At 41.4% G+C, this 57,671-nt stretch carries 57 protein-coding genes, 2 tRNA genes and 1 other RNA gene (2 of these 60 cut by a window edge); 50 read left to right on the top strand and 10 right to left on the bottom strand.

Translation table 11 applies throughout. From position 1 onward, the window contains the following. The 9 genes from glmS to FC87_RS00555 form a co-directional block, all read left to right on the top strand. Positions 1-883, top strand: partial view of a glutamine--fructose-6-phosphate transaminase (isomerizing) gene (gene glmS / locus FC87_RS00590; protein ID WP_056961324.1) — the 3' end only. The gene continues 935 nt to the left of window position 1, outside the view; the window shows 883 of its 1,818 coding nt (coding positions 936-1,818); its start codon lies beyond the left edge, outside the window; the stop codon is at positions 881-883. A gap of 52 nt (positions 884-935) precedes the next feature. Then, entirely contained in the window at positions 936-1,097 is a 162-nt protein-coding gene (locus FC87_RS07070; protein WP_164476866.1) for a hypothetical protein, read from the top strand. Beyond that, a complete protein-coding gene (locus FC87_RS00585) occupies positions 1,078-1,392 on the top strand; it encodes a hypothetical protein (protein WP_009166913.1) in 315 nt (104 codons plus the stop codon). The genes FC87_RS07070 and FC87_RS00585 overlap by 20 nt, the downstream gene beginning before the upstream one ends. Before the next feature lie 68 nt (positions 1,393-1,460). Continuing rightward, entirely contained in the window at positions 1,461-2,507 is a 1,047-nt protein-coding gene (locus FC87_RS00580; RefSeq protein WP_035422104.1) for a lactonase family protein, read from the top strand. 277 nt (positions 2,508-2,784) lie between these two features. After that, positions 2,785-4,179 carry an asparagine--tRNA ligase gene (gene asnS, locus FC87_RS00575; RefSeq protein ID WP_035422106.1) on the top strand — a complete coding sequence of 465 codons (1,395 nt, stop codon included), beginning with the start codon at positions 2,785-2,787 and terminating at the stop codon, positions 4,177-4,179. Positions 4,180-4,380: 201 nt separating this feature from the next. Then, complete coding sequence (locus tag FC87_RS00570; RefSeq protein ID WP_056961322.1) at positions 4,381-5,784, top strand: MFS transporter; 1,404 nt, start codon at positions 4,381-4,383, stop codon at positions 5,782-5,784. A 76-nt stretch (positions 5,785-5,860) separates the two neighbouring features. Beyond that, positions 5,861-6,517, top strand: a complete 657-nt coding sequence (locus FC87_RS00565) for a class A sortase (RefSeq protein ID WP_081716739.1) — start codon at positions 5,861-5,863, stop codon at positions 6,515-6,517. A gap of 61 nt (positions 6,518-6,578) precedes the next feature. Beyond that, positions 6,579-7,676 (top strand): M24 family metallopeptidase, encoded by a 1,098-nt coding sequence (locus FC87_RS00560; protein WP_056961319.1) that lies wholly within the window; start codon positions 6,579-6,581, stop codon positions 7,674-7,676. 125 nt (positions 7,677-7,801) lie between these two features. After that, on the top strand, positions 7,802-9,205 hold the full coding sequence (locus FC87_RS00555; protein WP_054689902.1) for an FAD-dependent oxidoreductase: 1,404 nt from the start codon (positions 7,802-7,804) through the stop codon (positions 9,203-9,205). A gap of 133 nt (positions 9,206-9,338) precedes the next feature. Here FC87_RS00555 and FC87_RS00550 read toward each other — a convergent pair whose 3' ends face one another. After that, positions 9,339-9,608, bottom strand: coding sequence for a hypothetical protein (locus FC87_RS00550; RefSeq protein WP_054689904.1), 270 nt, complete (start codon positions 9,606-9,608; stop codon positions 9,339-9,341). 407 nt (positions 9,609-10,015) lie between these two features. Here FC87_RS00550 and FC87_RS00545 point away from each other — a divergent pair, with 407 nt between their 5' ends. Continuing rightward, the gene (locus FC87_RS00545) at positions 10,016-10,732 is read left to right on the top strand and encodes a gamma-glutamyl-gamma-aminobutyrate hydrolase family protein (RefSeq protein WP_035421204.1); all 717 of its coding nucleotides are present in this window, start codon (positions 10,016-10,018) and stop codon (positions 10,730-10,732) included. 60 nt (positions 10,733-10,792) lie between these two features. Here the strand turns inward: FC87_RS00545 and FC87_RS00540 are convergent, their stop codons facing one another. Continuing rightward, positions 10,793-11,623: a hypothetical protein gene (locus FC87_RS00540; RefSeq protein WP_035421205.1), complete on the bottom strand. Its 831-nt coding sequence runs from the start codon at positions 11,621-11,623 to the stop codon at positions 10,793-10,795. 1,685 nt (positions 11,624-13,308) lie between these two features. Between FC87_RS00540 and FC87_RS00535 the strand changes: the two genes are divergently transcribed. The 3 genes from FC87_RS00535 (at position 13,309) to FC87_RS00525 (ending at position 15,805) form a co-directional block, all read left to right on the top strand. Next, positions 13,309-13,797 (top strand): Panacea domain-containing protein, encoded by a 489-nt coding sequence (locus FC87_RS00535; RefSeq protein ID WP_009166505.1) that lies wholly within the window; start codon positions 13,309-13,311, stop codon positions 13,795-13,797. 6 nt (positions 13,798-13,803) lie between these two features. After that, positions 13,804-14,238 carry a hypothetical protein gene (locus FC87_RS00530; protein WP_051995204.1) on the top strand — a complete coding sequence of 145 codons (435 nt, stop codon included), beginning with the start codon at positions 13,804-13,806 and terminating at the stop codon, positions 14,236-14,238. Between the two features lie 949 nt (positions 14,239-15,187). Further along, the gene (locus FC87_RS00525) at positions 15,188-15,805 is read left to right on the top strand and encodes a hypothetical protein (RefSeq protein ID WP_035422168.1); all 618 of its coding nucleotides are present in this window, start codon (positions 15,188-15,190) and stop codon (positions 15,803-15,805) included. An 839-nt stretch (positions 15,806-16,644) separates the two neighbouring features. Here FC87_RS00525 and ssrA read toward each other — a convergent pair. Both ssrA and FC87_RS00520 read right to left on the bottom strand, forming a co-directional pair. Further along, positions 16,645-17,015, bottom strand: a transfer-messenger RNA (tmRNA) gene (ssrA, locus tag FC87_RS06760). A gap of 35 nt (positions 17,016-17,050) precedes the next feature. After that, positions 17,051-17,824, bottom strand: coding sequence for a Cof-type HAD-IIB family hydrolase (locus tag FC87_RS00520; protein WP_035422170.1), 774 nt, complete (start codon positions 17,822-17,824; stop codon positions 17,051-17,053). Between the two features lie 118 nt (positions 17,825-17,942). Here FC87_RS00520 and FC87_RS00515 point away from each other — a divergent pair, with 118 nt between their 5' ends. The 4 genes from FC87_RS00515 to FC87_RS06890 all read left to right on the top strand — a co-directional run bounded on the left by FC87_RS00515 (position 17,943) and on the right by FC87_RS06890 (position 23,370). Then, a complete protein-coding gene (locus FC87_RS00515; protein ID WP_035422172.1) occupies positions 17,943-19,118 on the top strand; it encodes a class I SAM-dependent methyltransferase in 1,176 nt (391 codons plus the stop codon). A gap of 102 nt (positions 19,119-19,220) precedes the next feature. Continuing rightward, the gene (locus tag FC87_RS00510; protein WP_009167313.1) at positions 19,221-20,102 is read left to right on the top strand and encodes an ROK family protein; all 882 of its coding nucleotides are present in this window, start codon (positions 19,221-19,223) and stop codon (positions 20,100-20,102) included. Between the two features lie 22 nt (positions 20,103-20,124). Then, positions 20,125-21,477 carry a glucose-6-phosphate isomerase gene (locus tag FC87_RS00505; RefSeq protein ID WP_035422175.1) on the top strand — a complete coding sequence of 451 codons (1,353 nt, stop codon included), beginning with the start codon at positions 20,125-20,127 and terminating at the stop codon, positions 21,475-21,477. A gap of 333 nt (positions 21,478-21,810) precedes the next feature. Then, positions 21,811-23,370, top strand: coding sequence for an NlpC/P60 family protein (locus FC87_RS06890; protein WP_056961318.1), 1,560 nt, complete (start codon positions 21,811-21,813; stop codon positions 23,368-23,370). 118 nt (positions 23,371-23,488) lie between these two features. Here FC87_RS06890 and FC87_RS00495 read toward each other — a convergent pair whose 3' ends face one another. Then, complete coding sequence (locus FC87_RS00495; RefSeq protein WP_054689933.1) at positions 23,489-24,424, bottom strand: dihydroorotate oxidase; 936 nt, start codon at positions 24,422-24,424, stop codon at positions 23,489-23,491. Positions 24,425-24,756: 332 nt separating this feature from the next. Between FC87_RS00495 and FC87_RS00490 the strand changes: the two genes are divergently transcribed. From FC87_RS00490 to FC87_RS00480, 3 genes are all read left to right on the top strand, one after another. Beyond that, positions 24,757-25,719, top strand: coding sequence for an aspartate carbamoyltransferase catalytic subunit (locus FC87_RS00490; protein WP_056961316.1), 963 nt, complete (start codon positions 24,757-24,759; stop codon positions 25,717-25,719). Beyond that, on the top strand, positions 25,703-26,971 hold the full coding sequence (locus FC87_RS00485; protein WP_056961359.1) for a dihydroorotase: 1,269 nt from the start codon (positions 25,703-25,705) through the stop codon (positions 26,969-26,971). The genes FC87_RS00490 and FC87_RS00485 overlap by 17 nt, the downstream gene beginning before the upstream one ends. 96 nt (positions 26,972-27,067) lie before the next feature. Then, on the top strand, positions 27,068-27,934 hold the full coding sequence (locus FC87_RS00480) for a DNA/RNA non-specific endonuclease (RefSeq protein WP_056961314.1): 867 nt from the start codon (positions 27,068-27,070) through the stop codon (positions 27,932-27,934). A 36-nt stretch (positions 27,935-27,970) separates the two neighbouring features. Here FC87_RS00480 and FC87_RS00475 read toward each other — a convergent pair whose 3' ends face one another. Further along, positions 27,971-28,573, bottom strand: coding sequence for an NADPH-dependent FMN reductase (locus tag FC87_RS00475; RefSeq protein ID WP_056961312.1), 603 nt, complete (start codon positions 28,571-28,573; stop codon positions 27,971-27,973). 85 nt (positions 28,574-28,658) lie between these two features. Between FC87_RS00475 and FC87_RS00470 the strand changes: the two genes are divergently transcribed. From FC87_RS00470 to FC87_RS00445, 6 genes are all read left to right on the top strand, one after another. After that, positions 28,659-30,110 (top strand): amino acid permease, encoded by a 1,452-nt coding sequence (locus FC87_RS00470; protein WP_056961310.1) that lies wholly within the window; start codon positions 28,659-28,661, stop codon positions 30,108-30,110. 458 nt (positions 30,111-30,568) lie between these two features. Beyond that, complete coding sequence (brnQ, locus tag FC87_RS00465; RefSeq protein ID WP_056961308.1) at positions 30,569-31,918, top strand: branched-chain amino acid transport system II carrier protein; 1,350 nt, start codon at positions 30,569-30,571, stop codon at positions 31,916-31,918. A gap of 99 nt (positions 31,919-32,017) precedes the next feature. Next, positions 32,018-32,974, top strand: a complete 957-nt coding sequence (locus FC87_RS00460) for a DMT family transporter (RefSeq protein ID WP_056961306.1) — start codon at positions 32,018-32,020, stop codon at positions 32,972-32,974. Next, positions 32,974-33,528 (top strand): GNAT family N-acetyltransferase, encoded by a 555-nt coding sequence (locus tag FC87_RS00455; RefSeq protein WP_054689949.1) that lies wholly within the window; start codon positions 32,974-32,976, stop codon positions 33,526-33,528. The genes FC87_RS00460 and FC87_RS00455 overlap by 1 nt, the downstream gene beginning before the upstream one ends. A gap of 7 nt (positions 33,529-33,535) precedes the next feature. Further along, complete coding sequence (locus tag FC87_RS00450) at positions 33,536-33,997, top strand: GNAT family N-acetyltransferase (protein ID WP_056961304.1); 462 nt, start codon at positions 33,536-33,538, stop codon at positions 33,995-33,997. Positions 33,998-34,113: 116 nt separating this feature from the next. Beyond that, complete coding sequence (locus tag FC87_RS00445; RefSeq protein ID WP_054689954.1) at positions 34,114-34,563, top strand: ASCH domain-containing protein; 450 nt, start codon at positions 34,114-34,116, stop codon at positions 34,561-34,563. A gap of 208 nt (positions 34,564-34,771) precedes the next feature. Here the strand turns inward: FC87_RS00445 and FC87_RS00440 are convergent. Next, a tRNA-Gln gene (locus FC87_RS00440) sits at positions 34,772-34,844 on the bottom strand. Between the two features lie 102 nt (positions 34,845-34,946). Between FC87_RS00440 and FC87_RS00435 the strand changes: the two genes are divergently transcribed. Both FC87_RS00435 and FC87_RS00430 read left to right on the top strand, forming a co-directional pair. Then, positions 34,947-35,020 (top strand) — tRNA-Glu (locus tag FC87_RS00435). A 60-nt stretch (positions 35,021-35,080) separates the two neighbouring features. After that, positions 35,081-36,091: a serine hydrolase domain-containing protein gene (locus tag FC87_RS00430; protein WP_056961302.1), complete on the top strand. Its 1,011-nt coding sequence runs from the start codon at positions 35,081-35,083 to the stop codon at positions 36,089-36,091. Between the two features lie 107 nt (positions 36,092-36,198). Here FC87_RS00430 and FC87_RS00425 read toward each other — a convergent pair whose 3' ends face one another. Together FC87_RS00425 and FC87_RS00420 are read right to left on the bottom strand one after the other, a co-directional pair. Continuing rightward, entirely contained in the window at positions 36,199-36,903 is a 705-nt protein-coding gene (locus FC87_RS00425) for a type 1 glutamine amidotransferase (RefSeq protein WP_009166506.1), read from the bottom strand. Then, complete coding sequence (locus FC87_RS00420; RefSeq protein WP_056961300.1) at positions 36,903-38,255, bottom strand: Mur ligase family protein; 1,353 nt, start codon at positions 38,253-38,255, stop codon at positions 36,903-36,905. Before FC87_RS00420 ends, FC87_RS00425 begins: the two co-directional genes overlap by 1 nt. A 173-nt stretch (positions 38,256-38,428) precedes the next feature. Here FC87_RS00420 and FC87_RS00415 point away from each other — a divergent pair, with 173 nt between their 5' ends. The 22 genes from FC87_RS00415 (at position 38,429) to FC87_RS00310 (ending at position 57,513) form a co-directional block, all read left to right on the top strand. Further along, positions 38,429-39,043, top strand: coding sequence for a thymidine kinase (locus FC87_RS00415; protein ID WP_035422500.1), 615 nt, complete (start codon positions 38,429-38,431; stop codon positions 39,041-39,043). A gap of 1 nt (position 39,044) precedes the next feature. Continuing rightward, a complete protein-coding gene (gene prfA, locus FC87_RS00410) occupies positions 39,045-40,151 on the top strand; it encodes a peptide chain release factor 1 (RefSeq protein WP_009166509.1) in 1,107 nt (368 codons plus the stop codon). Further along, positions 40,132-40,992 carry a peptide chain release factor N(5)-glutamine methyltransferase gene (gene prmC, locus FC87_RS00405; RefSeq protein WP_056961298.1) on the top strand — a complete coding sequence of 287 codons (861 nt, stop codon included), beginning with the start codon at positions 40,132-40,134 and terminating at the stop codon, positions 40,990-40,992. The genes prfA and prmC overlap by 20 nt, the downstream gene beginning before the upstream one ends. A gap of 14 nt (positions 40,993-41,006) precedes the next feature. Then, positions 41,007-42,026, top strand: coding sequence for an L-threonylcarbamoyladenylate synthase (locus tag FC87_RS00400; RefSeq protein WP_056961296.1), 1,020 nt, complete (start codon positions 41,007-41,009; stop codon positions 42,024-42,026). A 46-nt stretch (positions 42,027-42,072) separates the two neighbouring features. Next, entirely contained in the window at positions 42,073-43,314 is a 1,242-nt protein-coding gene (glyA, locus tag FC87_RS00395) for a serine hydroxymethyltransferase (protein WP_056961294.1), read from the top strand. A gap of 59 nt (positions 43,315-43,373) precedes the next feature. Then, the gene (upp, locus tag FC87_RS00390) at positions 43,374-44,000 is read left to right on the top strand and encodes a uracil phosphoribosyltransferase (RefSeq protein WP_054689960.1); all 627 of its coding nucleotides are present in this window, start codon (positions 43,374-43,376) and stop codon (positions 43,998-44,000) included. Between the two features lie 219 nt (positions 44,001-44,219). After that, positions 44,220-44,930 carry a F0F1 ATP synthase subunit A gene (gene atpB, locus FC87_RS00385; RefSeq protein ID WP_082619185.1) on the top strand — a complete coding sequence of 237 codons (711 nt, stop codon included), beginning with the start codon at positions 44,220-44,222 and terminating at the stop codon, positions 44,928-44,930. A gap of 15 nt (positions 44,931-44,945) precedes the next feature. After that, positions 44,946-45,158 carry a F0F1 ATP synthase subunit C gene (gene atpE / locus FC87_RS00380; RefSeq protein WP_009166515.1) on the top strand — a complete coding sequence of 71 codons (213 nt, stop codon included), beginning with the start codon at positions 44,946-44,948 and terminating at the stop codon, positions 45,156-45,158. A 39-nt stretch (positions 45,159-45,197) separates the two neighbouring features. Then, positions 45,198-45,713, top strand: coding sequence for a F0F1 ATP synthase subunit B (atpF, locus tag FC87_RS00375; RefSeq protein WP_056961292.1), 516 nt, complete (start codon positions 45,198-45,200; stop codon positions 45,711-45,713). Continuing rightward, entirely contained in the window at positions 45,700-46,245 is a 546-nt protein-coding gene (atpH, locus tag FC87_RS00370; protein WP_054689963.1) for an ATP synthase F1 subunit delta, read from the top strand. Before atpF ends, atpH begins: the two co-directional genes overlap by 14 nt. Positions 46,246-46,274: 29 nt before the next feature. After that, entirely contained in the window at positions 46,275-47,801 is a 1,527-nt protein-coding gene (gene atpA, locus FC87_RS00365) for a F0F1 ATP synthase subunit alpha (RefSeq protein WP_009166518.1), read from the top strand. Between the two features lie 20 nt (positions 47,802-47,821). Next, positions 47,822-48,736 (top strand): F0F1 ATP synthase subunit gamma, encoded by a 915-nt coding sequence (locus FC87_RS00360; protein WP_009166519.1) that lies wholly within the window; start codon positions 47,822-47,824, stop codon positions 48,734-48,736. A gap of 22 nt (positions 48,737-48,758) precedes the next feature. After that, positions 48,759-50,168: a F0F1 ATP synthase subunit beta gene (gene atpD, locus FC87_RS00355; RefSeq protein ID WP_056961289.1), complete on the top strand. Its 1,410-nt coding sequence runs from the start codon at positions 48,759-48,761 to the stop codon at positions 50,166-50,168. Positions 50,169-50,180: 12 nt separating this feature from the next. Further along, the gene (locus FC87_RS00350; protein WP_009166521.1) at positions 50,181-50,606 is read left to right on the top strand and encodes a F0F1 ATP synthase subunit epsilon; all 426 of its coding nucleotides are present in this window, start codon (positions 50,181-50,183) and stop codon (positions 50,604-50,606) included. 183 nt (positions 50,607-50,789) lie between these two features. Then, positions 50,790-51,017, top strand: a complete 228-nt coding sequence (locus FC87_RS00345; protein ID WP_009166522.1) for a DUF1146 family protein — start codon at positions 50,790-50,792, stop codon at positions 51,015-51,017. Between the two features lie 21 nt (positions 51,018-51,038). Further along, positions 51,039-52,313, top strand: a complete 1,275-nt coding sequence (gene murA / locus FC87_RS00340) for a UDP-N-acetylglucosamine 1-carboxyvinyltransferase (protein ID WP_009166523.1) — start codon at positions 51,039-51,041, stop codon at positions 52,311-52,313. Between the two features lie 64 nt (positions 52,314-52,377). Continuing rightward, positions 52,378-53,412: a rod shape-determining protein gene (gene mreB, locus FC87_RS00335; protein ID WP_056961287.1), complete on the top strand. Its 1,035-nt coding sequence runs from the start codon at positions 52,378-52,380 to the stop codon at positions 53,410-53,412. Positions 53,413-53,420: 8 nt separating this feature from the next. Beyond that, positions 53,421-53,690, top strand: a complete 270-nt coding sequence (gene yidD, locus FC87_RS00330) for a membrane protein insertion efficiency factor YidD (protein WP_009166525.1) — start codon at positions 53,421-53,423, stop codon at positions 53,688-53,690. Between the two features lie 4 nt (positions 53,691-53,694). Continuing rightward, positions 53,695-53,910 carry a DUF2969 family protein gene (locus FC87_RS00325; RefSeq protein ID WP_009166526.1) on the top strand — a complete coding sequence of 72 codons (216 nt, stop codon included), beginning with the start codon at positions 53,695-53,697 and terminating at the stop codon, positions 53,908-53,910. Between the two features lie 24 nt (positions 53,911-53,934). Further along, positions 53,935-55,131, top strand: coding sequence for an FtsW/RodA/SpoVE family cell cycle protein (locus FC87_RS00320; RefSeq protein WP_009166527.1), 1,197 nt, complete (start codon positions 53,935-53,937; stop codon positions 55,129-55,131). Between the two features lie 119 nt (positions 55,132-55,250). Then, complete coding sequence (locus tag FC87_RS00315; protein ID WP_056961285.1) at positions 55,251-56,384, top strand: D-alanine--D-alanine ligase family protein; 1,134 nt, start codon at positions 55,251-55,253, stop codon at positions 56,382-56,384. Positions 56,385-56,622: 238 nt separating this feature from the next. Next, positions 56,623-57,513, top strand: coding sequence for a helix-turn-helix transcriptional regulator (locus tag FC87_RS00310; protein ID WP_009166529.1), 891 nt, complete (start codon positions 56,623-56,625; stop codon positions 57,511-57,513). A 43-nt stretch (positions 57,514-57,556) separates the two neighbouring features. Here FC87_RS00310 and FC87_RS00305 read toward each other — a convergent pair whose 3' ends face one another. Beyond that, positions 57,557-57,671, bottom strand: partial view of a universal stress protein gene (locus FC87_RS00305; protein ID WP_056961283.1) — the final stretch only. Its footprint extends 374 nt past the window's final position; the window shows 115 of its 489 coding nt (coding positions 375-489); its start codon lies off the right edge, out of view; it ends in the stop codon at positions 57,557-57,559.

The following is a 57,671-nucleotide window of genomic DNA, read 5'->3' as shown; positions in this document are numbered from 1 at the left end:
AATGCAGTTAGAACGGTTGACCGGGATTCCAACGGAGGTTCGGGTGGCTTCTGAGTTTGCGTATGATGAACCCTTACTTTCTGAGCATCCCTTCTTTATCTTCCTATCCCAAAGTGGAGAAACTGCAGATAGTCGCCAAGTATTGGTAAATGTTAACCAACAGCACTATCCAAGCTTAACGATTACAAACGTTGCCAATTCAACGCTTTCCAGGGAGGCAACTTTCACGCTACTATTAGATGCTGGACCTGAAATTTCGGTTGCCTCAACCAAGGCTTATACTGCCCAAATTGCCTTAGAAGCCATTTTAGCTAAAGCAGTCGGAGAACACCTTAATCGTGCAGTTGCACGTCAATTTAATCTGAAACAACAACTTGCATTGGTAGCGCAGGGGATGCAAATGATTGTTGATGAAAAGGATCAGATTGAAAAAGTAGCCCAAGATGCTTTTGTTAACGCTCAGCAGGCCTTCTATATCGGACGAGGCATTGATTATACGGTCTCTATCGAAGCGGCGCTCAAATTAAAGGAAATTTCGTATGTACATGCAGAAGGTTTTGCATCCGGAGAACTGAAGCACGGAACGATTGCTTTGATTGAAGCCGGCACGCCAGTGATTGGGATTATTACTGCTAGTCGGACTGCCAGCTTAACTCGAAGTAATCTGGCTGAGACGGAGGCGCGGGGAGCGAAGACGTTTGTAATTGCGCGAGCAGGTCTCTCAGAAGCAGGGGATACGTTTGTGATCCCTGATGTTGACGAATTATTAACACCACTTTTAAGTGTTTTGCCCGCTCAATTATTGGCATACTATACCAGTCTTAATAAGGGACTTAATGTTGATTTGCCAAGAAATCTTGCAAAAAGTGTGACGGTAGAATAATTATGAAAAGAATTGTTAGTGCAATTCTTTTTTCGTTTAGGAAGTAGTAACTATGAAATACACAAAAAAAACGAAGTTTATGAAGCATGATCGCAAGGAGAGCACGTGGGAAAAATTCAAAGATCAGCAGAATCGCCTGAGTGCTAAACGTCGGGGAGCATCTGTAGAAAAAAACAGCAACGGGAGAAATCAGTATGTCACTAAAAAGTCATGAAACCTTGACCTTGATTGAAGAAATCACCCGGTTGGATGGGTCTAAGTATTTAGAAATCAGTAATATGGTTCAAAATGGGCGAGCTGAGTTAGCGGTGGAGCGCAAACAGTTGCAACAGGTTCGAATTCTACAGTTAAACATCCCGCATTCAATTCACGTCCAAAAATATGAGCACTATCTGAACGCTAACTTTACAATGCCAACGGAGCAAACTCCCCAGTTTGAGGAATGGAAACGGACTCCTGAGATGGAGACTGAGGTTGCCCAGATTTTAAAAGAAAACCACATTGGTTAGTAAAATTGCTAACTTTACCACACGCTGACTTTATGTAATAATCAAAAAAAGATCGCGGGAGGCAACTGATGACGGAAAAATTTTTAATTGGGACTTATACGAGAAAAAGTAGCGAAGGAATTTATCAAGTAGAATTAGATACGCAAACAGAACGACTGCAAAATCTGACCCTGGTCGGAAAAGCGGGTTCACCGACTTATCTGGCAGAATCTAACCAGCATGTCATTTATGCTATCAATCGGGATGATTCACAAGCGGAACCGTATGGTGGTCTGGTGGGGTTAGATGGTAATACGCTACCAGCATCTAGCTTGCAACAGGTGATGGAACCTGGTAGCAGTCCGGCATACGTAACGGTAGATGAGACGCGTCAGTTAGTACTGAGTGCAAACTATCATTCTGGAGTGGTTACGGTGTATCGAATTAATTCAGATCAGACCCTGACAGAGACTGATCGAGTTCAGGATCAGGGAATGGTCGGACCACAACCAGAACAGGCAGATGGTCCGCACCCTCACTATGCGGATAGATTGTTTGACCAACGGGTGCTAGTCTGTGATTTAGGACTCGATCGCTTATATTGCTATGATCTAGATAATACTGGCAAGTTACACTTGGTTAACCAAATGCAGACTAGTCCCGGTTTTGGTCCTCGTCATGCCGATTACGTGGAAGAACTCGGAAAAGTTTACCTAGTTGGGGAATTGAGTAGCGAATTAGCCGTGTTGGATTATGATGAGGAAACGGCGCAGCTAACGGTTCAACAAGTTGTTTCGACGATTCCTACCGACTGGACGACGCATAATGGTGCTGCAGCCATTCACATCTCTGCAGACCATCGCTTTGTTTACGTTAGCAATCGAGGAAATGATACGTTGGCAGTGTTTGCGATTCAGCCTGATGGTAGTGTTAAGCAGGTGCAACTAATTTCGACTGGTGGTGAATTTCCGCGTGATTTTAACTTTAATTGCGATCAGCGTTACGTGGTAGTGGCCAATCAAGAGAGTGATAATTTATCGTTATTTGCCAGAAATCGCGACACAGGTAAGTTAACAATGTTACAGGATAATTTCAAGGTCCCAGAGGGTACTTGTGTCGCTTTACGGAAAAATTAAGTTGCTTTTTATAAATAAATCAAGTACACTTGCTTTTGAAAATGACTAATCAGGAATAGTAGTTCGATTAACAAATGATAGCGAGTTTCGGATAGTGCGAGCGGAACTGAGTTTTCGAGTGAAAAACACCCTGAAGTTGTGGTTAACTAGACCGCCGGCTTTTGACCGTTATCAAAAACTGAGCTGGCTTATCAGTTGATAGGCAATTTTGGGTGGTACCGCGAAGACCTCGTCCCTAGTGATGAGGTCTTTTTGTATCCAAAAAGGAGAGTAGCAAATGGCTAATGTTTTAGTTAAAGATTTATATACAACGAACGAGGGGCAAAAACAGCATCAAATTCAAATTTCTGGTTGGATTCGAACTATTCGTTCCTCTAAAAAAATTGCTTTTTTAGAAGTTAACGATGGTTCTTACATTCGCAATATACAAGTGATTGCCAAAGCCAGTCAGCTTGAAAATTTTACAGAAATTACGAAACTTTCGATTGCTTCGGCAGTGACGATTTCAGGGGAGCTGGTGCCAACCCCAGAAGCTCCGCAACCGTTTGAGCTACAGGCTCAAACGATCACGACTGCCGGGGTTGCTGCCAATGATTATCCGCTACAAAAAAAACAACATTCATGGGAATATTTACGCACAATTGCGCATCTGCGCCCTCGCACGAATACTTTCTATGCGGTTTTTAAGATTCGCTCGCAGGCGGCGTTTGCAATTCATGAATATTTACAACATCATGATTTTGTGTATGTCAATACCCCGATCATTACTAGTAGTGATACAGAGGGAGCCGGGGAGATGTTTCGGGTAACGACCCTTGATCCGAATGATCCCCCCAAGACGGCCGATAAAAAACTTGATTTTAACCAGGATTTCTTCGGTCAGGAAACTAATTTAACGGTTAGTGGACAGTTACCGGTAGAAGCATTTGCGATGGCCTTTCGTAATGTGTATACCTTTGGTCCAACTTTTCGGGCTGAAGATTCTCATACTAAGCGACATGCTGCTGAGTTTTGGATGATTGAACCAGAGATGTCTTTTGTTAATCTAGTTGATATTCTCGATGTATCGGAATCCTTATTGAAATACGTCATTGAATATTTATTACAACATGCCAGTGCAGATCTCCAATTTTTGAATGATAATGTGGATGACCAATTGTTAGCCCGACTACAAGCAACCCTTCAAAACTCATTTGCTAGGATTACTTATACAGAAGCAATTGAACGGTTACAAGCGGCTCCCGTTGACTTTAAGTTCCCAGTGGCATGGGGAATTGATTTAAAAGCAGAACATGAACAATATTTAGCTGAAGAAATCTTTAAGCGTCCCGTCTTTGTGACTGATTATCCACGTGGAATCAAGGCATTTTATATGCGCGATAACGATGATCAACGGACGGTGGCCGCCGCCGATTTGTTAGTTCCGCGGATTGGAGAGTTGATCGGTGGTAGTGAACGCGAAGAACGGACGGATGTTTTAGCAGCCAAAATGAAAGAGTTTGGGTTACCTCAATCTGAATATGAGTGGTATCTTGACCTTCGTCGCTATGGAGCAGCCAAACATGGTGGTTTTGGGATTGGCTTTGAGCGGTTATTGATGTACGTAACGGGAATGGATAATATTCGTGACGTGATTCCCTTTCCACGAATCCAGGGAAATATTCAATTTTAAAGGTGTTAACTGATGACCACAAGCCCCCCAAAATCATTTTTAGGGGGCTTTTTTGATGGTTAATTGGCTACCAGGATTACGATTATTTAATGATTAGTTGCAAGCTAAATGATTGTGCGATTGATAAAGTCTCCTTTTTTTAAAGATCAACATGGAGTATAATTAACTTTGGAAAAATTCAAAAAAGGAAGGAACTTGTAAATGGAAACGAAACAGGCAATGAGTTCCGGTTGGCGATTTTGGTTTATCGTTACAATGCTGATTGGAACGTTTACGATGTCGATTAGTCAGTCGTCATTATCAACGGCTTATCCGACGCTTATTAATTATTTTGGGATTTCTGCAGATACGGTTCAGTGGTTAACCACTGGTTTTATGATTGTAATGTGTATTACGATGCCGATTAGTCCCTGGCTCTTGAACAACTTGAGCTTTAAAACCTTGTTTATTAGTGTTTTAGTACTCTTTGATGTCGGAACTTTGATTATTTTGGCAGCTCCCACTTTTTGGGTAATGCTGGTGGGAAGAGTGATGGAAGCAATGGCCGTTGGTGTCTTATTTCCTTCCTATCAGACCGTTTTATTAGAGATTACGCCAGAAGAAAAGCGTGGGACCATCATGGGGATTGCTGGTTTAGTGATGGGATCGGCCCTAGCATGTGGCCCAATTATTTCTGGGATTGTGTTGAATTACACGACGTGGCGGGGATTATTTGTCTTTTTTATGGTGGTGATCACCTTGATTTTAGGTGTTTCATTCTTGGTCATGCGCGACGTGATGCCTCGAATTGCCACTAAGTTAGATTGGTTATCGATTTGCTACTCGCTTGGTTTGATTGGAGTACTGTATTGCATTACGGAGATTGGCAAATTAGAAGCTAACGGGGCGGTACTACTAATAATTATGCTTGGTTCGCTAATTTTGCTAACGCTCTTTGTGCGTCGCCAGTTATCGATTAGTAATCCATTACTAGATTTGCGGGTGATGAAGGTTTTTAATTATGATTTAGCAGTCTTACTAACTGGATTTTCATATATTTCGCTGATTGTAGTGACCATCATTTTCCCACTTTACTATCAAGATGTGCTGGGCGTTACTCCCTTCATTTCTGGTATGGCGTTAGTGCCTGGTGCGGCGCTATTGAGCATTTTAAATCCAATTACTGGGACACTAGCCGATAAAATCGGTTTCAAACCAACGATGTTGATTGGAATGTTGATGATTGTAATTGGTTGGGGCTTACTAGCCCTATTAACGATTCACCAGATTTGGATCATGATTGCGCTTGCTATGTTAATTGAGGGTGGGAATGCCTTTGTCATGATGCCAGCGGTTACGTTAGGTGCTAATTCGCTCCCAACTCAATTAATTTCACACGGAACGGCGGTCATCACTACCGTGCGACAAGTACTTGGTTCCACTGGAGTTGCGGTTGCGACCCTGATCCTAGTTAACTTTACAAAAATGGGAACGGCGGCTGGCAAATCACTGGCAGCTGCTAATCAGGCTGGTTTCCATGCGGTGTACTGGACGTTCTTTGGAGTTGCGCTGGTTGGATTACTGATTGCCGGATTACTTCGTAATACGCAAGATCATAGTAAATAAACCTAGTTATATGCTAAGATAACGAGTAAATGCAAAGTCATTGAATATCAATGGCTTTTTTGCTTGGAGGGCGCTTATGAAACGAAAACAGCAACATCATTGGGTACGAAGAATATTAAAAGATCTCTTGATCACGATATTATTGCTGATTGGTCTGGGCTTAGTGTTTAATTCCCAGCTACAAAGCTGGTGGATTAGTCATCAATCACAACAGAAGGTCGAAAAAATCTCTCATGCAGAGGTGAAACGGGGGCAGCAACAACGCGCTGAATATAAATATGAGAATGTTAAGGCCGTCTCTGATGATTCATTTTTAGAAAGTCAAAAAGCAAAACAAACTGCGGCGATTGGCAAAATTTCAATCCCGGAGCTTAACATCGAACTGCCCATCTTTAAAGGCTTAAATACGCAAAACCTCACTATCGGAGCGGGCACCATGAAAGCGTCACAGAAAATGGGCCAGGGAAACTATACCTTGGCAGGCCATCACATGAAGGATCCAAACGTGTTGTTTTCACCGCTTTCTCGAGCTAAAAAAGGGCAGATGGTCACAATTACGAATCTTAAGCATGATTACCGTTATCAAATTAGTCAAATTAAAGTTGTTCCTGAAACTGATGTTTCGGTCTTAGATGACCATCCAAATCAAAAACTCTTAACTTTAGTGACATGTGCATCAGGTAATCCGGGAGAAACTCGGCGGTTAATTGTAACTGCAAAGTTGATTGAGTAACCTAGCAGCAATTTTGGTAGTGTGCTATGCTTTTGACCAGATTTAAAAGGAGGATGATTAGATGAATAAGTTACAAGAGTTACAGCAATCACTACAGCAACACGAAGTTGATGCAGCTTATATCAGTAACTTTGAGGACATTCAGTATTTTACTGGATTTGGTAGCGATCCGATTGAACGGGTTCTAGCATTATTTGTGTTTCCCGATGATGATCCCTTCCTTTTTGCGCCAGCGCTTGAGGTCGAGGACATTCAGAAGTCAGGGTGGCCTTATGCCGTGGAAGGTTATCTCGATCATGAGCACCCATTTCAAAAGATTGCTGATCACTTGCGTAGTCGGCACCGAGCATTGCACCACTTTGCAATTGAAAAGGCTAATCTAACAGTGGGGCGGTTGCAAGCGCTGCAAGCAGAATTTCCGGCAGCAACTTTTGAATTTGATTTGACCCCGTTAGTAGAGCAACTCCGCTTGGTTAAAACCTCTGATGAACTTGAAAAGTTGCGAGCTGCGGGACAGGAAGCCGACTTTGCATTTCAAGTCGGTTTTGAAACCGTGCGGCCAGGGATTTCTGAAGCAGACGTTGCTGCTGAAATTGAATATCGTTTGAAAAAACGGGGCGTGATGGAAATGAGTTTTCCAACGTTAATCCAGGCAGGAGCCCATGCTTCCCAGCCACATGGTGATACGAGTGCTCGCAAGATTCAGGAAAACGAACTAGTGCTTTTTGATTTAGGGACAGTACATGAAGGATATATTAGTGATGCTAGTCGAACTGTTGCTGTGGGAAAACCAACGAAACAACAGCAAGCGATTCATGAAGTTTGTTTAGAAGCCCAATTGGCAGCTCAGGCAGCAGTGCGACCAGGAATTACGGCAGCTCAATTAGATCAAATTGCTCGTGATGTAATTATCAAAGCTGGCTATGGTGAATACTTCATTCACCGATTAGGGCATGGTGTTGGGATGAGTGAACATGAATTTCCATCTATCATGGAAGGCAATGATTTAGTATTACAAGAAAACATGTGTTTTTCGCTGGAACCGGGGATTTATATTCCAGGCGTGGCAGGAGTGCGTATCGAAGATTGTGTGCGGGTGACGAGCGCCGGCTGTGAACCATTTACGCATACAGCCAAACAGCTACAAACATTTGGCTAAGTAATAATAAGGTCATATTGATTAAAAAAATAATTAAATTTCTAGCAATTCTATTGTACGCTTTTTCACAACGTGCTATGATATAAATGTAAACGATTACACTCAATTTGAGAGGGGTAGAAATCATGAAAGTTATTGCTGTGGGTTGTACGCACGCCGGAACCTTTGCCGTGAAACAAACGTTAGCTAACCATCCAGATGCCGAAGTAACGATTTATGAAAAAAATGATAATATTTCATTTTTATCTTGTGGGATTGCTTTATATCTCGGAAAAGAAATTAAAAATAACGATCCTAAGGGTCTTTTTTATTCTAGCCCCGAAGAACTAAAATCCTTGGGTGCAAATGTGCAAATGGAGCACTTAGTTACAAAGATTGATCCGGACCAGAAAAAGGTGACGGTTAAGAATTTAGAAACGGGAACTGAAACAGAAGATACGTATGATAAATTGATTATGACTTCTGGTTCTTTACCAATTGTTCCACCGATTCCCGGAATCGAGAGCAAACGGGTTTACTTGTGTAAAAACTGGCACGATGCACAAAAATTATTCCAAGAAGCACCTAAAGCAAAATCAATTACTGTGATCGGTTCTGGTTACATTGGTGCTGAATTAGCAGAGGCTTATTCAAAGCAAGATTACGAAGTTAATTTGATTGACGGAGCTAATCGGGTGCTTTACAAATACTTTGACGAGAAATTTACTGACATTTTGGCTGATGATTATCAGCAAAACGGCGTTAAATTAGTACTTGGAACTAAAGTTTCTGCTTTTGAAGAAGTTGATGATGGGATCATTGTTAAAACCGAAGACCAGCGTTCCAAATCACCTCATGGATCTTTTGTAAATCCGGATAATGGGATCCCTGGGTTACCCGTTAAGTCGGATATTGCCATCTTGTGTATTGGTTTTAAACCCAACACCGAGTTACTCAAGGGTAAAGTGGAAATGATGCCTAACGGAGCCATTATCACCGATGACTACATGCATTCTTCCAACCATGATATCTTTGCCGCTGGGGATAGCGCTGCCGTACACTACAATCCAACTGGAAAGAATGCTTACATTCCGTTAGCTACGAATGCTGTACGACAGGGAATGCTAATCGGAGAAAACTTGACAGAAGATAAGGTAAAATACCTCGGTACGCAATCTTCATCAGGCTTGATGTTGTACGGACGGACATACGTTTCAACTGGTTTGAACATGGCTGCTGCAAAAGCACAAGGAATCAAGGCACACCAGGTAATCGTTGAGGACAACTATCGTCCCGAGTTCATGTTGACCACGGAACCAGTTTTGATGTCCTTGGTTTACGATCCAGATACCCGTCGCATTTTGGGGGGCGCTCTGACTAGTAAATACGATGTTTCGCAATCTGGTAATGTACTATCGGTCTGCATTCAAAATCACAATACTATCGATGACTTAGCAATGGTTGACATGTTGTTCCAGCCACAGTTTGACCGACCATTGAACTATTTGAACATCTTAGCCCAAGCAGCTCAGGCAAAAGAAGCTAAGTAACCATAATTTAAGCGCTTAGCAAAAAAGACACTCAATTAATTGAGTGTCTTTTTGATTTTCTTGGTTGAAAGGTGATTCTCAAATGAAAAACCAACCAAGGAAAAGAACCTTGATTGGTTTTAAAGCGACCAGATTAGTGTGAGTATTCGTGATCTTGTTTTGGTTCTTTGAAAAAGCAGAAGTACTCAAAGCCAGCTAGTAAAATTAGCGAAACAACTGCTCCGATGATCCCCATAGATGAGTATAAACCTAAAACAGCGGTGATGCCGATTGTAGTAGCAGTAATAATGATGGACCATTTCTGAACTTTGGACAGCTGGTTTAAATGACCGGCGAAGCTAATTGACATTACCCCAGCACCGGCAAAGGCGATGATTCCAACTAAAGCATGTAAAATTATCATTATTATTTACCCCCTCATAAGTGTTATGATACTACCCTAAGCATACCGATTATGAATTAAAAAGACAATCAGATTGAATGAGATTTAATCTTTTTTTAGGAGCTCATAGTCCATAAAAAGGTGAGCTGCAAGTAATCCGTTTGTAAAAACGAACGGTGATTGGTTGGTAACGGTTTGGTTACAAAACCCCGCTTCATCAATAAAATTAACAGCAAAAGCTCAGGTGAAGTAACTTTTGTAATCTGGTCGCTGCACAGGCTAAGCTGAACTCTTAGAAACAGGAGCACTGATGAAATAGGAGTGTTTCTGAAATAATGTTGAGCCACTTTGAGGGGTAAACTGACTAGGTCGTCGTTGCTTAACGGCGCTCAAATTTTACAAAAGCAGTTTGAAGGGAAGTTAAGTACATGAGAATTGGAATTACCGCAAATTTAAATTTAGGAGCACCAAACCGCTACTGCCAGCCACTTGCTAATTGCTTACCAAAGACGTTTATTGATGTAATTACCAAACATCAGCAGCTTCCCGTAATCTTACCAGTAGTGCAGGCGGATATGACAGAACAATTAGTTGAAATGGTCGATGCGGTGATAATTCCAGGTGGTCAGGATATTTCGCCCAGTTTTTTTCATCAAAAACAGCATCCGTTTGGGCAACAAAATAACTCGCAACATGACCAGTTTGAATTTGCCGTTGCCAAAAATGCTTTACGACAGCACAAGCCAGTTTTAGGGATTTGTCGAGGTTATCAGCTTTTAAATGTGGCTTTTGGAGGGAGTCTATATCAGGATTTGCCAGAAGAGTTTCCAGGGCATCCAACTAACCACGAACAACGAGGAACAAAGGTTGCGCGTGAGGTACATCAAATCGAGGTCGATCATCACAGTGAACTGTATGCGTCCTTAGGTGAGCGGACGAACGTTAATTCTCGCCACCATCAGGGTCTACGTAAAATTGCGCCTAATCTACACGTGGTTGCTCGAGCCAATGATGGGGTCCCTGAAGCGATTGAAGATCGTAATGGACTACTGTTGGGGGTGCAGTGGCATCCTGAAGATTTATGGCAGTTTGATGCTGGCGAAGATCAGTTGTTTGCAGATTTTTTTGCACGGGCTCGCAGGTAACCGATTTGATTTGAGTTAGTGTGGAAAAACTTTTTTGTGGCAATCTTTAAAGCGATAGTATTATCTTAGTTTGAAAAACAAACTTCCCACCCAGAGTTCTCCTAAACTGACTAAGAGACAGCTCAGAATCAGGATAAGTAAAATAATCCATAGAGCTGCAATCATGATGATAAGATGAACCAATTGGAGCAAGAAAACAGGATTGATTATGGTTGCCACAGCACTGACAATACTCAAAATAAAAACGATAAACATGTAACTGGGTAATCCCGTATAGGTAGCTTTTAAATCAGCATCTGAAAGACTAAAAACGGTGGAACTAATCATGCCAACTAGGATAATTAGCAGAAGTTGTTGGCCACTTCCAGTGTTTAAAAAAGCCTGATAAATATTTTTGAGCCAATTAAAAGTACTTTGCAACACAATGATGGCAAATTTTTTCATGGTTAAGTTTGTTAGCGGTATGGTTGGTAATTTGGTATAGGTGGGGTGACAGAGCAGTTTAACTAATAACCAAAATGTGAAGAGACCGCTGAAAATAGGCGCCAACCCAATGAAAAAGTTGCCAATGGTTTGGTAGCGACTAGAGGGATTATAGCTACTAGATACGCTACCAAGCGTACCGTCTTGGTTTTGAAAATTAAGTAGTTTAATAGCGCCGATTTTATGACCAAAGATGACGGCAAAGAAAGCATGTCCCAGTTCGTGGATAATTACTCCCAATCCGCCAAACCAGTACTGGGATTTATTTCCAAATTTTTGCACTAGATAAATCTTTAAATTATTTCCAAGATAACGGCTAATAATTCCGTCTAAGAGAGGTAATCCAATCAAGGAGACGGTTAACATAATTAACAAATCAAAAGCACGGGTTGTAAAAGTGATCAACATTTTAATTCCTCACAGGATTTTTTAAAATTATTACACTGGTGTGTGTTGAATATAAAAATATAATTAAATTCTCATAGCATCACTAAATATCTCACTAGTTTTAATTTTGTCTTTTTACCGTAACATGAGTATATACCTGCAAGTTAATCTTTATATTATCGGGCTCTAATCGGTCTTGTGATTTTTTATCAATAACTCCGTCTTGTGTTTAAAACCACGAATTTTTGTTTTCTTAAGTCCTTTATCTTTAATGATTTTGTTAAACTATTTCAATTGTGTATTAATCGATTTGAGTTTGTTATTACTATTTGCAAAAAAATAATTGTGAATTATCAAAGGTATTAGGCCATTCATTAAGTATCACAAGGTTACCATGGTAACCTTGTGATACTGTATTTATTAATATTAATTGTAAAACGCTTAACATCTATATGTTTTCCCATTAAAGTTAGTAGTTTGTCCTGTTTCATATCAGAATAAGCAAGAACATTTAAACAATGTATATTTTTCAGGTTTAACATACTTGCATTAAGGAAAATCATAAATTATTTAATTTGCTTAGAATTTCAATAATTCTCGGGTTTTCTCACATTTTGGTCTTTTCTAGGTAAATTGATCTTGTTACAAGGGTTATCTGCTATTAATTCAATTTTAATAGCAGATTTAAAAATAAATTAGTATAGTTGTATCATTTTTTATAGTTAATTTCAGTGTGCTTATACCATTTATTAAGGATTGTTTGATATCATCCATCGTAATCATATTAATATAAATATCGCCAATGCTTTTAAAATATGATTGTTAAATATACACGGGATTCTTGTTATTGTACTTTCTCGTAATGTATCTTTGTAACTTTCTTACCAAGTATTATAATTATTTTCAAAAGTTCCGTTATGGGGGATTACCATTAATAAAATTTAGCTTAGATTGCATAAAAGATCTATTAGATGCCTGCTTATGTTTGAAGACTTTATCTTTCTTATAATTATTTTCCCAGCTGTCAAATCTAGTCCTAAATAAATGTGATAGTGCCAAAATTTATTAGCATTTTATCTACATAACCTTTGAATGTTGCAATTATATTAATTTTGTAGCTTAGTGGCATTTGTAGATATGTATTAGAAATATATGTGACGTCTGAAAATTTTAGTAAAAGGTATATGAAAATAGCAATATTTTTATTCCAATATAAATTGGCTAGCACATTTACAATGATTAAAATGCATTATTATGTACTTAGTTGTAGTGGTATTAAGATTATTCAAAGCTAATATAAGAAATTTCACTTATTATAAATTGAAAAATAAAGAACTATTAGTAATTGAGGACAAATTTATAATTGTTATTTATTTGGCTGTATACGATTAAGAATGTTTTAGAGAGTATTTTAACAACTGAAATTGATTTCAATAATTGGATAAATCATTAAGTATTATGAAAAGACTAACCATTTATTGAAGTATTAAACAGATTTTATAATTCAAATGTAGCCGATGAGCTACTAAAAATAATATACGCATTATCATTTTGGTAAAGTTCAAGCAAGTTCATTATTTTTTGATTTAAAATGCTTGGATACTGTCATTGGGTGTCATCTAGTGGCAAAAATTTCGTTTTTGTTACTAAAAATTGCTGTATTGTTATATAATGTATTTTAAAAATCAATAAGGAAGTGAAATGTTATGAATAAAATTGATGTTTTGAAAATTGTTAACTGGTTTAGAGTTAAAAACAATGCAGACATACGAGAAAACCCCGAAAATGTAGACGAATTAACACAAATGAAAGTAATGAAATTATTATATTATGTACAAGGTGTATATTTAGCTATTAATGGCGAGAGAGCGTTTGACAATGAAATTCTGGCTTGGAAATATGGTCCCGTTGTTAAAGAAGTCCATGATAAATATCGTGGTAGAAAATCTATACTTGGGACTATTAGTTATGACGACCTAAACGATTATGACTTAGTAGATAATGATGATAAATTATCTAGTGTTATAAATTCGGTTGATGATGCTTATGGCGATATGTCAGCAATCGAACTAATGAAACAAACACATAGCGAAACGCCTTGGATAGAAACTTGGAAAACTGAGAAAAAAACTAATAGTGACGTGATTAGTGATGATTTGATAGTAAAATACTTTAAAGAACACATTTTAGGGTAATTGTAATTGGGAAAAAGAAAAATTAATTTAAATAGATCAAACGACCGAGAAAAGATAAAAATAGAACAAAAAGAACGTTACCATGATTTGTTAACATTTAACTTGTCATATATATCAAATGATAAAAATTTTAACTTGAAGCATTGCAATAAAATTCAAAAATCAGCTCTTTTAGATTCAATATTTGAATTATCTTCAATGTCAAAAATTAAGATTTTAGGATTAGATAAGTTTAAAGGGTTGGAAAATTTAGATGATAAATTGGTTAATTTTAGTATGAGTAATGAATTTAAAAAGAATCGTCTGAGAAATTGTGAAAAGGGTTATTGGATTTTTAGATTTAAAGGGAGTGATTGTAGATGTATAGGTAAAATAATTGATAATGTATTTTATATATTATGTATTGATACACAATTAAAAGCTTATAGTCATGGTAAATAATCCAAACTAAACAATTAATATTGTTTTAAAATAATTAGATTAATTTAAACTCCTGAATAATATAATTAGACATCCAAAAGAAACTAAAAAAAATTAAGCTTACAGGAAAATATTGAAAAAGCTGATCATATTTTAAAAATTTCAACTTTTAGTAAAAAATAAAAATATTCAAGCATTTTAGCTACTTGTTTATATCGGATAAAATAATTAGTCTACTTTATCAGTAGTCTTTTTTATTTGAAATAAACTTAAGCATCAGGTAAATATTACAATAAAACACTGCAAAGCTTTGCCATGTTTTTTCGTCAATTATTGCACACCTGAAAAAGTTTTTTTGACATGTTAGTTAATGATTATTATATAGATGTAAGTGTCGTAAATGTGACGTTTGAACCTGGCACTCGAAACATTGAATGGAGCTACTAAAGATATCTGGTTTTCACATATTTCGATTACCGAAGGAAAATCAAAATTATTAGAACCGGTTTCTGATGAATAATATAATAAATTAGGGGAATAGAAATGGTTAAAAATAAATAGCGGTACATGATAATTTTGATGAGTTTGCACCTAAATTTGCTGAAACGAATGATGATGTTATATTTGGTCAAATTATGGTCAAGAGAAGATAAGTTATCTCCCAAAAATTGTATTTTAGTTACTGTTACAAGTTTAATAAGCCAAGAAATTTTGGATCACTTAAATTCCGTATACAAAAGGTTAAAGATAGCGGTGTATCTAAAGATGAAATGGTTGAAGCAATTACAAAGTTAGCTTTTTATTATACTTGTACTAAAACGTGGACAGCTATGTGAATTTCTAAAGAAATTTATGATAGTTGATTTTCATGTAAATATAATAATTATCAATAGTACCCATTCATACGCAAGTTATATAAAGAAAAAAATACTAAAAAATAATTTGATATAATCGTTTTAGAGGTGATTATATGAATGAATTTTGGCAAATTATTATTGGAAGTGGATTATCAACAGCTATAATTAATGGAATTTTTTCATTGATTAGGCTCAAACAAGACGCCAAAGATAAAAAAGAACTTGAAGATATTAAAGAACAATTTGTAAGCCAACAAAGCAGTATAAAACAAGATTTAGCAAATATAGGTCATAATACTCAATACATGTTTGACTTTAAAGTGAAAATTTATTCAGAATTAAACGAAAAATTAATAATTGCTGTTGATATGTCTACGTTGATTGTTCCCACTGTTGAAAATAATTTACCAAAAGACGAAAAAGAGAAAAATAAGGAAATTAATCGAAGAGACGTTGATTTTTGTGAAGCATTTAATGAGTTTACGAAAGTTCAAAGAAAGTACATGCCATTTTATGATGACAATATTATTGTAGAAACAGATAATATGATAGATGAAATGGGAAAACTAAGAATATTTTTTAGATATAAGTATGTAGACACTAGTATGAGATCATTCGTTGATAGTCAAATGAAAGAAATTGAAATGATCCATAATAATTTGACTGATAATACTAAAAAAGTATCAAATATGATAAAAAATATCTTTGATAATGAATTAGATAGTAAATAATTTTGAGAATGCTGGAATGCATTCTTTTTTTAGTGCTTGTGTTCTATTAAAATAGCGATTATAGGTCTTTGTAATTCTGTTAAACAAATAAATAATAACATGGCTTTATGTCCTTGCAAAACCTGACTTTTTTGGCAACAAAGTGCTTAACAATTACAGATGTTTTATTAGTTTTGATGTTGCAAAATGTTGTGATTATTTAAGCACATCAAACGATATAATTGCACACTATAAAAAGCGCGATTAAATTTAAATACATGAATGTAAATTCATACATTTAATGGGTAAATAATTATTAGGCTTTAATAAGCGATAAGGGCAGATAGAACAGGTATTAAAAAGTATGTATTACTGTATACCCATAATTAGCTAAGTGATTAATACTCTGCTAAAATTTCGTTATCTCTTGATTACTATTTTGAACACTATTTAATCCTAAATGTAGATATTAGCAATAGCCAAAGTTAAAAATAAGCTAGCTATTACGGATTAAATAGTAAATAAAACAAAATAATTTAGAAAATGTTACCGCCTTTGTTATGGGTTGAAAAATTCCAGTAACATTAATTAAGCTTGTCATACCAGTAGTTTTAAGCGTTGTGCTACTCGTTACTTATTTTTTTAAGTTTGAAATTCAAAATAAATAAAATAAGTAAACATATACGTAAAATAAAAAACACTACTCAATTAAGAATGGTGTTACAAATTCTTGACCGTTGCTATGTATTTATTGTTATTAAGTACTAAAAGTTGTCATTTCGTATGGTTATATAAGTATTAAATAAAAAAACCTATCATACCAGCATTTAACGTGCTAATAATGATAGGTAAGATGTAAAAAATGGAGTCGGCGGGATTTGAACCCGCGTCCGAAAATGTCGCCCCTTGAACGTCTACACTCATAGGTTAATAACTTGAAGTTCACTTTTCAGTGCGCCACCAACCACGGCTAACCTGAAAAGCTAGCCTGATTAAACTCTTCTAATGAACCTCAGGTGGAGGGTCATTAGCGTATCCCACTAATAGGTAGGACCCAGGGATAACCCGTGGGAAAGATTAGCTGGATCTACGTCGACTGCTGTTTAGGCAGCTAAGGCGTAAGAATTGTTATTATTTTTAGCAGTTATAATTTAAACTGGACGGTGTATCGTACCGCCAACCGAAGTGCAGTTCAAACTCGAACCATCTCCGTCGAATCCATAACGACCCCAGACGAGACAATAATAATTATAGCATATGCGGAAGTTAAATTAAATCAAAATGTTGTAACCCCTTGACAATGCCGTGGTTAGTATTGGCTGTCGTGATAAATTCAGCATGTTCCTTAACGTTGGGCAAGCCATTGCCCATTACCACCGGATGATCAACGTAGTCTAGCATGGGAATGTCATTATTTCCATCACCAAAAGCATAGGTTGGAATTCCAGTTAGCTGTTCCGTGCGAATGAGTTGTTCAATCCCAGTTGCTTTTGAGGCTCCGTGGTCAACAACATCAATGCTAAAGGGTGAATTTCTGTAAAAGGATAAGACCGCACCAAATGCTTCTTGATAGGCTTGATCAAGGTTAGTATTAGTGACAAACATCATATCAATTGGGCGCTGATGCCAATAATTGGTAGTTACTAACTTTGGCAGGGGGGCATGAACATGTTTACAAGCTTTGATAAGTAATTCATCATGCGCTGTTGATCCCTTGCCTCTCTGATCCAGAACGGTAACCGAATTACCAAACTCAGCAGCAAAGGCTGCAAGTTTATCAATGGTATCCGGATTAATCCGACGGGAAAAGGCGGTTTGGTTTTGGTACATCCCATAGTCACCATTAGAGGCGATTACCGTGTCAATCTTAGTTTTTTGTAAGGTTACAGGAATCTCATACAAAGTACGTCCGGAAGCAATAATTGGTAAACCACCGTTTGTTCGGATTTGATCCATGGCGGTCGCAATTTCGGGGGTGATTTCAGAATTATTATCAAACAAAGTTGCATCAAGATCGAAAAAAACCAAATAGTTATACATAATTAAACCAACCTTACTAGCAATAATTATTTAATTATAGCATTTTTTGCCCCAATTCTCCTATTTTGCCACTGGCAACGATATAATATAAGTGACAACTAATTTATGAGGAGAAATTATGCAGGAAATTGAAATTACAGGTGCCGCCGCTAGTAAATTTGAAGGTGGCTATCCGCTGATCCAAGCCAAGGATTTGGTAGCGCCGATTACAAAACCACAAGTTGGGGACTTTGTTATCCTAACTAACCACGGTCATCCGGTAGCGAGTGCTTATTTAGCAACAACTGAACACAAGCTTGGCTGGGTGCTCAGTAAAAACAGTCAACAAACGCTCGACCAGCAGTTCTTTACAAGGTGTTTCAAACGGGCTTTTCGAAAACGCCAACCGGTTACTGCTGAGGAATCTACTGCAGTTCGCTTATTTAACGGTAGCGCTGATGGAGTCGGTGGGATGACGGTTGATAACTTTGCCGGTGAAGTTTTGGTAACCTGGGAAAATCCGGGAATCCAGCAACAAAGTCACCTTTTGTTAGCGGCGCTTGAGGAGGCATTGCCTGAGTATCGAAATTTGTACGAACTGCGCCATTTCGACGCACAGGCGGTAATCACAGCGGTGCCGGGCGCAGCTCCGCAGCCGCAAACGACGGTCAAGATTAGTGAAGCAGGAACCAATTATTCCATTCAATTGCTGGGGGCTGCCCGACCAGGACTATACTTGGAATATCGACCAGTGCGCGAGCAGCTAAAGAAGAACACGCAGGGAAAAGCAGTCTTGAATTTGTTATTCTATCAAACTGGCATGGTAGCAGCTGCTGAACTGGGTGGGGCGATTCAAACAGAAAACATTGAGATGAAGCAGCGCGCTCAGACAGATTTGCTAGCAGAAATGGAAGTAAATCAGCTTGATGGAAGTCGACAGAAGAATCGAATTATGGATTTACGTGGTTACCTAAATTATGCGCAGAAACATCAGCTTCGGTTCGAAGTGATTACAATTAACTTACCAGCATATTTTCGTAGCAAAAAAGGTAATTTCAATATTCGAAAAGATGCGGAGGCTTTGCTGGCGCAACTGGCAGATTTAGCGGCTGCTCAAGCAGATATTTTCATTACGACGCCGACCAACCAACTTAGTTTAAAAGAGCTCCGTCGCCAAACACAGTTAGCTTTTAAGCAACAAGGACGTTCCATCACCGAGCGGGATCATTTTTCTAGTCCAGCTGATTTCCCAGTTGATCATGAGCTAGAACGAGAAAGTGCCTTTAAGGGGCTGTGGGTAAAAATAGTTGATTAATTATTCAAAGTGTGTAAACGGTTACAAAGGTTATTGCATTCGTGTTTGCCCCGTTTTATAATTAGAATAATCACTTAGTTCACATCCAAGGAGGATGAAGTTATGTTATATGGAAGTATTGAAGCCGGTGGCACCAAGTTCGTTTGCGCGGTTGGGGATGAAAATTTCAACGTCGTTGACCAAACCCAGTTTCCAACGACTACGCCGGACGAAACGCTAGCGCGAACCATTAAATATTTTAAGAAATTTGATCATATTGATGCGTTTGGGATTGCATCATTTGGTCCGATTGATGTTAATCGGGATTCAGAAACCTATGGATGGATTATTAAAACTCCTAAACAAGGTTGGAGCAACATTGATTTCTTAGGCAAAATGAAAGAAAACTTCGATGTTCCAATGTATTGGACCACAGATGTGAACGGGTCAGCATATGGTGAATACATTAAGGCACGCGAAAATGATGAAAAGATTAAGTCGGTGGCCTACGTTACGATTGGAACTGGAATCGGGATGGGAGCAGTAATCAATGGCGATTTTCTTGGAGTGACCGGTACTCCTGAATTTGGTCATATTCGGTTAAAACGGCACCGTGATGATCTTGATTTCCCAGGAACTTGTCCTTGGCACGGAGACTGTTTAGAGGGATTGGCCTCTGGTCCAACGTTTGAGGCCCGAAACGGAGTTAGAGGGGAAGATACCCCTATCGCAGATCCAACATGGGAAATTGTTTCTTACTATATTGCTCAGGCCGTTGTTTCATTGACAGTAACTTTCCGACCTAACAAAATTGTTTTGGGTGGTGGAGTTTGTACCCCAGAAGTATTAGGCAAAGTGCGGGCATACTTTACGCTGTTGTTTAATAATTATCTCAACGTTGGTTCGTTAGAACAATACATTACGCGTCCAGAAATTCCTCATAATGGGTCTGCCACTTTTGGTGACTTTGTTTTGGCACAAAAAGCAATTGACGAACAAAAATAAAATTAATAGCGAGGTAATCTAGATGTCTTACATTAAATTTGACGATTCTAAGGTCAAAAAATTTGTTCATGAGAATGAACTTCCTGAGATGCAAGCTTTAGTAACGGCAGCTGATCAGGAATTACGACAGGGAACGGGAGCTGGAAGCGATTTTCGTGACTGGCTTGATTTACCGTCCACATATGATCAAGATGAATTTTCCAGAATCCAACGAGCCGCTGAAAAAATCAGAAAAGACTCCGAAGTCCTAGTAGTAATCGGAATCGGTGGTTCTTATCTGGGTGCGAAGATGGCAGTTGATTTCTTAAATGGGACTTTCTATAACACGCAGCCTAGTTCAAAACGTCGGGGTGTGCAGGTTGTTTTTGCCGGCAACTCACTCAGTGCTTCGTATTTACAGGAACTAACTGATTTTATTGGTGATCGTGATTTTTCTATCAACATCATTTCAAAATCTGGAACCACGACGGAACCCTCCATCGCCTTTCGATTATTAAAGGCAAAATTAATTAAAAAATATGGAGAAAATGAGGCTAACCAGCGCATTTATGCCACAACGGATGCTAAACATGGGGCTTTACGCCAAGAAGCTACGGCCAGCCAGTATGAAACGTTTGTAATTCCAGATGGAGTTGGCGGTCGGTATTCGGTCCTAACTCCAGTTGGCTTGTTGCCAATTGCAGCAACGGGTGCGGATTTGAATCAGTTGATGAAGGGAGCCAGCGATGCAGCCAAAGCATATGCGGTAACCGATTTAAAGGAAAATCCAGCTTACCGGTATGCTGCCCTGCGAAACATCTTGTACCGCAAGGGTTATTCTACGGAGTTGGTCGAAAATTATGAGCCCAACTTACGCATGTTTGCTGAATGGTGGAAACAGTTGATGGGTGAGTCAGAGGGGAAGGATCAAAAGGGGATTTATCCTTCTTCTGCGAACTTTACTACTGATCTACATTCTTTAGGGCAGTACATTCAAGAAGGATTGCGTGACCTATTTGAGACGGTGATTAAGGTCAAAGAACCACCTTACAATTTAGATGTTCCCATGGACGAAAAGAATTTAGATGGTTTGAATTACTTGCAGGGGATGTCACTAAATGAAGTCAATGAGCGTGCTTATGAAGGAGTCGTGTTGGCGCATAATGATGGTGGAGTTCCTGTTTTGACGGTTGAAATCCCTGACGAGTCTGAATATAGTCTCGGTTATTTAATCTACTTTTTTGAAGTTGCAGTGGCAATTTCTGGATACCTAAATGGGATTAACCCTTTTAATCAACCAGGAGTTGAGGCATATAAGAAAAACATGTTTGCGTTACTCGGCAAACCAGGTTATGAAGAGCTCGGACAACGTCTAAATCGCGAATTAAATCAATAATTTAAGTGCTAAAGGTAAAGAACTGGGAATTTTCCTAGTTCTTTTTAGTTTGGCGAAGGGAGGTTATTTGCTGACAACTGGGAACTTTCACCGACTGTATGATGCGCGTCGAACCACAGTTATCGTAAAATGTTGGTTAGCTGACCTTGGTTTCCTTGTGATTATTAATACAAACAAGAAGCTTAATGCTTTTTTAAATTATTTCATTTAGATGACAATTTGGTTAAAACAAGTTATAAAGACCGCTTTGATAGGTTTGAAGTGGTATAGTAATACTTGTAAGTCAGTAAATAAATAATGTGAATATTCAAACAAAAAGGGAGCGATTTTTTCATGAACAACGAAAAACTACACTATAAAATGTATAAGGCAGGAAAACGGTGGATGTTTGCGGGAATTGCTACTCTATTGGTAAGTGGTGGTGTATTATCTGGAGCACGACCAGTTGCCGCTGATACAGCAGTTGCTACTACTTCAACCCAAGCGACAACTGAACAGTCACATGCTGATAGTACGTCAGCAGCAGCAACTACGAGTGACTCAACAGCACAAGCAACCAGTGAAATGCCTGCTAGTGCAACGATCACTAGTGAGGCGGCTACTTCAGCAACGCCAACGGAAAATACAGCAGTGGCCACCACTACGGAACAAACCGAGAACAATCAGCAACCGGCAAGTGAGACCAGTACTTCATTGACGGATGCTAGCACGGCGATCCCCGCTAGTACGGCAAGTACTGCTAACCAAACTCAAGTTGCCAGTGCAGCAGTTAGTACTGATGCCCCCGTTAGCTCATTAGCGGATGGTGCAGTTAATACGCAAAGTCAAGCTCAACCAGCGAGTGAGACTAATGAACAAACGCAACCAGCTCCAGTTAATTCTGAACCTGAAGCAAATCAACAGTCAGTGGCTGCTAAGACTACCACTACTCCCGCTGCAGACGAGCCGGTCCAACCTGCTAGACCAGCAGCTGTGGCTGCGCAGACGATGCTTGCTACAGTTCAACCGGCAGCAGCTCCAACGGTGGCGTTAGCAAGTACCAACAATGTCATTAGTACGGGGAAACAGTATGTGGGAACTCCTTACGTTTGGGGTGGTTCAACACCCGCAGGCTTTGACTGCTCAGGTTTTACACAATACGTCTTTGGTAAGAATGGAATCTCCTTACCAAGAACCGCAGAAGCACAGTATGGAGCCGTGCAAAAGATTAGTCAGGCACAAGCACAAGCTGGTGATTTGGTCTTCTTTAGTATGGGAGGCATTTATCACGTGGGGATCTACCTTGGTAATGGACTAATGCTGGATGCTCAAAATCGTGGCGTTGTTTACAATGACTCGATTAGTTACTTTAGTGGTCAGGCACTCTTTGGACGAGTTGGGGGTGGCTTTGCAGCAACGAATTCAATCAGTAGTGGTTTGCCATTTGTATCATTAGCAAGCACTAGTTCACAACCAAGAAAAGCGATTGTTGAAAAGTCAGCTCAAAAATCAGATCGTGGTGCAACTCAGCAACTTGCTGCAATTCAAACTAATTCACCCCAAGGATCAGATACTGAAACCAGTACGGATCAACCGGCAGCAACGGACGGTCAAGCAACCAAACAGATGGCGCTTGGACAGGCACCAGCAAATGGTGAAAATACCCAGCAGCAAGCGCAAGGAGAGCAGGTCACTGATAACGGCGCTGGTGAACAACCAGCAGGTCGCTCTCAACAACCAGCAGGAGCAGCTTCGCTAAAGACAGTTGCCGGTGCCAAAAACGAACAAACCACCGATGGACAGACCAATAAATTGCCTCAGACTGGTCAACAAACTAACTTGTTGGTTAGTGCTTTAGGTAGTATCTTAGTGGGATTGAGTGCTGTACTCGGTTTTCGCAAAAAAAATAACTAAATCATTATAAAAAAGAACCTCTGATCTTGGCTTAGCCAAATTTGGAGGTTCTTTTAATTGCGGACAATGCGATTAGAAATTGAGGGGATTTCTTGCTTTTAAACAACATTTTTCGATTTTAATGAGCAGCTTTAAGTTGGTTGCGAAATGTTGCTAGTGATGGATAGTGCTTTTGAACCATTAGTTGAATAAGTTCATCTTGCAGTTTAGTAAATAATTGGGGACCGGCTTGCATCAATGTAGTTCCAACTGAAACAGCATCGGCACCACACAGGATCAACTCGAAGACATCAGTTCCGTTGCGGACTCCACCGGTGCCAATGATTTTAATTGTGGGCTTCAAACGGCTACGAAAGGCATGAACGTTCGCGAGGGCAACTGGTTTAACGTAAGCACCACCAATTCCACCAAAGCCTCCCTTTGGTTCGATTAACGTTCGCTCGGAAGCAGGGTCAACCAGCAACCCGTTGCCAACACTATTAATCGTATTGATAAAGGTTAGTGGAAATTGATTTAAGATGTCCGCAACAGCGTCAAATTGTTGTAAGTCGAAGTACGGTGGAAGTTTAATCCCCAATGGCTTAGTGAAAAGCTTGAATGCCTGTTGCAGAATCTGTTTCAACGCTGCTAGGTCATAACCAATTTGTGGTTTGCCGATGACATTGGGACATGATAAGTTCAACTCAGTGAGCCCCTGAAAACTACTGTCTTGAATCATCTGTAGGGCTGTCAGATTATCCATCGGGTTGGGATTGGCAATCGAGAGGTCGATGGGTTTAGATGCGTCGTGCGTTGTAACGTAATCCAAGTAGTACTTCAGTCCTTGGTTGGGTAGCCCCATGGAATTGATACTACCAAGCGCAACATCTGCATAACGGGGACGTTGATTACCAGACCGTGGTTCCAAAGTAGCGCTTTTGGTAGTAACCCCACCGGCAGTTGATGCAACTAGTTCGTCTAATTCGAGCGCCGTTTCGTCCCACACACCAGCGGCATTAATGAGTGGATTTGAAAACTGGTTGGGACCAATGGTTGTACTGAGATCAATTTTCATAAAAAACTCCTTAAAAAAGGCTCAATCTGAAAAGCCGAGAATTTTCAGATTAAGCCGTAATTAGATATTAGATTAATTAAGCAACCTAGCGGCTTCTCGGAACCGCTTTAAGATTGCTCTTAGCATACTGAATCCATTCTTAGATGTCAATGGAGCTTTGGTTGACAAGCCTGAGCTAGTTCGGTATGGTGAACAACAATAACAAGAAGCTGCTTTAATTCAATCCAGAGAGATTGACAAGTTAACTAGTGATGTTGGATGAATCTGGCATGCTGCGTTAATGGCGGCATGCCTTTTATTATGCAAATTTTTGGTAAAGATAGGAGGATCAGATGGACGCAGAGATTCAGCATGATACCGTTTCGGTTGCAACGATGACCAGTGCAACGGTATTACAAAAAATCCGGTTGGCTGAGCAATTTCGTCAGGGTAAACAGGTTCGGTTGCTAAGACCATCTTATGCAATGAACCTATTCTTTGAAAATAGTACCAGAACGCACACTAGTTTTGAGATGGCTGAACGGCGCCTAGGTTTACAAGTTCTAGACTTTAATGTTAATTCGAGTTCGATTTCAAAGGGAGAAACGTTAGAGGATACCGTTAAAACTCTTCAGGCGATTGGAGTTGATATTGCGGTCATTCGTCATCCAGCTAATGATTATTACCAACAACTTTTAGATGATCGATTAGAGATTAGTATTGTAAATGGTGGAGATGGTAGCGGTCAGCACCCCTCCCAGTCATTGCTCGATATGATGACAATTTACCAAGAATTTGGACATTTTTCTGGGCTTAAAATTGGAATTGTCGGTGATTTAAAACATTCTCGAGTTGCCCGTTCCAACATGGAGTTGTTGACGAGATTAGGTGCAACCATTCGTTTTGCTAGTCCAGATGAGTGGTATTCAGCCGAATTTGCTAAGTATGGCAAACGCTTAAGCTTGGATGAGTTGGTGACACAATGTGATGTCGTGATGCTTTTGCGCGTGCAAAAAGAACGTTTAGGCCAATCATTGCCGCATTTTGATCAGAAACGCTATCATGATCAATTTGGGCTCACCCAAGCCCGCTTTAAACGGCTCCCTCCCCAAGCAATCATCATGCACCCGGCACCGGTTAATCGCGGTATTGAAATTGATTCGGAACTGGTAGAAAGTTCGCAGTCACGAATTTTTAAACAAATGAGTAACGGCATGTACATGCGAATGGCCATTCTGACAGATATACTAGTTGCCAAGGGATTACTTAGTCAAAAAACATTGGAGGGTACTGGTGAGTTTGAAATATCTAATTAAAAACGTTTGGTTGCCGACGACAAAGCGACTCGGTCGACAAGATATCTTAGTGCAAAATGGGATTATTACTAGGATTGCCCCCAAAATTAATGATGCGAAAGCTACGAATATTATCACGGGAGCTGGTAATTATTTATTACCAGGTTTCCTTGATGTACACGTTCATTTTCGAGATCCCGGACAAACCGCAAAGGAGTCGATCGAAACAGGCAGCAGGGCGGCAGCCCATGGTGGTTATACCATGGTTTGTGCAATGCCCAATGTAACTCCGGTTCCTAACACACCACGCGCACTGGCGCAGTTAATCCAGAAAAACCAAGCCGCTGGAGTGGTTCCCGTCAAACAGATTGCGCCAGTAACAACCAATGAACGAGGTAATACGTTAATAGATTTCAAGGGAATGCAGCAGGCTGGTGCGGTGGCTTTTAGTAATGATGGAATTGGGATTCAAAGCGCTGGAACGATGTATGCGGCAATGCAGCAAATCCAAGCAACCGGGCTCCCGTTAGCAGCACATGTTGAGGAGCAATCTTTGATGCATGGGGGAGTGATTAATGCGGGGACAGCTGCTAATCGCCTCAACCTCCCCGGAATTGATGCCGTGGTCGAGACTAGCCAGTTAGCTCGTGATCTTGAGCTGGCTCGGTCAACCGGAGTCCATTATCATGTTTGTCATGTATCAACGGCCAGAAGTGTAGAACTGATTCGACGGGCTAGGGCGGAAGGGATAAATGTTACCGCCGAAGTCACTCCCCACCATCTCCTTTTAAACGATACGATGATCACTGCCGATAATCCGATGTATAAGATGAACCCGCCCTTGCGGACAGCAGCCGACCAGCAAGCGCTCTTAGGCGGATTGTTAGATGGAACCATCGACATGATTGCGACCGACCACGCTCCCCACACTCGTGCAGATAAGGGTAACTCTTTTTTAGATAGTGCTTTTGGGATCACGGGGTTAGAAACGGCTTTTCCCTTGCTCTATACAAAATTAGTGACAACTAAAACAGTTACATTATCCCAGCTCATAAACTGGATGAGTACTCGTCCGGCTGAGTTATTTCAACTTCCGGTTCCTGAATTAGCAGTTGGGAAAAAATTAAATGGAGCACTTTGGGATTTAACTAATGCGCAAACTTTGAAGCCCGCAACGCAACTTTCAAAGGGAACCAACAGTCCGTTTTGGGGCACGGTGGTGAGCGCCACCCAGATACAAACATTTGTTAATGGGCATTTGGTGACGCTTTGATAGTCTCTGGAACTCACTTAGGATTTCATTGTATTTTGACAGCCACGAATTGCTCTACTAAACTAGTGATATTACGAAAGATTTGGAGAGAAATTCATGAAAAAGATAACCCCTTGGTTAGCAGCAGTGGCAACCAGTGTCACGCTTTTCTTAGGCTTTTCTGGTTTGCAAGGGACGAAACCCGTGCAGGCGGCAGTCCCTGAAAGTACCACCACGTATCAAAATTTACAGCAACAAGATTATCAACCAGGGACGGCTGCCTATCAGGTCTTAAATAATGATCAGCCAGAAACGATTACGGCCCAGAGCTTTACGAGTAATCGGATTGATTATCATGATTTAGATCAGTATAACCGAGCACAGACAGCCACGGCGTATCTAACTAGCAATAATTTGGGGAAATCCGAGGGGCGAGCAGCTCAGATTTTTAAACCGACTGGTTGGCATAATCAACCAAAACAAGTTAACGGCGAACGAGTTTTTCCTGTAAATCGTGGGCACCTGATTGCCTACACTTGTACATTTAATTTAAACCAAGCTGGTCAGCCCGAGCCAGGAGCACTCGGCTCAATTGATAATCCTAAAAACCTATTCACGCAAACGGCCTTTTCTAATCAAAAGGTAATGACCATCAATGAGCAAGCGGTGCGGGATGCATTAGCCGCTGGTAAACAAGTTATCTATCAAGTAACGCCGGTTTATCAGGGCAGTGATTTGATGGCAAAAGGGGTGTGGGTCCAGGCGATTAGTTCAGACGGTGCAATGCATTTTAACCGCTATCTGTATAACGTACAACCAGGTCTAAGATTCGATTATCAAACGGGTCGTTCGCAAATTGATGCGGCCATGACCGTTCCTACCCCACCGAGTGCCGTTCATCGGCAAGCCACCCGGCTCAACCTCTTTTCAAGCCATCATCGGCGCGTTACCAATCGGCATCATCGAGTTAGGCATCAATTTTAGGCTAAGAAAAACCGCTCACAAACAATGAGCGGTTTTTTAATTGCTTGAAAAGGGATGGTCAGCCAATAGTTTGGTATAAAAAGCAGCTTCTTGAACGGCGGTACTAATTCGGTGTTCAAACACTGCTTGTTTCGGATCGTCTGGCTGCCACTTTCCGTCTGGTTGCCAGTGAGTAGCAACTTTGGCAATTGATGTTAGATGAGGGAGAACAAAAAAGTTCATTCTAGTTAAGACCGGGAGTAAAGCATTAAAAGCCCACTGACCACCACGGGCATTATCAGCATAGGTAATGACTTTAGTTGCTTTACCACGAGGCTCTTCTCCGAGAAAATCCAAGGCATTTTTCAAAACAGCTGGGAAACTATGATTGTATTCAGGGGTTAGGATTAGGTAACCGTCCGCAGCTGCCATTTGATTTACCCACTGAGCCTCATTTGGGGGAAGGGTTCGATTTTGATTACCAAGTGGAGGCTCATCTTCATAAAAAAAGGGGAGATGCAGTTCCGAAAGCTCAATTAAATTAAGGTTGACTTTAAATTGTTGCTCAAATTGCTCTTGCTGCAACCTGAAATAATTAAATAGATTTCGACCTCGGGCAGCTGGTCGACTGGTTCCTAAAATGACATTAATTTTGATCATGGGGGCTCCTTTGGGGACTTGATTTGCGATTAACTGGGTTTTTATCTATACTTACCAATGCATGTAAAAAACAAGAGGTGGCACTTTGAAACAAAAACATGATGAAAAAATTGGAAGATTAGGACTAACAGCCTTTGTGCTTTCGGCGATGGTTGGTGGGGGGATCTATGATCTTCCACAAAATATGGCGATGCATGCTGGAGTGATAGGGCAAGTGGGAGCCTGGTTAGTTACTGGTCTAATTATCGGTCTGGTTGTACGGTCGTTTTTAATTCTCTCACAAGTTCGTCCCCAATACACGACCGGACTTTATCATTATGCCCAGGCGGGCTTTGGTAAGTTTACCGCTTTTTTTGTGAGCTGGGGTTATTGGATTTGTCAGACCTTTGCAATCGCAGCCTATGCGGTTTTGCTGACGGCTACTCTAAACGTGTTTTGGCCAGGAATGTTTAGTGGTGGAAATAACTGGCAAGCAGTCATTGTTGGTAGCGTAATCTTGTGGACGATGATTTTTTTGATTACTCGCGGGATTCAGACCACCAGTCGGATTGACTTAGTGGGAACTGTTTGTATGTTAGTCATTGTAGCGGTCTTTATTTGTAGCATGCTAGTGGCATTTCATTGGAAAATTTTTTGGCAAGATCCATTGGGAACTGCGCCACATAGCCACTTTAAATTGGGTAATCCCTTACAACAAGTGCAACATTCTTTACTAACTACTCTGTGGGTTTTTTCTGGGGTAGAGAGTGCTGTCGTTTTGTCAAAAAAATCAAAAAGTCAGCAAGCGGTTCGTCATGCTACTCGTGACGGGTTTCTGATTTGTTTGGGTCTATATGCAGCAGTTTCAATTTTGCCATTAGGAGTGCGTAGTTATGAACAAGTAGCAGGAATGAGCAGTCCGTCTACCGCAGTTTTGTTAGGAATGGTGTTGGGGACAACGGGTCGTCTATTGATTACTTTTGGTGTCATTATTGCCGTATTGGCGAGTTGGTTAAGTTGGATTTTAGTGCTAGCTGAAATCCCGATGGCAGCGGCAGTTTCTGGGACCTTTCCACGGTGGTTTGGAAAAATCAATCACCGACGGGTTCCAATACCTTCGTTGTTGGCAACAGGGGCAATCATTCAGATCATTATTATCTTTACACATTTTTCCACCGCAGCTTTCAACACGACCTTGACAATTGTAGCGACCATGACCATTCCGCCGTACTTAATTTCGATGTTATTTTTAGTTAAAATTAGTGCACATGAGCGGACTTTTAATCCCCAGCACGAACAGGTCGGAGTTTCACGGAAAACGGCTTTGATAACAGCCGTGCTGGCTAGTTTGGGAACATTGTTTATGGGATATACAGCTGGCCTTTGGTACATAAATCTGGCCTTTATTATTTATGCCTTGGGAATTCCATTGTTTATCTGGACTCGCCACCATGATGACCCCCATCAGCCCATTTTTGGTAAGTTCGAACGCTGGTTTGCTTTACTGATTGTGGCGGTCGCTGTTGGTGGTCTCTTGCTGTTATTGGAGGTAGTTTAAAAATGATTTTTAATTTTTTCTTGACAAAAACTTAATTATCCTATAAATTGGCTTCAACTAAAAATTAAGAAAACAATGCGCAGAGGATTAGTTTTAGTAACCGTCTAGAGAGTTTCCGGTAATGGTGCAAGGAAACCGAAGTGCTAAAACGAAGGTAGGCTGCAAGTTACGGGTTCGATGCTGATTAGTATAGGGTTCGTTGGGAGTGCCCATTATTGCACAATAGTATCGCTGCGAACGCAACGGCGAACTTACTGAGCCGACCGTTTGGTTGGAAATTCAAGGTGGTAACGCGTTTTAAACGTCCTGGACTGTGTATGACAGTTTGGACGTTTTTTTAATAGAAGCGTCGCTAGCGATACTTACTGAGCTGATTTTTGTGAGAGAATCAGAAAATCTGGTGGTACCCCGCTGTTGGCGGCCAGTGCAGCGATTGGTTAGTTGTACAGGAGGGTATCATGGATAAATTACCGAGTAAGTTAAGCTTTAGGCAGTATTTGTTATTGGCATCATTACTATTTGGTCTGTTTTTTGGGGCGGGTAATTTAATTTTCCCGATTCATTTAGGTCAAGTAGCTGGCCCAAATTGGTTGCCAGCGGTGATTGGGTTTTTGTTATCGGCAATTTTACTTCCGCTGGGTTCGATCCTAGCGTTAAGCATTACTAAAAGTGCAAGTATGTATGATCTGGCATTGCCAGCTGGGAAATGGTTCGCGATGCTTTTTCTAGTTTTGACGCATGCCTCCCTCGGATTGTTGATTGCAGCACCTAGAACTGCAACGGTAACTTTTTCCATGGGAATTGCACCGTTTGTACCGGCTGGTTGGGATGGCATGGCTTTGCTAATATTTTCACTCCTCTTTTTCTTGGCTGTTTGGTGGTTGGCTTTTCATGAACAAAGCGTGACGAGAAATGTTGGGAAAATTTTGAATCCGTTATTTCTATTTCTACTGTTAATTTTGTTTGTGATTGCTTTTGTTTTATACGATGACATGCGTCGCCTGCCCATCGTTCCCCAAGCAGTAAAAGCGGCGCCTACGTTGATTAATGGTTTCTTAGAAGGTTATAACACCATGGACGCACTGGCAGGATTGGGTTTTGGAGTAACCATTATTGCTGCTTTACAGGCTTTTGGACAAACTGCCAAAGAACGGTCGTGGTCGGTAATTAAAGTTGGCAGTTTGACCATGGGTTTTGAAGCTCTGATCTATACATTTTTAATTGCTTTGGGGGCTGGTAGCCTACAATTTACCAAACTTAGTGTTGATGGTGGGACTGCTTTTGCGGTAATTATGAGACATTATACTGGGGTTGTGGGAGCTGCCATGTTGGCCGCTTTAACCCTACTGGCCTGTCTGACGACGGCGATTGGTTTATTGACGTCATTATCACAAGATTTGGGTCGCCGCTTTCCTCGGATTGGGTACCATAAATTTTTAACGGGAGCGACGTTCATTTCGTTTTTAATTGCTAACTTGGGTTTAACTAAGATTATTTTGTATTCGGCTCCGTTACTAAGTTTTTTATACCCCCTAGCAATTAGTTTGATTTTGCTAGGAATTTTTCAACCATTATTACGCCAACGCACGCGTTGGTACCGAATTACAATCGGCTTAGTGTTGATTCCAGCGGTTCTAGATGCATTACATGCTCTGCCAGCTGAGCTAGCCAGCTGGGCCCCGATTGCAGTGATTAATCAACTAGCTGGAAAATTGCCCTTATATCAAGTTGGATTAGATTTTATTCCCTTTTTGGTAATTGGATTATGTAGTAGTTTTATTTTAAATCGCATGTTTAAATCGGCTTAGAAGTTCCCTTGAACGATATGTTACAAAAAGTAACACAACAGGTTTACAGAAGCTACTAATCGCCCTATAGTTGGGAATAAAAACATGGGGGATGGATTTATGCAGAAAATAGGGCAACAATTGAGTCGACCTGTAAAAGGGATGTTATTAGCAATCTTTGCTTCTTCATCATGGGGATTTTCAGGGGCATTGCAGCAGTTTGTTTCACAAACTGAAACCATTCCAGCTGGCTGGTTTTTATCAGCTCGAACCACTTTTACCGGATTGATTCTCTTGACAGCTTGTGCTGTGATTTATCGAGGAAAGATTTTTAACGTTTTTAAAAGTTGGCGTTCAATCGCTTGGCTGATAGCTTACGGGTTGCTGGGCTTGGCCGCTAATATGGGTAGTTTTTATGTGGCAATTCAACAAGGTGGAGCAAACGGGGCTAGTTCAGCAACGATTTTGCAATACTTAGCGCCATTGTTCATCTTACTAGGAGCTTTTTTATTTCAACATAAAAAACCACTTAAAATTGATTTGATTGTGTTCCTAATTGCGTTGTTAGGAGTTTTCTTATCCGTAACTCGGGGAAATATTCATGAACTTTCAATTCCGATTATTTCCTTAGTGATGGGGATTGTATCAGGGATTACGGCGGCTTGCTACGTAGTCTTACCAAAAGAAATTGGACGTGACAACCCACCAATGGTGATTTTGGGATGGGGGACACTAATTGCAAGCGTAGCCTTTAATTTGCATCAACCAGTGTGGGTTGATGTTCCTCACTTGAGTACAGGAGGGATTTTGGGGATTGCTGGAATTATCTTTTTTGGGACGATTTTAACTTTCCCATCAGTCATCTATGCGACTCGATATACTGACTCGGCGACGATTAGTTTGATTGATGCTATTCAACCGGTCATTACCTTTGTGATTAGTATTTTTTGGTTTCAGGCAGACATTAGCTGGCCAGAAATCATTGGGGCTGTTTTGATTATTGTTGCGATCTACATCCTACAGGCAGCTCAACGTCACCCAGAACGTTTGAATAATAAAAGTTCAGGAGAGGTGTAATGTCACCCATTAAAATAGATCATGAATTGAGTTTGCGGTTACCCGACGTTGCTAGCGATGCACCGGCGCTTTTTGCTCAATTAGCTGCTTCTAGAACGACCATTGCTAAGTGGTTGCCGTGGGCTGATCAAATTACCAGTCCGGAGCAGGAGGCGACTTTTTTGCGAAGGAGCAAACAGGATCGGGGCTTGCTGTTGGTTATTACTGCTGATCAGCGTCCGGTCGGAATGGTCAGTTTTAATCGATTTATGAACGAGCAACGCGAAGCAGAGGTCGGCTATTGGTTAGGTAACCAAGTTACTGGCCGAGGAATTATGCATAGGTCATTGCAAGCTTTGTGTGAGTATGGATTTGCAAATTATCCACTAGAAAAGATTTGGGTGAAAGTAGCGGTTGATAATGTTGCTAGTAATGCAGTTGCCCGTGGCGCCGGATTTCAGCTAAAGACCGTTAAACCACAAGCGCTTGAATTGCATGGTCGATTTCATGACGAGAATTGTTGGTTACTGCAAGCGACCGATTTTAAACCAAAACGTGTGAGCGAGAAAGGATAGAAATAACGTGGAAACTAATTTAATCGTCAAGCCTTTTGCTGAACTAACTAATTCGGCATTACTAGCCCTTTTATTTGCCCGAAATCAGGTCTTTATTGTTGAACAAGGGATTCAGGAAAATGAGATTGATTCCCATGACTTAGTTGCTTATCATGTCATGCGTTTTGACGAGAAAGATCAAATTGTTGCCTATGCTCGAGTCTATCAGCAACCACAAGGGGTTACTTTTGGACGGGTGTTGACTATGAAAGGATTTCGAAAGCACGGGCTTGGTCGACAAATTGTTAAGGATGCGATTACAACAGCATTGCAAAAATTCCCGCAGCAACCATTGACCATTTCAGCACAGGCGTATTTAAAGAAATTTTACCAATCACTGGGCTTTGTTCCGGTTTCCTCAGAGTACCTCGAAGTCGGAATTAAGCATCTTAAAATGCAGTATGCCCCCACCAATATTGGTGAAGCTTAACTGCTTGCTAATTTTAGATGGAAAAGCAACGCAAATGGGGCTTATTGATAATGGTGATTGTTAGACAAAGAAAAAATGAGACACATCCAATAATTTATAAGATACGGAGGGCTCCGATGCAACCCACGACCTTTTTTAAAGAAGCCCAAGCAGCGGGCGCAATTCCCCAAACTGCTCGTTTGCAAAGTAGTTACCAGTTTGGAGATGAAGCTGATCAACTTGCCCAATTAATCATAGCTGGGGAAAAAACAGCTACTACTAGTCTCTATGAATTATATGAAAAAGATGGCGATGAACTGCCAACTAAGCATGCTTATGATGTTATTTTAGATGGACGACAACAACCAGTTGCGATTATCAAAAATGATGATATCCAGGTGGTTGATTATTTAGCGGTCGATGCCGCCCATGCCTTTGCGGAAGGGGAGGGCGATCGAACCCTGCAAGCTTGGCGGACGGCGCACGATCGATTTTTTGCGGAAGAATGTCAAGCAGAAGGCCTGCAATTTGACCCAGCAACTGCACGAGCAGTCCTAGAGACTTTTCACGTAGTGTACGTCCGCTAAGGCACGTTTAAGCGCAATTGAATTGCTGGTTTTAATCAGTAGCTCAGACAGAGTGACATTTGCGAAGTTTAATAGCTCAACTGGGTCACTCCGAAAAAGCAAGGTAATTAGCAATGAGATTGCACGAAAACAGCTGACAATTTATTTAGGCAAGAACAACAAAAAAGCCGCCATAACAAGCGTTATGACGACCAATGAAACTAATAGATTGGGTATACTGGACTCGAACCAGTACATTACGGATTCAGAGTCCGCTGCCTTACCAGTTTGGCTAATACCCAATAAGTACAATAAATATATTACATTGATTGCCAATAAATGTCAAACATTATTTTTAGTTGACAGACAAGGCGGAACCAAGTAGAATTACATTGTTGTGTTATTGCCCGTTGGTCAAACTGGTTTAAGACGTCGCCCTCTCAAGGCGGAGCTACGAGTTCGAGTCTCGTACGGGTAACTATTAAAAAGTCGCTAACTAGCGACTTTTTTTGTTGGTAAATGAAAGTGGGGGATCAGCATGAATTTACCAAAAACCACGGGGGTTTTAGCTGCTTTAACCGCAGATCAGTTGGTTCCAGGGGTTTCGTATGCTTTCATTCAAGGTCAACAGACGTCGCTGCACTATCATGGGAAGAAAAGTTGGGATCCGGTGGTAACCAAACTTCTCCCGGAGCAATTATACGACGTTGCTTCATTAACTAAGGTGGTGGGGACGGTTCCGGTTATTTTACGGCTAATTGAGCAGAACCGTTTACATTTAGACGATTCATTGACTACTTATTTACCAGAATGGCATGCGCCACGGGTCACAATCCGCCACCTCTTAACGCATACGGCTGACATCCGTGGCTACATCCCGAATCGAGATCGCCTGAATGCGCAAGAATTAAAAACAGCGCTGTTGGGTCTGTCAGCAGGACCATTGCTAGGGAACCAGATGCATTACCAAGACGCTAACTTTATTTTTCTAGGATGGGTGGCAACTAAAATAACGGGATTGCCGATTCAGTCGTTGATTAGTCAAATGGTATTGCAGCCGTTAGGGATGCATGATTCAACTTTTCAGCCCGATCCCAAGTCCTCGGTTCCGACTACCTACGATCCGCAGACCCATACTAACTTAGCGGGACGAGTGCATGATCCCAAAGCAAGGGTACTAGGGGAAAATTGTGGTTCAGCGGGCTTATTTAGCTCGCTGTGTGACTTGGTTCATTTTATGCAATGGATGTTACAAATTAGACAACCAGGAGTCGTTTTAACCCCAGCAACTTTGGATCGTCTGAGCCAAGATCAAACACCGATGCAAGATGGGGGTCGCTCCTTTGGATGGCAGTTGAACAACTTTAATGGCCAAGAATTTCTGAGCCAAACTGGTTATACTGGAACAATGCTGGTATTAGTCCCGCAACTGCAAAGTGGTTTGGTTCTGCTTTCTAATCGGGTCCACCCAGTTGTTGGAGAACGCTATTTATGGGCACGAGAACGACTCTTGCAAACCTATTTGGCAGAGATTTGGTCAAAAAAATAAACATCCGTAATTTCGGTTCGAAAATAGTGCTTTTTCGGTCAGAAAGTCGATAATTTACTTGTCATTTTCTAAAAAAACTTCCTGTTAGCTAACAGGAAGTTTTTTTATTAATATCCAGAAATTTGAACCTGGTTTTTCATTTCCGTAAAGTCTGTATCAGGATATTTGGTTTCTAACGCTTGAAACATCATATGGACAGCGAAGTTACCATTGCGAGCCATAATGGGACCGTGAAAATAAGTTCCAGTAGTGTTTTTGTAGACAGCTCCCTCGGTTCCGTCGGTTCCATTATTTCCATAGCCCTTGAGAACCTTTCCTAATGGGTGCTCATTTTCACCCAAATAAGTAACTCCTTGGTGATTTTCAAAACCATGATATTCTTGGCCCGTGGCAGCATTTTTAATGAGAATATCACCGATAAACCGATGTTCATGTTGCTGTTCGGTATAGTGATTCATAGCACTGATTCCTGGAAGCTTACGTCCTTCGGCATCAACGTAGTACTTTCCTAGCATTTGGTAACCACCACATACCGCTACGAGGGGTTTGTTTTGTTCAATAAATTTAATTAGTTCCTTTTTTTTGGTTTGTAAATCTTTAGCAACAATACTTTGTTCAAAATCTTGTCCACCACCAAAAACCGCAAAGTCATATGCATCTGCCTGAAAATCTTCCTCGAGGCTAACTACTTTTGAAGTAACGGTGACTCCGATTTGTTTAGCATAAAATTGCAAAACTAGGATATTACCAATATCTCCATAAGTGTTCATTAGATCACCATATAAATGGGCAACCCGAATTGAGAATGACATTATTTTTTCACTCCTTTGATATAACCTTTTTTAGTGAGGATTGCGCGAACCTGCATCATGGCGGTGTAGGTAGCTAAGATATAAACTTTTTTAGTAGGCATATTAGGAATATCTGCTACTACTTTTTCTAAGTCCGGTTGAATGCGATGTTGTTCAGCTGGCACTCCAGCAACTTGCAACCGTAAAGTAATGTCTCGATAACGTTTGCCACCAGTTTCAAACTGTTTGATGTTCATATTAGGGAGTCGTTCGAACTCGCCGTCCCAGATCCAACTGGTATCGATACCGTCAGCGTAGTTGGCATTTAAGAGGCCAATAAATGAAAAGGGTTCCGATTCGGTTGCGAGGAGGTCGATGACCTGATTAGTTCCAACCGGATTTTTAACCAAAATGATAGTGACTTCTTTGCCAGCAACATTAATTTCTTCCTGACGACCAAAGATTCGTTGGTTAGTCTCAAAAGCATGTTTAATCTGAGTGGGATTAATTCCGACTTCGCGACCAACTGCATAAGCAGCTAAGGCATTATAGATATTGTAAGTTCCACCAATTTCAATTTGATAAGCATGGCCATCAATCATAAATCGCGAGTTAGTTGGAGTTTTTGCACTGATTTCATTCACGCTAAATTTAAGGTCCGGTCGTTTGAAACCACAGTGCGGACAGAAGTAATCTCCCAAGTTGGCATAGGTGATGTAATGAAAATGGATAATGTGCTGACAAACGGGACATAGGACTCCGTCAGTATTTGGAGCAGCTTTCCGGTCGTCTGTGGCCGCTTGGTGCTTAATTCCATAGTAAACTTGTGGATTAGGTAAATCTTTGGAGTTAAAGATGGCTTCATCACCGTTAGCAACAACCAATGCATCAGGAGCCAGTTTGATACCATCGATGATTTTTTGGTAAGTAGTGTAGATCTCGCCGTAGCGATCAAGTTGATCTCTGAAGATGTTGGTTAGGACAAACATTTTCGGGCGTAATTGCTCGACAATTGGCTTGACATTGGCCTCGTCAACTTCAAGAACCGCAATTCCCTTTTTACCAGCAGTAGGCCGGCTGCTTTCTAGAAAAGTAGAGACAATTCCTTGTACCATATTTGAACCAGTTTTATTGGTCAGAACCTTATCATATTTTTCTTGGAGGACTTGGACAATCAAAGCGGTCGTTAACGTCTTTCCGTTTGTTCCACTGACAATGATGACGTCATAGTTTTTGCCCATTTCATGCAAAACATCTGGGTCAATTTTGGTTGTGATTTTACCGGGTAAGGAGCTTCCACCCCCCATAAAATTATGCAGAAACCAATATGAAGATTTTCCTGCCATTGTTGCTAGGTTACTTTTAAACGACATGGGTGTTTCACTTCCTTTGCTAGGATTAGTAGAGTTCAATTATGTAAGATTTTAGCATAAAACCCGACTTACGCCTAAAAAAGCATTTGTAGAACTAGTAAAAAATAATCACTGCACGAACTGGGCAAATTAGCTATAATAAAACAGGAATGAACATAGAAAAAGGTGATATTTTGGCACAACTTTTTTTCCGCTATGGTGCGATGAATAGTGGCAAGTCGTTTGAAATTATCAAAGTGGCACACAATTACGAAGAACAAGGGAAACTGGTTTTTTTAATGACCAGTGCGCTTGACACTAGATCGACCGCAGGGATGATTGAATCACGAATTGGTCCCAAACGTCGAGCCTATTCCTTAGCACCAACAGCAGATGCCTATGAGATTATTGCTAATGCTCAAGAGCAGCACCACCAACGTGGTTCACATTTAAGTTGTGTTTTGGTTGATGAAGCCCAATTTTTAACTGAAAGCCAGGTCAAAGCTTTGGCGCGCATCGTTGATCAGCTGGACATCCCCGTCATGGCTTTTGGACTGAAAAATGATTTTCAAAATCAGTTATTTTCTGGTTCGCGGGCATTATTGTTGTATGCAGATAAACTAGAAGAGATGAAGACCATCTGCTGGTTTTGCGAGAATAAGGCAATTATGAACCTACGAGTCCATGACAATCGTCCGGTTTACGTTGGGGAACAGGTCCAGGTTGGAGGTAACGAAGCATACTACCCAGTTTGTCGCAAACATTACCAGGCTCCACCCCTCACAATAAATACCCCCAAAGGAGAATAGTATGGCTGATGATCAGACTAAACAAATTTACGACAAATTACAGTCCGTCTCTGATCGCTATGACGAATTAAATGAATTAATTAGTGATCCTGAAGTGATCGCTGATACGGAACGTTTTATGAAACTGTCCAAAGAAGAAGGAAGTTTGCGAGAAACGGTTGAGACTTACAACCGCTATCAGCAAGTGACGAATGAATTAGCGTCAGATCAGGAGCTTTTGCAAGAAAAGCTGGATGACGAGATGAGTACCATGGTAAAAAGTGAGCTTGCTGAATTGGAAACAGCCAAGACCGACTTGGAAAATCAGTTGAAATTATTGTTAATTCCAACTGATCCAAACGATGAGAAAAATATCATCATGGAGATTCATGGGGCTGCTGGTGGCGACGAAGCTAGCTTGTTTGCTGCTGATTTATATAATATGTACGTTAAATATGCCGAAAAGCAGCATTGGCAAGTTGAAATTATTGATGAAGCCGATACTGAAGTTGGTGGGTTTAAAGAGATCGTATTGATGATTACTGGTTCAAAAGTGTATTCCAAGTTGAAGTATGAAAACGGAGCACACCGAGTGCAACGGGTTCCAGAAACCGAATCAGCTGGTCGGGTTCATACTTCAACGGCAACCGTGGGTGTGATGCCTGAAGAAGAGGATGTTGACATTCAACTTGATCCAGCAGATATCCGTACGGATGTCTATCGTTCTTCAGGAGCCGGTGGACAACATATCAATAAGACCTCTTCAGCTGTTCGAATGACCCACCTGCCAACTGGAATTGTTGTAGCGATGCAGGATGAACGTTCTCAACAACAGAACCGGGCCAAAGCTATGAAGGTCTTAAAAGCACGAGTCTACGATTATTACAAACAAAAAGAGGAAGACCAGTACAATGCCCAGCGGAAGTCGGCTGTTGGAACGGGAGATCGCTCCGAGCGAATTCGAACTTATAATTTTCCACAAAATCGGGTCACTGATCATCGAATTGGTTTGACCCTCAATAAACTCGATAAGATTTTAGATGGCGATTTGGACGAAATTATCGATGCATTGATTGTTTCTGATCAAGCCGATAAATTGGAACATTTAAATGACAATCCCGAAGCTTGATTTTCCGGTAACTGTTTTTTCGGCGTTGAAATGGGCTACAGCCTCCTTACAACAAAGTGGACAGCAACCAACCGCTGCTAAAGAATTGCTTCAGGGACTTTTGGGCTGGAATTTAACCACCTTAGTGGCTAATTATCGGACCCAGTTGTCGGCAACTCAGCGGGATCATTTTGAAGAGGTCGTCCACCAGGCTTGTCAAGGACAACCAGTTCAGTACATTTTAGGGCAGGCGCCTTTTTATGGGCTGGAATTGCAAGTGAACCCGGCGGTTTTAATTCCTCGTCCTGAGACAGAAGAGTTAGTTGATTGGTTGTTGCATGATTATGGGACTAGTCGTCTTCGACTGCTCGATTTGGGAACGGGGAGTGGAGCAATTGCTTTGGCTTGTAAACATGAACGGCCGAATTGGCAGGTGCTGGGCAGTGATATTTCAAAAGCAGCTTTGCAGGTGGCCCGTCAAAATGCCACTGCCCTAGGATTGGATGTGACTTGGCAAGAAAGTGATTTGTTTCAAACCTTGCAAGGTCAACGGTTTGAAGTTATTATCAGCAATCCGCCCTACATTGCTAATTGTGAGCGCACGGTAATGGACCAGCAGGTGTTAGACTACGAGCCCAGCCAGGCGTTGTTTGCTTCTCATCACGGATTGGCCTTTTATCAGCGCATTGCTAATGAGATTGCCACTTACTTGACAAGACCTGGAACCCTCTATTTAGAAATTGGTTATCGGCAAGGGGTCGCTGTCCAAAGGTTATTGCAGCAGGCTAATCCAACGGCGCAAATAGGGTTGCAGCAAGATTTGGCAGGTCATGATCGGATGATTAAAATGAAGCTGAGATAGGAGCAGGTCTAAAAATGGAGACAAAGATTTATACCGCACAAGAATTATCAGCTGCCGCAGCTCAACTACGAGCAGGTGAGTTGGTAGCGTTTCCGACCGAAACTGTCTATGGCTTGGGGGCGGATGCCACTAATACGGCTGCCGTCAAAAAAGTATACCAAGCCAAAGGGCGTCCGAGCGATAATCCGTTGATTGTGCACGTAGCTGACGTTAAAACAGTGACCCAGTATGCCGCAACGCTTACGCCAACGGTTAAAAAATTAATGGATCAATTTTGGCCTGGGCCCTTGACAATTATTTTGAAATTAAAACCGCAAGCGCTTGCGGGAGTTGTAACTGGAGGACTATCTACGGCTGCTTTTCGTAATCCCCGACAGCCCATGACCAATGCATTGATTAAGGCTGCCGGCTTTCCCCTGGTAGGGCCATCAGCTAACACTTCGGGAAAACCAAGCCCAACGACAGCGGCACATGTCTATCATGATTTGCACGGTAAAATTGCTGGAATTCTCGATGCAGGACCCACGGAAGTTGGAGTTGAATCGACGGTTTTGGATATGTCAGCAAAGACGCCAACGATTTTACGACCAGGAGCGGTTACACGTGCTGACTTACTGCCGCTTCTTGGCGAAGTCTTAGAGCAACAGCCACTGGTTGGCAAAACGGAGATTCCGAAAGCACCAGGAATGAAATATACGCACTATTCACCTGCAGCGGCAGTTCAGATCGTCGATGACGATCAACAGTGGACTCCAGCCACTGCTTGGATAGCAACCCAATCCGACCCAGTGGGGGTTCTTGCGACTGAACAACAAATTAACATGCGAAAATGGCCGAAGAATGCCCACGTTATTTCTCTGGGGACTGATATTAATACAGCGAGTCAGCGTTTATTTGCGGGATTGCGCCAATTTGATTTGCAGCCAGAGATTAAACACATCTTAGTAACCGCCTTTCCTCGGACGGGACTGGGTGATGCTTATATGAATCGATTAGAAAAAGCAGCTGGTCAGAAACATTTTATTTCATTATAATTATTGTAACTACAATTGCTAGGGTTTATGAAATGAGGTTAGGACTATGGCATATGATTATCAAATCGATGATCCCGAATTATGGGATGCCATCACAGCAGAAAAGCACCGACAAGAAGATACGATCGAACTAATTGCGTCAGAAAACATTGTTTCTAATGCGGTTCGTGCCGCTCAAGGTTCCGTCTTAACCAATAAATACGCTGAGGGGTATCCAGGCAAACGTTACTATGGAGGCTGTCAAAATATTGACGTCGTGGAAAATTTGGCAATTGAGCGTGCCAAGGAGTTGTTTGGAGCTGAATACGTTAACGTCCAACCGCACTCGGGCTCTCAAGCAAATGAAGCTGCTTATGCGGCATTTTTAAAACCGGGTGATGTGATCTTGGGGATGGATCTTAATGCTGGGGGACATCTGACGCATGGTGCGAAAGTTAGTTTTTCAGGTCAGATCTATCAGTCCTATGCCTACGGATTGAATCCGCAAACGGAACGGTTGGATTATGAAGCGATTGCAGCTCAGGCTAAAAAAGTGCATCCCAAAATGATTGTAGCAGGGGCATCTGCCTATAGTCGGACAATTGACTGGTCAGCTTTTCGCAAGCTTGCCGATGACGTGGGGGCTTATCTAATGGTTGACATGGCCCACATTGCTGGCTTAGTTGCCACTGGACAACATCCAAGCCCCATTGGGATTGCAGACGTGGTGACCACTACAACCCATAAGACGTTGCGTGGTCCACGGGGTGGAATGATTTTGTCAACAGCTAAGTTCGGAGCAAAAATCAATTCAGCGGTCTTTCCTCGCACGCAAGGTGGTCCTTTGGAACATGTCATTGCGGGGAAAGCAGCAGCTTTTTATGAGGCACTGCAACCTGATTTTACGGCTTACACAAAGCAAGTGATCGAAAATGCTCAGGCAATGGCCGATGAATTTGCTAAATCGCAAGAAGTTCGAGTCGTTTCTGGAGGGACGGATAATCACCTGCTGACCATTGATTTAACGAAGACAACTCTTAATGGAAAAGAGGCACAGGCGCTCTTAGATTCAATTAATATCACTACTAACAAAGAGGCATTGCCAAATGAGCAACGTAGTCCGTTTGTTACTAGTGGGGTACGCTTGGGAACCCCAGCCATTACATCACGTGGATTTAACACAGCTGATACCCGCTTGGTTGCTCGCTTGATTATTCAAGCGGTTGAACACCCAACTGATCAAGCTGGTTTAGCTGAAATCAAGCGGTCAGTACACCAGCTATGTGCTGCCCATCCAATTACGAGATAATCGGTATGCAACCTGTGATACAATTACTAGCAGTTTAGAAAGAAAGGGGAGTGGTTTGGTTGAGTAAGTTTCACGTAATGGATCATCCGTTGATCCAACATAAGCTAAGCATTATTCGAGATAAAAATACCGGAACCAACGAATTTCGCGAGGTCGTAAACGAAATTGCTAACTTAATGGCCTTTGAGGTTACAAGAGATATGCCATTGAAGGATGTTGAGGTGGAGACCCCCATGGGAAAAGCCCGCACCCAAAAATTAGCTGGGAAAAAGGTGGCAGTTATTCCAATTTTGCGGGCTGGAATTGGAATGGTTGATGGCATTTTAGACTTGATTCCAAGTGCCCGGGTTGGTCATATTGGGATGTATCGTGATGAGAAGACGTTTGAACCTCATGAATATTTTGTAAAGCTCCCTTCAGATATTGAAGAACGGGAGGTATTGGTTGTTGACCCGATGCTAGCCACAGGAGGTTCGGCCATTATGGCAATTGATGCTCTGAAAAAGCGCGGTGCCCAAAACATTAAATTTGTGTGCTTAGTAGCAGCTCCAGAAGGAGTCCAAGCCCTAGAGGCGGCGCATCCGGATGTTGATATTTACGCAGCAGCACTTGATCAAAAACTTGACAATGGATACATTGTTCCGGGATTAGGCGATGCAGGTGATCGCCTGTTTGGAACAAAATAATTTTCTAAGGTAGAATCTTGTGATTCTGCCTTTTTATAAATGCACTCAAGTCACTGATTTTGCAAAATAATTGCTTTGTGTTTTCTGCGATTTGGTGGTATCATTCTCATTGAATTTTAGGTTTGTCTTTTTCAAGTCGAATCTAAAATAACTGACTAGTAGCATGTGAATTTGCGTGCTGCTCAGTTACTAGCTAATTGGCAAAAGAGGTGATAAATAGTGGAGGCAACTCGTACTTTTCAATTTTTAGGGCTGACTTTTAACGTTGGGAACATGATTTCCGGTGTGATTGTAGCCGCGATTGTTTTAGGGTTGGTGTTTATTTGTTCGCGTCATTTACAAATGAAACCCAGTGGCAAGCAGAACTTACTTGAGGCAATGGTTGATTTTACAAATGGAATTGTTAAATCAACCCTGCCAAGTGGTTCAACGCGCAGTTATGGTTTGTGGGCCTTTACCTTATTCTACTTTATCCTGATATCCAATTTGCTAGGATTATTCCTACATATTGAGATCGGTGGAGTGGTCTATGTTAAAAGCCCAACTGCAGATCCAATTGTAGCGATGTCATTTGCACTAATGTCACTGCTACTGGCCCAGTATTCAAGTGTGAAAAAATTGGGGTACAAGGGTCATTTTGCGACATATATGCAGCCAATTTCTTTTTTGTTACCAGTTAACTTAATGGAAGAGTTGACCAACTTCTTGACGTTGGGAATCCGGGTTTACGGTAATATATTTGCCGGTGAACTGTTGGCAGGACTAATTGCTAAATTAGCCTTTTCTGGTGGAATTTTGACCTTTGCGGTCTCAGTACCGTTAGAGTTGGCTTGGCAAGGATTCTCGGTCTTTATTGGCTGTATCCAAGCGTATGTTTTTGTAACGTTATCATGTGTTTATGTTTCTCAAAAATTATCGATTGAGGAATAAAAAGGAGGACTAACAATGGGAGCTATTGCTGCTGGAATTGCTATGGCTGGTGCCGCAATTGGTGCTGGGATTGGTGATGGAATTTTAATTTCAAAAATGCTTGAAGGGATGGCTCGTCAGCCTGAACTTAGTAACACCTTGCGAACGAACATGTTTATTGGGGTTGCCTTAATCGAAGTTATGCCAATCTTGGCCTTCGTTATTGCTATGCTAGTAATCAACAAGTAATAGCGGCGCCTTAATTAATTACAAAGGAGGTGTCAATAGATGTTTACACATTTGATTGTTGGAGCAACTTTTAACATCGGTGATGCACTTTTTTATGCAGTGCTCTTTATCATCTTGATGTGGATAGTTAAACTGGTTGCTTGGAAGCCCATCACGCAACTGATGCAAAATCGAGCTGATAAGATTTCGTCTGACATTGACTCAGCCGAGACAGCTCGCAATAATGCGGCGGCTCTTGAAAAAAAGCGGCAGGCTGCCTTACAGCAGTCCCAGGCTGAGGCAAGTGATATTATCACTCAGGCGCAACAGTCTGGTGATAACCGACGTGCAGAAATTATTAGTACTGCGCAGGCGGATGCCCAAACACTGAAAGCTAATGCTCAAAAAGACATTCAACAACAGCAACAAGATGCACTGGTTAATTCCAAAAATAATGTCGCAGACTTATCTATTGAGATTGCTTCCAAAATCATCCAAAAGAATCTTACTGCTGCCGATCAAAAAGCTTTGATTGATTCTTACATTGAAGGGTTGGGTAGTCATGAGTCTAAGTAAACTAGACGTTGCCAAACGCTATTCTAAGGCATTATATGAAACCTTGAGTGCTAACAATCAAATTTCAGCGGGGCAAGCCGATTTAAATGCATTAAAGTCGGTTTTTACAGCTAATCCAACCTTGGTACAAGCATTAACGAGTGTTGGCTTAACTCATTCACAAAAAGTAGCACTTTTAAACCCCCTGCTGACAGCAGCTGATACCCCATCTGTTTCTAAAATGGTGCAGATGTTGTTTGATTATGGTCGTATTGATGATTTGGTTGCGGTCGTAGATCAATTTAATGATCGCTATAATGACGAACACGGCATTGTCCGGGCCACGGTAGCAACGGCGGTGCCACTGGATGCTCTGCAACAGGCTAAAATTGCACAAGCGCTTTCAAAACGGCTTCAGGTGCAGCACGTTAACCTAGATGTCAATGTCGATCCAAGCCTAATTGGTGGCTTAGTAGTACATTCGGCGGGAGTAGTCTTTGATGGTAGCGTGCGGACAAAGATTCAACAAATGCGACAGTTGTTGCTGTCTTGAGATCCAGATATTAAAGAGGTGAAACTTTTATGAGCATTAAAGCTGAAGAAATCAGCGCACTAATTAAGAAACAATTAGACGGTTACCAAGATGAGTTAACGGTTGCAGAAACAGGGATTGTTACTTACATTGGTGATGGTGTTGTTCGAGCTTATGGTCTTGATAATGCGTTGTCTGGAGAACTTCTTGAGTTCCAGAACGGCGTTTATGGAATGGTTCAAAACTTGGAAAGCAATAACGTTGGGATTGTAGTGCTTGGTGATGATACCGGGATTCGCGAGGGTGATTCTGTCAAGCGAACTGGGCGCATCATGGAAGTTCCCGTCGGAGAAAATTTAGTTGGTCGTGTGGTTAATTCTCTGGGTCAGCCAATCGATGGGAAAGGTCAGATCACGACAGAAAAAACTGCTCCTATTGAACACAAAGCACCTGGAATCATGGAGCGTAAATCAGTTGACCAACCGCTACAAACCGGAATTAAAGCGATTGATGCGCTAGTTCCGATTGGTCGTGGTCAACGAGAACTAATCATTGGGGATCGAAAGACCGGTAAAACTTCGATTGCAGTTGATACGATCCTTAATCAAAAAGATCAAAATATGATTTGTATCTATGTAGCCATTGGTCAAAAAGATTCAACCATTAAGCAACAGGTTGAAACTCTTCGGCGCTTTGGAGCCTTAGATTACACCATTGTTATCACGGCAGGACCATCAGAGCCAGCACCACTGCTCTATGTTGCTCCTTATGCCGGGGCGGCCATGGGTGAGTATTTTATGAATAAGGGTCGCGATGTCCTGATTGTTTTTGATGATTTAACGAAGCAGGCCAATGCTTATCGGGAACTCTCCTTGATTTTACGACGGCCACCTGGTCGAGAAGCTTATCCAGGAGATATTTTTTACACCCACTCGCGGTTATTGGAACGAGCAGCTAAGCTGAATGATAAACTTGGGGGTGGTTCGATGACAGCGCTCCCAATCGTCGAAACTCAGGCGGGAGATGTATCAGCCTACATTCCAACCAATGTGATTTCCATTACTGATGGTCAGATTTTCTTAAATTCAGACATGTTTTATTCTGGCGACCGCCCAGCGATTGATGCGGGAACTTCCGTATCTCGAGTTGGTGGTGACGCTCAGATTCCAGCTATGAAAAAAGTTGCGGGGACCCTGCGAATTGACTTGGCTTCTTATCATGAGCTCGAATCTTTTGCACAATTTGGGTCTGATCTTGATGAAGCTACGCGCAGTAAGCTTGATCGAGGAGCCCGCACCGTTGAGGTTTTGAAGCAAAAATTGCATGATCCAATCCCAGTAGAAAAACAGGTATTAATTCTTTACTGCCTTACCCATGGATATCTTGATAAATTACCGGTGGATGACGTTTTACGTTTTCAAACCGAACTTTTCCATAATTTTGATGATTCCCATGCTGATTTGTTACAGCAAATCAAAACAACTGGGAAGTTACCTGATGAAGATGCACTGAAAGCAGCTGTTTCATCATTTATGGAGCTTTTTAAACCTTCGACACCTGCTAGTGCAAAGCAATAAGTGAAGGGAGGTTATGAAACATGGCCGCTTCAATGAATGAAATTAAGCATCGGATAGCATCGACCAAGAGTACGCGCCAGATTACTGACGCAATGCAAATGGTTCAGACGGTTAAGCTAAATCAGATTCAGGGACAGACCAAAACGTACAATGAATACGTGGCGAAGATTAAAGCCGTTGTGATGCATCTTGCAGAAACACATATGCTTGACAAGCAAAAGCCAAAACAACCGCAAACCGGACCGACTAAGACCGGCTATTTGGTAATTACCTCTGATCGTGGGATGGTTGGTAGTTATAACAGTAACGTATTACGTGGAACGAATAATTTCATTAAATCCCATACACCTAACAAAGATAATTACGTATTAATGGCCGTTGGTAGTACTGGTGCTGATTTTTACAAGAAAAATAACGAAAACGTTGTTTATGAATATCGGGGCGTTTCTGACATTCCAACCTTTACCGAGGTAAAGGAAATTGTGAAGACAGTAACTCAGATGTATGATGACGGTGTTTATACCGAACTCTATGTTTGTTACGAGCACTTTGTAAACCGAGTTCGGGCCGATTTTGTAACGGAGCGTCTCTTGCCCATGGATCGTGAATCTGTAGAGGAAAGTATGCAAGGAGCTAATGGCGCTGGATCCAATGTTCGTGCACAGGTTTTGTCGGCTGAGTACGAAGTTGAACCAACTGAGTCGGAAGTTTTACAGTCAATCTTGCCACAGTATGCCGAGAGTCTGGTCTATGGAGCAATTTTGGATGCTAAGACTTCCGAACATTCTTCGAGCTCGATGGCAATGAAATCAGCTACAGAAAATGCAGATGATTTAATTTCTAGGTTACAGTTGACCTATAACCGGGCTCGGCAAGCAGCCATTACGACAGAAATTACTGAAATTACAGGTGGTCAAGAGGCTTTGAATCACTAAAGATAGGAGGGATTAGCACATAATGAATACTGGTAAAGTTGTCCAAGTAATTGGTCCAGTTGTTGATGTTGAATTTCCTCTCGATGGCGATTTGCCAAAAATTAACGATGCATTACGTGTACAAAAAGGCAATGATCAGGTTTTGGTGACTGAAGTAGCCTTGGAACTTGGTGACGGTGTGGTACGAACGATTGCCATGGACGGAACTGATGGTTTACAGCGTGGAATGCAGGTTGATAATACCGGAGCTCCAATCGAAGTTCCGGTTGGTAAGGAGACCCTCGGTCGAGTATTTAACGTCCTTGGAGAGACGATTGATGGTGGACCTGAATTTGGACCAGAAGCAACTCGGTGGGGAATCCATCGGGATGCCCCCAAATTTGATGATATTAATCCGTCTGCCGAGGTTCTTGAAACTGGAATCAAGGTTATTGACTTATTAGCGCCCTATATTCGGGGTGGAAAAGTTGGATTATTCGGTGGAGCTGGAGTTGGTAAGACCGTTTTAATTCAAGAATTAATTCATAACATTGCCCAGGGGCACAACGGAATTTCCGTGTTTACCGGAGTCGGTGAACGAACCCGTGAAGGTAATGATATGTACTTTGAAATGAAAGGTTCGGGTGTTTTGGACCAGACCGCCATGGTGTATGGACAAATGAACGAGCCGCCTGGTGCACGAATGCGGGTCGCCTTGACCGGTTTGACGATTGCCGAGTACTTTCGTGATGAGGCTGGTAAAGATGTATTGCTCTTTATTGACAATATTTTTCGCTTTACGCAGGCCGGGACGGAAGTTTCAGCCCTCTTAGGTCGGATTCCATCGGCGGTTGGGTATCAACCAACGTTAGCAACCGAAATGGGGCAGCTACAAGAACGAATCACTTCCACTAAAAAGGGTGCCATTACCTCGATTCAAGCGGTGTACGTGCCAGCTGATGATTATACTGATCCGGCTCCTGCAACAACTTTTGCGCATTTGGATGCTACGACTAATCTGGAGCGTTCGCTGACTCAACAAGGAATTTACCCAGCGGTTGATCCGTTAGCTTCTACTTCTTCAGCGGTTGATCCAGAGATTATTGGAGAAGAGCACTTTAATGTAGCCAGTGAAGTTCAGCATGTTTTACAGCGGTATCGTGAGTTGCAAGATATTATTTCAATTCTGGGAATGGACGAATTGTCGGATGAAGAACGAACCATTGTTGGTCGGGCTCGTCGGATTCAATTTTTCTTGTCACAACCATTCTCAGTTGCCGAGACCTTTACGGGGGTTGCTGGAAAATATGTTTCTGTTAAGGATACCGTGGCTGGCTTTAAGGGGATCTTGGATGGTCAATACGACTATATTCCCGAAGATTTCTTTAGAAACTGTGGTCCCATTGAAGACGTTGTTGATAAGTACAAGGCTAGTCAACAAGCTAACCAGTAAGGAGGGATCTAATTGGCTGATAAAGCAGTATTAGCAGTTAGTATCGTTACCCCTGATGGTGAAGAATATACCAATCAAAACGTTGAATTAGCAGTTGTGCAAACTAAATCTGGGGATTTAGGAATCATGCCTAATCATATTCCGGTCATTGCGGCTTTGAAAATTGCACCGGCTATCTTCAAATTTGGGGATCAACAATCTGATATTCTTGCAGTTAATGGTGGTTTCATTGAGTTTTCAAACAATGAGTTGACGATTGTCGCTGATAGTGCGGAACCCAAGAATAAGATTGATGTAAATCGGGCTGCCAATGCTAAGGAACGGGCCGAACATGAACTCGAAAAAGCTCGTAATTTACATGATACTGATACGATGAACCGAGCTGAAGTAGCACTGCAACGGGCTTTAAACCGAATTAACGTTGCAAATCGCAGATAGGGTTTGCAATTGGACTAAAAAACACTTTCGTTAGGAATCTGATCAATGTTTAGCAGGTTCTTACAACAAAAGTGTTTTTTTGCTGTAGTTGGGGTTATTTCAGCGAGGGGCACTATCGCTAAACTCGGACAAGTGATTGATACTATGCTAAAATGAACGTTAGAAAAAGTGGAGGAATCGGCAATGAATGTATTTGGAATGCAGGCGTTAATCGGGGTTATTTGTCAGTTGTTTTTCGTAGGAATTGCTTTTTGGGCCATTCAGGGAATTCATTTTGAACGATTTTTACCCATTCAGGAACGCCAAGGAAAGATTTTAATTGTTTTATTAGCAATCGTGATTGGATTTACCTGCAGTTCATTTTTCCTCTCCTTTATCGACAATCTTAGAAATTTAACGTTATTATTTTAAGGCGATTAGGAGAAATTAATTATGGATAAAATCGTGGTGCAAGGTGGTCATCCTTTGACGGGAACCGTGAACGTTGAAGGAGCAAAAAATGCAGTTTTACCGATTTTGGCGGCCGGAATTTTGGCTAGTAGCGGTCAAACAAGTCTGACAAATTGTCCTATTTTGTCAGATGTATATGTGATGAATGACGTATTGCGAAGTTTACAGGTTCACGCAGATTTTGAAGAGGCGCAGCATCAGATTACTTTGGATGCGACTGGTCAGCTAAATTTTGAAGCACCATTTGAATATGTTTCGAAGATGCGAGCTTCCATTGTCGTCTTAGGACCACTCTTAGCCCGCTTAGGGCATGCTCGAGTTGCATTACCAGGTGGTTGTGCAATTGGTTCACGTCCGATTGACATTCATTTGCGGGGCTTTGAAGCGATGGGAGCGCAAATTGAACTTCATGAGGGATATGTTGATGCCACTGCTCCTGATGGACTTCATGGAGCTATGATTTATTTTGATTTTCCAAGTGTGGGTGCAACCCAGAATATCATGATGGCTGCGACTTTAGCTGCTGGTAAAACGGTGATCCAAAATGTTGCCCGTGAGCCCGAAATCATTGATTTAGCAGAATTGCTGACCGAAATGGGAGCTAAAATTACTGGAGCTGGGACGGATACGCTCGAAATTGAGGGGGTAGCAGCGCTCCATGGAGCTAACCATCGAATCGTCCAAGACCGGATTGAAGCAGGAACTTTTATGGTTGCTGCGGCGCTAACTAAGGGGAATGTGCTTGTAAAAGATGCCATCAGTAATCATAATCAGCCATTGATTGCTAAACTACGAGAAATGGGAGTTACGGTGACGGCAGAAGCAACTGGTCTACGGATTATTGGGCCAGATGAACTTTTACCAGTCGAGGTTGAAACGGCTCCCTATCCAGGATTTCCCACGGATTTACAACCCCAGATGACGGTTTTGCAGTTGGCTGCGAACGGAGTTAGTACCTTAACTGAAAATGTTTTTGAAAATCGGTTTATGCATCTAGATGAGCTTCGCCGGATGAATGCAAAATATGAAATTAAGGGTGATAGCGTAATTTTGCATGGACCGACGAAATTTGAAGGGGCTGAAGTTGCAGCCACCGATTTGCGTGCCGCTTCGGCGTTGGTTTTGGCTGGTTTGGTTGCTTCAGGAGAAACAGTTGTGACCAACCTACAGTATTTAGACCGCGGTTACTATCAATTGGAACAGAAACTTAGTAATTTGGGTGCCAATGTTAAGCGGATAAACGATCCTCAGGACTAGGAGGGATTGTTTTTTCGCTATGGTATAATGGTCTTGAGTAATTTTTAATGGAGGTAAATTTTAAATGGCTGAAGATATTGGGATTGATTTAGGAACGGCCAATGTGTTGGTGGCTGTTACTGGCAAGGGTGTTGTTTTGAACGAACCGTCGGTTGTTGCCGTGGACACCAAGACAAACAAGGTCTTAGCAGTAGGTAAAGAAGCCTACGAGATGGTTGGTCGGACTCCAGGAAATATCAAAGCAATTCGCCCATTAAAAGATGGGGTCATCTCTGATTTTGACATTACGGAAGAGATGCTGACTCATTTTATTAGTAAACTAAATGTAAAGGGATTTGTTTCAAAACCCAAGGTAATGATCTGTGCACCAACTAATATTACGAATATTGAGCGTAAAGCAATTATTGAAGCAGCGCAAAAAGCAGTTGGTGGCGAAGTTTTCTTAGAGGAAGAACCCAAAGTTGCAGCGGTCGGGGCCGGAATGGATATTTTCCAACCAACTGGTAGTATGGTCATTGATATTGGGGGAGGAACTTCTGATATTGCTGTAGTTTCATTAGGTGACATTGTCGCTAGCAAATCGCTTAAGATTGCTGGAGATGTGATGAATCAAGATATTATTGACTACATGAAACAACATCATAAGATTGTAGCGGGTGAGCATACGGCGGAAAAAATCAAAAAAACGATTGGAACTGCTAAAGCTTCTAGTTCAAATGACCAGCATATGGATGTACGGGGTCGTGATGCGGTCACGGGGATGCCAATTTCGGTTACGATTACTAGCAAAGAGATTGCAACGGCGTTAGCTGGAACGATTGAGCAAATTGTGAACGGGGCTAAAAACGTCTTAGAAACCATTCCACCCGAGTTAGCAGCTGATATCATTGATCGCGGTATCATGTTAACCGGTGGTGGCTCGATGCTAGCGGATCTTGATCAAGTGATCTCTGATGAATTAACCGTTCCAGTGGTGATTTCTGAGGATCCCTTAGAAAACGTCGCCAAGGGTGCGGGGGTTCTTCTAGACCATATGAGTAAAAGCCAGCCTCAAAAACAACGACGCCGATTCAATTTATTTGGAAATCGTAAAGCTTAGGTGAACTTTTGCAACCAATATTAATTAAATTGATTTCTTGGTATCAAACGGCTATTTCGAAACGAACACCAGCTCGTTGCCGTTATTTTCCAACTTGTTCGAACTACGCGCTGACAGCGATTAAACGGTTCGGAGCGTTGCAAGGGAGCTTGATGGCAAGTGCACGGGTTTTACGTTGTAATCCATTTGTGCACGGTGGTTTTGATCCCGTACCGATCACCTTTAGTTTATGTTCAGAAAAAACCCGCCAAAAACGTAAAAAGATGAAGGGAAATTAGTTTAATGTCCAAAAAAGAAAAAAAGATTGAGGTTCGCGTGCTTGCTGACCCAAACCAAGAAAACCAACAATTGGTGCAGATTAAAAATGAGACAATTGGGGTCATCACACAGCAAGCGGATCGTTTTGATTGTGTGGTTGGCGATCGTCATTTTCATGAAAAAACTAGTGCGGCAGCGCTGCAACAAGTGGTAAGTGAATATAATCTGCATCAACGTTAACCAGCATATTAAGGGGTGTTCAGTTTGTTTCGAAGAGGATCAGTAACAACTGATAATCGGATTGATTGGAGCATTATTTTTTGTGTGCTAATGCTGGCTTTGATTGGGCTAGGCTCAATTTATGTCGCCGCTTCGCATGACACAGGAACTACTTCAGTGGTTAAAGCAGTTGTTTCACAGTTGATTTGGTATGCGATTGGGACGATTGCCATCGTAGTGATTATGCAATTTGATTCTGAGCAGCTCTGGAAACTGGTTCCGTATGCCTATGGGGTGGGACTGTTTTTATTGTTTGCCGTATTATTTTTGTATAGTCGTTCGTATTTTGTGCAAACAGGAGCCAAAAGTTGGTTTGCAATTGGACCGTTTACTTTTCAACCTTCCGAAATTATGAAGCCGGCCTACATTTTGATGGAGGCCAAGGTCATTACGGAACATAATCACAACCAGCCGGTTCACACGATCAGGGGGGACTGGAAGTTAATTGGTAAGCTGCTCTTGTGGACCTTACCGATTGTCATACTATTAAGATTACAAAATGATTTTGGTACGACCGTAGTATTTTTGGCGATCCTTGGGGGATTGCTCATTGTTTCCGGAATTAGTTGGAAAATCTTAGGACCGGGGATTCTATTGTTCATAGCAATGGTCGCAACCGCGGTTGCATTGGTGGCCACTAAACCGGGACGGGTATTTTTAGGTCATTTGGGATTTCAGGATTATCAGTTTGCAAGAATTGACAGTTGGTTACATCCAGCTTCTGATTCTAGTAACCAGGGCTTTCAATTGTGGCAAAGTATGAAAGCAGTTGGTTCTGGGGGATTAACCGGGACGGGTTTTAACGTCTCAAAGGTATATGTACCTGTACGAGAATCCGATATGATTTTTTCCGTGATGGGAGAAAATTTTGGTTTTGTTGGTGGCACGTTATTAATTCTACTGTACTTCTTATTAATCTATGAGATGATCAAGGTGACTTTCCAGACTAAAAATGTCTTTTATGCTTATATTTCTACTGGTGTCATTATGATGATTCTGTTCCATGTGGTTGAAAATATTGGCATGAGCATTGACCTAATTCCCATGACAGGGATTCCATTACCATTTATTAGCCAAGGAGGATCCGCTCTGATTGGTAACATGATTGGAATTGGGCTAATTATGTCAATGCAGTATCATAATCAAAGCTCGATGTTCAGTACCGAAAAACAATTTTCTTAAAAGTAACCGCTCTAGATTGAATTGATCAATTTAGAGGGTTATTTTTTTAATGCGTCTTTTGTGGTGGGGTGGTATACTTAGGGTTCTAGAATATGCGAATGGTAAGAAGGAGAAAAGCAATGACGAACAAATTACATGTAGCATTAATTTTTGGGGGCGACTCGTCCGAACATGATGTTTCAAAGCGATCAGCTCATAATATATATGATGCTATGGATCAGAACAAGTATGATGTGAGCCTCTTTTTAGTAACTCGTTCAGGGATCATTTTGAGTGATGCAGATTCACGCAAGGTTTTTGCTGGTGAAAGTGAAGAACAGGTGATTGCTAATGCCCAGCAGGAATCAGCTGATTTCCCCCTAGCTCCGATTATGGAGCTAAACAGCGTAAAAAAGATTGATGTCTTTTTCCCCATTATTCATGGTAATTTGGGGGAAGATGGAACCATTCAGGGATTATTGCGATTGTTAAAGACTCCGTACGTTGGTAGTGGAACAATGGCTTCTGCGATGGCTTACGATAAGGATATTACGAAAAAATTATTAAATGAATGTGGAGTTCGTAATACCAAATATGTTTTGATTACGGCGGCTAACCGGCGTCAGTGGAATTATCAGCAGCTGACGGAGCACTTGAATTCAACAACCCTCTTTCTCAAACCGGCTCGCCAGGGCTCTTCCATTGGGATTCATCAGATTAATAATCAGGATCAATATGAAGCAGGACTCGAAGATGCTTTTCGTTACGATGATAAGATTCTGATTGAAGAAGCAATTGAAGGTCCAGAAGAAGTCGAGATTTCGATTCTTGGCAATGAACATCCCCAGGCTTCCAAATTAGGAGCAATTAAGGTACCAAAGGATGATGGTTTTTACACCTATGATAATAAGTTTGTGGATGCTAGCCAGGTTGAATTCACCATTCCAGTTCAATTGCCAGATGAGGTAACCGCAGAAATCACGGAAATGGCGCTTAAAGCGTACCGAGAACTCGAATTAAAAGGGATGGCCCGGATTGACTTTCTTGTTTCCAAAAACCTGACACCTTATTTTGGTGAAGTAAATACACTTCCTGGATTTACCAATATTTCACTATATCCACAACTCTGGGAGGCTTCTGGGATTAGTTACTCAGAATTAATTGATCGATTGATTCAGCTGGCTCAAGATGAGTTTGTTCGGCAACAAAAGCTTCTGCATGACTTTAAACCGTTAAAACAAGGGGACCAAAAGAAAGTCTACCGATCAAGATAATGAAATGTTTTTCAACCAAAAAAACCACTGTCTGCTGATAGTGGTTTTTTTAATAATCAGAAAGAATAATTACATCAAAGACCAGAGGCTTGGCGTAGTTATCAATAGCCAGGTTTACTTACCAAAACACATTGACATTAGTTTGAGTTACTTTCATAATTTTTGATGGAAAAATTATTTATAATTTTATAACTTTTATTGCCATCTGGCTAATTTATGCAGAAAGGAATTAAAAATCGTGCTTTTACCCTCACCAGCAGTGTTGCAGCGCTTAGGAAAATTAGTCAGGCAACACCGCCAAGAACTACACATGTCACAAGCAGAATTGGCAAAAGGGATTTGTACTCAGACGACAATCAGTGCACTTGAGAATAATGGCTGCTTTAATAAATGGACGATTGTGCCTGTCTTATTGGAGCGGCTTCAAATCAAACTGCAAGAGTTAGAAAAGGAAACAAATTATCATTATGGGGTTCGGCAACTAAATCAAATCGAGCTGGACTTGTTAACCTATCGTTTTCATCGAGCCCAACGACGGTTAATCCAGTTGAAATTTGAAAATTTAGAGGGGACCTTACTGCGAGCACGTTATTGGTGCGCTCTAGGATTTTGCCAGTTGTTTACTGACGGATCTTTAGATGATGCAACTATGAATTTTAGTCAAGTACTACAAAATCAGCAAAAGATTATTGATCAACTGCTGTTAGGCTGGAGTCATTTTGGAATGACAGTTGCTTATCAGCGGCTGGGTTTTTCCAAACAAACTCACCGATCGATTACGCAAGCAAGCCGATATTTAGAGCTCAGTTTTACCAGTTTGAAAACGCAACAGGAATTATTTGATAGCATTCGGTTGTCGGTTTCGATTGTTGCGTTTGCGCTGCAACTACAAGAACCGCAACTGGCACAGCGTGAATGTCGGTTAGCTCTCCAGTTGTTACAGCAACAATACTCGGATTATGGCTTGTCTGAGCTTTACTATTTAAGTGGGTTGAGCCATCGGCTGTTGGATCAGCAACAAGGCGCTCAGACTGATTTGTCAAGGGCAGCGGGACTTGATTTTTTACCAACAGCAGTTAATCTAAAACACCTGCAGCGTAAATTATCCAAGCTTTGTTGTGAAAGTTAAAATAAAATCCGCTTAGAGTGATTTCTAAGCGGATTTTTAACAATTATTCGACTTTTTTACTAGCTTGTTTGGCAGAAATGGAATCACCCTTCATCGTCGTCCGGACGACGAGTACATCGCACTGGGCATTTCTTGTTACATACTCAGTGACCGAACCG

The organism is Fructilactobacillus florum DSM 22689 = JCM 16035 (assembly GCF_001436645.1).
GTDB classification, from domain to species: Bacteria; Bacillota; Bacilli; order Lactobacillales; family Lactobacillaceae; genus Fructilactobacillus; species Fructilactobacillus florum.
Note: the sequence above shows the minus strand (reverse complement) of the source record. Positions and strands in the feature narration are given on the sequence as shown.

Bases quoted from the DNA above. Each gene is read 5' to 3' on its own strand.
- atpH (WP_054689963.1), top strand. From the start codon at position 45,700: ATGAGTCTAAGTAAACTAGACGTTGCCAAACGCTATTCTAAGGCATTA.
- FC87_RS00480 (WP_056961314.1), top strand. From the start codon at position 27,068: ATGAAAAAGATAACCCCTTGGTTAGCAGCAGTGGCAACCAGTGTCACG.
- FC87_RS00525 (WP_035422168.1), top strand. From the start codon at position 15,188: ATGAATGAATTTTGGCAAATTATTATTGGAAGTGGATTATCAACAGCT.
- FC87_RS06890 (WP_056961318.1), top strand. From the start codon at position 21,811: ATGAACAACGAAAAACTACACTATAAAATGTATAAGGCAGGAAAACGG.
- FC87_RS00360 (WP_009166519.1), top strand. From the start codon at position 47,822: ATGGCCGCTTCAATGAATGAAATTAAGCATCGGATAGCATCGACCAAG.
- FC87_RS00560 (WP_056961319.1), top strand. From the start codon at position 6,579: ATGAATAAGTTACAAGAGTTACAGCAATCACTACAGCAACACGAAGTT.
- FC87_RS00445 (WP_054689954.1), top strand. From the start codon at position 34,114: ATGCAACCCACGACCTTTTTTAAAGAAGCCCAAGCAGCGGGCGCAATT.
- FC87_RS00325 (WP_009166526.1), top strand. From the start codon at position 53,695: ATGTCCAAAAAAGAAAAAAAGATTGAGGTTCGCGTGCTTGCTGACCCA.
- FC87_RS00545 (WP_035421204.1), top strand. From the start codon at position 10,016: ATGAGAATTGGAATTACCGCAAATTTAAATTTAGGAGCACCAAACCGC.
- atpD (WP_056961289.1), top strand. From the start codon at position 48,759: ATGAATACTGGTAAAGTTGTCCAAGTAATTGGTCCAGTTGTTGATGTT.
- atpE (WP_009166515.1), top strand. From the start codon at position 44,946: ATGGGAGCTATTGCTGCTGGAATTGCTATGGCTGGTGCCGCAATTGGT.
- FC87_RS00510 (WP_009167313.1), top strand. From the start codon at position 19,221: ATGTTATATGGAAGTATTGAAGCCGGTGGCACCAAGTTCGTTTGCGCG.
- FC87_RS00475 (WP_056961312.1), bottom strand. From the start codon at position 28,573: ATGATCAAAATTAATGTCATTTTAGGAACCAGTCGACCAGCTGCCCGA.
- FC87_RS00460 (WP_056961306.1), top strand. From the start codon at position 32,018: ATGCAGAAAATAGGGCAACAATTGAGTCGACCTGTAAAAGGGATGTTA.
- FC87_RS00345 (WP_009166522.1), top strand. From the start codon at position 50,790: ATGAATGTATTTGGAATGCAGGCGTTAATCGGGGTTATTTGTCAGTTG.
- FC87_RS00425 (WP_009166506.1), bottom strand. From the start codon at position 36,903: ATGTCATTCTCAATTCGGGTTGCCCATTTATATGGTGATCTAATGAAC.
- FC87_RS00570 (WP_056961322.1), top strand. From the start codon at position 4,381: ATGGAAACGAAACAGGCAATGAGTTCCGGTTGGCGATTTTGGTTTATC.
- FC87_RS00565 (WP_081716739.1), top strand. From the start codon at position 5,861: ATGAAACGAAAACAGCAACATCATTGGGTACGAAGAATATTAAAAGAT.
- atpF (WP_056961292.1), top strand. From the start codon at position 45,198: ATGTTTACACATTTGATTGTTGGAGCAACTTTTAACATCGGTGATGCA.
- FC87_RS00520 (WP_035422170.1), bottom strand. From the start codon at position 17,824: ATGTATAACTATTTGGTTTTTTTCGATCTTGATGCAACTTTGTTTGAT.
- FC87_RS00515 (WP_035422172.1), top strand. From the start codon at position 17,943: ATGCAGGAAATTGAAATTACAGGTGCCGCCGCTAGTAAATTTGAAGGT.
- FC87_RS00455 (WP_054689949.1), top strand. From the start codon at position 32,974: ATGTCACCCATTAAAATAGATCATGAATTGAGTTTGCGGTTACCCGAC.
- FC87_RS00430 (WP_056961302.1), top strand. From the start codon at position 35,081: ATGAATTTACCAAAAACCACGGGGGTTTTAGCTGCTTTAACCGCAGAT.
- FC87_RS00585 (WP_009166913.1), top strand. From the start codon at position 1,078: ATGTCACTAAAAAGTCATGAAACCTTGACCTTGATTGAAGAAATCACC.
- prfA (WP_009166509.1), top strand. From the start codon at position 39,045: ATGGCTGATGATCAGACTAAACAAATTTACGACAAATTACAGTCCGTC.
- FC87_RS00495 (WP_054689933.1), bottom strand. From the start codon at position 24,424: ATGAAAATTGATCTCAGTACAACCATTGGTCCCAACCAGTTTTCAAAT.
- prmC (WP_056961298.1), top strand. From the start codon at position 40,132: ATGACAATCCCGAAGCTTGATTTTCCGGTAACTGTTTTTTCGGCGTTG.
- mreB (WP_056961287.1), top strand. From the start codon at position 52,378: ATGGCTGAAGATATTGGGATTGATTTAGGAACGGCCAATGTGTTGGTG.
- FC87_RS00535 (WP_009166505.1), top strand. From the start codon at position 13,309: ATGAATAAAATTGATGTTTTGAAAATTGTTAACTGGTTTAGAGTTAAA.
- FC87_RS00505 (WP_035422175.1), top strand. From the start codon at position 20,125: ATGTCTTACATTAAATTTGACGATTCTAAGGTCAAAAAATTTGTTCAT.
- asnS (WP_035422106.1), top strand. From the start codon at position 2,785: ATGGCTAATGTTTTAGTTAAAGATTTATATACAACGAACGAGGGGCAA.
- FC87_RS00400 (WP_056961296.1), top strand. From the start codon at position 41,007: ATGGAGACAAAGATTTATACCGCACAAGAATTATCAGCTGCCGCAGCT.
- FC87_RS00420 (WP_056961300.1), bottom strand. From the start codon at position 38,255: ATGTCGTTTAAAAGTAACCTAGCAACAATGGCAGGAAAATCTTCATAT.
- atpA (WP_009166518.1), top strand. From the start codon at position 46,275: ATGAGCATTAAAGCTGAAGAAATCAGCGCACTAATTAAGAAACAATTA.
- brnQ (WP_056961308.1), top strand. From the start codon at position 30,569: ATGGATAAATTACCGAGTAAGTTAAGCTTTAGGCAGTATTTGTTATTG.
- FC87_RS00580 (WP_035422104.1), top strand. From the start codon at position 1,461: ATGACGGAAAAATTTTTAATTGGGACTTATACGAGAAAAAGTAGCGAA.
- glyA (WP_056961294.1), top strand. From the start codon at position 42,073: ATGGCATATGATTATCAAATCGATGATCCCGAATTATGGGATGCCATC.
- FC87_RS00490 (WP_056961316.1), top strand. From the start codon at position 24,757: ATGGACGCAGAGATTCAGCATGATACCGTTTCGGTTGCAACGATGACC.
- murA (WP_009166523.1), top strand. From the start codon at position 51,039: ATGGATAAAATCGTGGTGCAAGGTGGTCATCCTTTGACGGGAACCGTG.
- FC87_RS00540 (WP_035421205.1), bottom strand. From the start codon at position 11,623: ATGTTGATCACTTTTACAACCCGTGCTTTTGATTTGTTAATTATGTTA.
- FC87_RS07070 (WP_164476866.1), top strand. From the start codon at position 936: ATGAAATACACAAAAAAAACGAAGTTTATGAAGCATGATCGCAAGGAG.
- FC87_RS00555 (WP_054689902.1), top strand. From the start codon at position 7,802: ATGAAAGTTATTGCTGTGGGTTGTACGCACGCCGGAACCTTTGCCGTG.
- FC87_RS00315 (WP_056961285.1), top strand. From the start codon at position 55,251: ATGACGAACAAATTACATGTAGCATTAATTTTTGGGGGCGACTCGTCC.
- FC87_RS00550 (WP_054689904.1), bottom strand. From the start codon at position 9,608: ATGATAATTTTACATGCTTTAGTTGGAATCATCGCCTTTGCCGGTGCT.